Raw genomic sequence first — 57,671 nt, forward strand, 5'->3', positions numbered from 1 at the left:
GCTGTCATTTGTGCGCTGGTGTGTTTATTGGCTTGTACTTCTACGTGAGGAATGAGCCCTAACATATTTGTTTTTAAACTGTTTTCAAAGCCATTCATTACACTGCTTACAGTGAACAAGGCCATTAGCCCTATGGCTATTCCGGCAATAGAAAAAAACGAGATAAACGATATAAACGCATTTCCTTTGGAGGAGCGGCTATATCTGAGCCCTATAAATAAGCTAACCGGTTGAAACATATTATTTAAAACATTTATGCTAAAAGTGTGCGGCTATAGTAGCACGAACTAAGATGAATTGAATATGACCATAAATGTAAGAAATAATTTATAAATCTTATACTTGGCTATATTTTAAGCGCGCTTTATTCAAGCCCAGCCACTAAATAATCGAGTAACACTCTTACATTAGTGGCAACAAACTGACGCGGTGGGTAAATTCCCCACACGCCTTCTTGATCTGGCTGATAAGAAGTTAATACTGGCACAAGCTCGCCCGTTCGTAGCTCATTTTCAATGTAATAATTAGGCAGTTGCACTATTCCTAAGCCTTTTTTTGCACCATCAACCAATGCCCAACCACTATTACAGCGCAAGCGACCCGCAATTTTAATGTGTTTATCGCGGCCATTTTCGTTTACTCGCCAGTAACTGCTGTTACCAATTAAACATTGATGTTGGTTTAGCTCGCCTAGGGTATGAGGCTCACCTACTCGGGATAAATAATCTGGGGAGGCACACATTATAAAGCGCCTAGCACTTAAACGCCGTGCTCTGTGGCTTGAATCTTTTAAATGCCCTAACCGAATGGCTAAATCAAACCCGCCTTCGAGTAAATTTTCTTGCTCGTTAGAAAGCGTAGCAATAACTTCGACCTCAGGATGAGCGTGCATGAAATTGTGCACAATGGGCATAATAAAAGTTTCACCATACATAACTGGTGCTGTTAATTTAATTTTACCTTTAGGCGTTGTTTGCTGCGTTGCTAAACTTTGCGTGGCATCGTCCATAGCGTGTTGTAGTTGCTTAGTTTGATGTAAAAAGGCTTCGCCTTCTTTGGTTAATACCACTTTGCGGGTTGTACGGGTGAGTAACTGGGTATTTAAACGCTGCTCCAGCGCCGTAACATGGCGACTTATATGGGCAACCGACAACCCCAGTACATTAGCCGCTGCTGTAAAACTACCCTCTTCACCCACTGCTATAAATTCGTCTATGCCATCCCAACGCGCCATTATTACTATACTGTAAAAGTGTTTTAATAAATCAGAGATTATCATTATTTGAGAAACAAATACAATAGAGTCATCACCCAAACAAATTGGGTCTACAATTGTTATTTAAAACCACTACAAAGGATAAACACATGTCTGAATTTATAAAATCAAAAGCAGCTATTGCGTGGGGTCCAAACCAACCGTTAAGCGTAGAAGAAGTTGATGTGATGATGCCTAAAAAAGGCGAAGTAATGGTAAAAATTACCGCTACTGGTGTTTGTCACACTGATGCATTTACTTTATCAGGTGAAGATCCTGAAGGTATTTTCCCAGCAATTTTAGGCCACGAAGGTGCAGGCGTTGTGTATGCAGTGGGCGAAGGCGTAACCAGTGTTGAAGTAGGCGATCACGTTATTCCACTTTACACTGCTGAATGTGGCGTATGTAAAATGTGTACTTCAGGCAAAACTAACCTGTGTTCAGCAGTGCGCGAAACACAAGGTAAAGGCCTAATGCCAGATGGCACTACACGCTTTTTTAAAGACGGCCAACCAATTTATCACTACATGGGTACGTCTACTTTTTCTGAGTACACAGTACTTCCAGAAATTTCACTCGCAAAAGTAAACAAAGAAGCATCGCTTGAAGAAATTTGTTTATTAGGCTGTGGCGTAACCACAGGTATGGGCGCGGTAACAAACACTGCAAACGTAAAACCTGGCGATACCGTGGCTATTTTTGGCTTAGGTGGCATTGGTTTATCGGCCATTATTGGTGCAAAAATGGCAGGTGCGGGTCGCATTATTGGTGTAGATATTAATACCAGCAAATTTGACCTTGCAACAAAACTTGGCGCAACAGATTTAGTAAACCCTAAAGATTTCGACAAGCCAATTCAAGAAGTGATTGTTGATATGACCGATGGCGGTGTTGATTACTCGTTTGAGTGTATTGGTAACGTTGATGTAATGCGCTCAGCACTTGAGTGTTGTCATAAAGGTTGGGGTGAGTCGGTAATTATTGGTGTAGCCGGTGCTGGCCAAGAAATTTCAACCCGTCCTTTCCAACTAGTAACAGGGCGTGTATGGCGTGGTAGCGCATTTGGTGGCGTTAAAGGCCGTTCGCAATTACCTGAAATTGTTGAGCGTTACATGGCAGGCGAATTTGCTCTTAACGACTTTATTACGCATACCATGAGCCTTGAAGAAATTAACGATGCGTTTGATTTAATGCACGAAGGTAAAAGTATTCGTACAGTAATTCACTACTAATACGTTATTGGTAACCTATGTATTAAAAAGCCGTAATACTTAATTGTTTGCGGCTTTTAAGGATTTTTATGTTAGAAAATATCTCAAGTACAAAAGTAGCAGGTGGTTGGCACAAACAATATACCCACACTGCAACAAGTACCCATTGCACAATGCGTTTTGCGGTATTTTTACCCCCAGGCGCAAGCGAAACAAATAAAGTGCCAGTACTATATTGGCTATCGGGTTTAACCTGTACAGACGAAAACTTTATGCAAAAAGCCGGCGCATTTAAAAAAGCGGCTGAGCTGGGTATTGCAATTGTAGCGCCTGATACAAGCCCTCGTGGTGATAATGTCCCTGATGACGATAACTACGACTTTGGCCAAGGCGCAGGCTTTTACGTAAACGCAACACAAGCACCGTTCAATACACATTTTAATATGTATGACTATGTAGTTGATGAACTGCCTATGCTTATTGAACAACACTTCCCAGTAACCAGTACTAAAGCAATTAGTGGTCACTCTATGGGGGGGCACGGCGCTTTAATGGTGGCACTTAAAAACCCTAAAGCGTTTGTTAGCGCTTCGGCCTTTAGCCCTATTGTTAACCCAATTGACTGCCCATGGGGCGTGAAAGCATTTACGGGTTACTTAGGCACTGACAAAGAGCTCTGGGCTCAATACGATTCGTGCGAATTGATGAAAAAAGCGCAGCAGGCTGATTTTCTCCCTATGCTTGTTACACAGGGCGATGCCGATGGGTTTTTAGAGGAGCAACTTAAGCCACAAAATTTAGCGGCTGTTGCTAAAAATAAAGGTTACCCGCTTAGCATTGAAATGCAAGCTGGCTACGATCATAGTTACTTTTTTATAAGCAGCTTTATTGACCAACACTTATCATTTCATAGTCAGTTTTTAACTCCGTAATCTCATTAGTGTGTAGATCAGATTTATCTACTTCTACACACTCTTTTAATACTTTACTCACTTGCCTACACACTTGTACCGTATTGCCCTCATCTTTTACTAAATTGATCAGCAATGAATCTATTTTTAACCCTATATCGGTAAAACTAAACCCATTTTTGTCTTTCGGTAGAGGTTCGAGTGGATTTTTATAAGGCTCAGAGCGAGCTGGGCTATTACTATATTTATTGGCGCGTGCATTTGACTGTGCCTGCCCATCAATTATAACACCAGCGACTGTGCAGCCACTTAGGTAAATAACACATAAACATAAAGTTAGCGCTCTCATGACTCATCCTGATCAAAAATATTACCTAAATTATAAACATCTTTAAAAATAGTATTGTAAAAATATGTATACCTGTTCTATGTACTTAATTTTGAACGGCCTAAGCGTACAATTTAATACAGTGCATCATCATTTTATTAATAAAATGGGTTTAAGCCCTAATACTTAAATTCACTTATACACTCTTTTATAAAGCCCACCAGCTGCAAAATAAAAATAACTAAAAACGGTAAAGCGCCAATAATAGCAATGGTTCTGTTTAGTGGCTCATTATTTTGTACCAGTAAAATAAAGGCACAAAGCCCAAGCGCGAGTGACCAACCATAAATACTCCATGCTTTTGCCTTTTTGCTATTTGTTAAATCACGTATTACTAATATGGCCGAATCGGCTGAGGTAACCACAAAAATAAGCAACAATAACAAGCTTGACCAAATAAGTACGGCGCCTTGCCAGCCTAACTGCTGAAAAAATATAAATAGCCCTTGGGTATAGTCGGCTTTAATGGCATCTAAAATACCGGCATGGTAGGTTTTATCCCATGCGATAGCCGAGCCCGAAAACACACTAAACCACACAATAGTCACAAGCGTAGGTAGCAAAACTACGCCCAATATATATTGCCACACTGGCCGGCCTTGGCTAATTTTAGCTAAAAACACGCCAACAAAAGGTCCCCACGCTAACCACCAAAAATAATAATTGTAGGTCCAGCCATTTGCCCACTCAGGGTTATTAAGTTGGCTTTGTAATTGCCATGCCCCTGTAAAAATAAGCCGTAGGTAATCCCTTGTGCCCTCAATGGCAATAGCCATTATAGGCTGTATGGGCATTAACAAAAGTAGCCACAATAAAAGTAAAAAAGCTAACCAAACATTAAACTTACTCAATGTTTGAATACCTTTTTTAAGCCCAAGCTTGGCCGATATTGTATACAGCAATACAATTAAGCTGATTATGATAAAACCAGATACAAGCGCGGACTCTATCCCTAAGTTTATTTCAATTCCCTTGCGTAGCAATAACGTAGAGTTTGCAATTGTCCCAACCACACCAAAAAAAATGGCGAGTACGGCCACTAATTTTACAATAAAGGTAAGCCTACTTTGGTATTTTATATTAATAGGCCCTTTTAACGCACTGATTAATGGTGCGCTAATATCACCACTGCAATGACTGTTTTTTGTTAAGCCACCTAACACAAGCCCAAATACTGCATAAAGAGCCCACGCATGCGCCCCCCAGTTAACCAACGTCAGCGCTAAAGCACTACTTACTTTGTCAGGGTAAAGTGTATGTTTTAAAGGAGAGTTGACTACATTCAACGCAGGCTCTGCAACTCCCCAAAAAATTAAACCCGACCCCATCCCTGCGGCAAAAAGCATAGAAAGCCAGCCAAATAAGCCAAATTCAATACGGGCATTGTCACCGCCTATTTTTCGTCTCCCAAGCGGGCTCATGGCAATAACGATAACTGCAAGTAATAAAAAATTTACTAACAAAAAAAACGGCGCCCCTAAAAAACTTAAGGCGTTATTTATAAGTGGTTGCAAATAATTAGTAAGTAATTGAGGCGCCAAAAATGCAATAGCACAAAGAGTAAGGCAAAGTAATAACGCTGTTTTTTCAAGCTTGGTTGTATGTAAAGGCAAGTGAAATACTGTTTATTTATGTTTAATAATAAAATAATACGCACTTTGCATAATTAATTAAACGAATAGGCAGCGTTTATCTGTAAAAGCGTAAATTAACTATGTAAATGTTACCAATTAATCAATTAACGCCTCTCATATTTAAATTTAACACATTGATTTTAAGCAATAAAATAAGCTGGCCTATAGGTTGCTATTAGTTTACACCCTTAACCAATAGAGACCATTATGGAAATTGATTTACAGTGGAGCGAAATCATCGATAATTTAGTACACCTTGGCATTGCCTACATACTCGCACTGCCTATGGCTTACGACAGGGAGCGAAGCCACCATGGCGCAGGGTTAAGGACTTTTCCGCTTGTGGCAGTTGCCTCATGTGGCTATGCGGTAATTGCTATGTCAGTGCTAGAAGGTGCAGAAGCGCAATCTAAAATGCTACAAGGAATTATTACCGGCATAGGCTTTATTGGCGGTGGTGCAATTTTAAAAAATAATAAATCTACATCAGGTACCGCAACAGCAGCAAGCATATGGAATATGGGTTTAATTGGTATAGCGGTTGCCTACAGCCGTTACGAAATTGCTATTTTATTAGCTATCATTAATTTTATAACACTGAGGTACATTAAAAAGTTTAAGTAATGCTAAGGTGTACCATTATGTAATTACTAAAAAGAAGATAAATTGTGAATAACTACTGCAACCTAAATTAATGTAATAAATCAAGGCGCTTAAAAGCGCTCAAGCTCGCATGGCGATACTATATAACATATAATATCGCCAAATTTATACAACGTATTTGAGCTTAATGATGTCGTCTCACTCTACAGCCCCTCGGTTGCATCATATTGATTTATTGCGTGGCATTATCATTATATTTATGGTGATTGACCATGGTATGTATTATTGTCTTAATTACTCAGTAACCGATCCTATGGCGGTTCCGGGTACCAGCCCTGTTACTTTTTTCACCCGCTTTATTTCGCACTTTTGCGCCCCTTTATTTGTTTTTTTAGCAGGCCTTTCAGCAGCTGTTACCGAGCATAAATACGCTTCAACTAAGGCACTTTCTTACAATTTAATTATCCGTGGTTTGGTGCTAATCATTTTTGAATTTACCATTGTTTCGTGGTCATGGAGCTTTAACCCCGCTTTTCCAATGTTATACGCACAGGTCATTTGGGCGATAGGCTGGGGATTTGTCATGTTAGGCTTATTACGTTTATTAGGCGTTTATGCAGTGCTAATAAGTGCTTTATTGTTGGTGTTTGGCCATAATCTATTTGATGGCGTAAGCTTTGAGCCAAATACGCTTGCACATACACTTTGGTCTATTGCACATCAAAAAAATGTACTTGAACTACCTTTGGGCTTAAAAATGAGAACAACTTACCCAGTTGGGCCCATTGTAGGTTTAATGGCTTTAGCTTACTGCGCGGGAGTATATTATAAAAAACACCAGTACAAAGCCCAGGTGATGAATTATGCAGCTATATTAGGTGCAAGCTGCCTTGCTTTATACACTGTGCTGCGCGGTTTTAATTTATACGGCGACACTTCAGTATTTACTATTCATACCAATACTATTAATACTGTTATGTCGTTTTTAAACCCGACTAAATACCCACTGTCATTACAATTTATGTTGCTAACCGTAGGCCTTGGGCTAATTGCGCTTAAACTTTTAAGCCATGTTAAAGCCGACTTTTCTCGTAACTTTTTACAAGTGCTTGGTAAAACCAGTATGTTCTCATACCTTACACATTTGTATTTATTACATGCTGTCGCTTGGTTGCTTATCCCTGTTTTAGGACTTAGTTTTAGCGATATGACATACGGTGACACATTAGTAGGCCTTCCACCGGGGTACGGTATGAGTTATGGCGCAACTTTGTTATTTATAGCTGTGGTTATAGGCTTAACCACTTTACTTGCAAAACGCTATTTAGGCTGGAAGCGCAATAATAAGCACACTCTAATTGCTAAATATATATAACAAAAACCCCACATAATATTGTGGGGTTTTTATTTAAATGTTTATTACCAATAAAATACTTTATAAAAAGCTTTCACCAGTTTGTTTTAAAGTAACCGTTTGCGCCTGTGCACTTTTAATTAATAGCCCACAACGAATATCATTTTTTGAAATTAATATTTTATCAATCTCGTTGGTATTATAATTAACGACTTTGTTTTCACAGCGAAGTTGTACTTTAGATAACGGTTTACTCGCGCTAAGTTCAACCGTACCTTTAGAAAGTAAAGGTAAAACCGCTTTTTCAGACTCAAGCGTTATTTGCTGATTTATAGCGCCAGAGTTTTTATAAATGTCATTCACTTGTGCAAGTAATTGCGCTCTATTTTCCTCGCTAAACGTTATTGATTCAATATCGCCTAATGCATCAATTGCATCGTAAGCACGTACGTAGTCTTGTTTTGAAATAAACCATTGCAAGGCATTTTTAATAACGCGTTTTTTTATTTGATCCGGTAAGTTATCTCTAAACAAAAAGGCTTCATAAATAGACTTATCAAAGCTTTTCCAATCTTGCACAAAGTAGCTATGTTGGCTTTTAAGCCAAGCCAGTAAAACTATTTCGACTGTGTTTTTAGTGTGTTCGTTTTCAAGCTCAGTAATATACGTTTTAGCTTCATCGTACTTTTTATCATCAATAAGCTGGCTGGCTTTCTCATAATCGTCAAAATACGCCGGGGATGCCTGATCGTTCGAAAAACTAGCATGTACATTTTGCGAGCTTACCGTAATAGTTTTCGCCGTAGGCACGGCACTGCCATTTATCTGTGCACTTTTATAATTAAGCTTAGAAACATAATCGAGAACTTCTCGCTGATATTTTTTTTGACCAAGCGAAGCCACAATTTCGATATCACTCACCTGGCCGTTTTCATCAACCACGTAGCTACTTAAATTAATCCCTTCTAACCTTGATGCACGCGGCGAGGTATTAGTAAGTTGGTCGTAATTTTTATTAATAATTTCAGCAGCTACAAAATCATCTGCTGATACTGATAAGTGAGTAAAGGTTGAAGCGAGAGAAAGTGCTAGTAAAAGTTTTTTCATCGATATATCCATCCTAGATTATGTTTCTATTATAAAAACTAAGGTACTCCATAAATGCAAGTTAATCCATAAAAAACACGTCATTTTTTAATCAACTTTATACCAATCTGCTTTATTAAGTGAGCTATTATGAGGCTGGAAAAACGTGTTTGTAGCTAGGTAAAAAATTCGCTATTTAATTAATCTAATTGAGAATTTTAACGCTTGTAGCGACATGTTTAGCCACGCAAAATGATAGAGTATTACGGATTGGTATTATTATGGGTTTTATAAAAGACACAGGCATAAAAAAGGCGCCTTAAACAGCGCCTTTGCTACACGTTGCTAAGTAAATAGTTTAAATCAGTATTCCTTCTTATGTAGCCAGTTACCCTAAATTTTAATACTAATTTTACTCTTGGTTTTTCCATACTTTGACATAATCAACAAGCATTGTGGCCACAAAATCATCATCAATATTACGAGTATTACCGTCCCATCCACCGACTTGTAATGATAAGATCACATATGAGGGTAAGCTGCCAATCCGCTCGCTTTCATGCTCCCATACTTTTTCACCATCGATATACATTCCAACGTAATTAGGGGCCCAATGCATACCAAATAGATGAAAGTCATCTTCTGTTTCATTAAGGTAAAGTTTATCTGACTCTACTGATGCATGTTTACTACCGTATCCATCCCAATGTAGAGCAGCCCAACTGACACCGCCGCCCCACACGCCTAAATACTCCATAATATCGAACTCCATACCCCTACCAAAAGTGGTCGATGTATCGCCCCACACATCTTTAACCAATATAATAGGCTCCTCGCCATAGTTTTCTTTAGCATACTCACCACCACGAACTGTTGCATCATCAGTTATTCCTATATTTGTGTCATTAACAACAAGTACAGGCCTATCAGCTGAGTTTTCTGCTTCATTACTGAATATTTCTAAAAGCTGTTTTCTCATATAGTTATCGACTAAGGCAAAGCTGGCATCACTTCCCGCATTTTTCTGCTTCTGAATATAATCAGTAACATCAACCTCAATAATATCACCAGATGAAGCACCATAACGGTGAGTAAACCAAATGGGGTCAATCTTCGGCTTTGTATCCCACGTTACTGTACTCTGAGACCAATCACTCGAAAGTGTTTTATGTACCGCAACACTGCTTTTATTTGTTGCTTTAGAGACCTTGAGCTTTAGAAGTGCTGAGTCAACCGTATCTGATATATCATCAAGACTAAATTTCAATAAAGCTTGGCGCCTATAAGTATCACTCCCATAAATTCCTTTATCAGCTAACAGCCAAAAAGCAGGCCACGTACCATGTATTGAGTCATACTTAATCTTGGCTTCGAAGTATCCATATTGCTGTCTAAACTGGCCAAAAGTACTGATCTCAGCCCCTTTATAATGATGCGTTTTATCTCCTTGATTAAAGAGTTCTCGTTCGGCTTTGAAGATCAGCATACCGTTTTCAACACTAATATTTTCACTTCCTGCATTAGCAGCAATGCCACTCATACCTAAGTATTGCTTGCCAACTTTCCACTTATCAGGGTTGAGGGTGTTTTGGTTAAAGTCATCTTCAAAAGTAAGTACCCAATTCCCTGGCGCCGGAGGGTTAGTAGTTACAATCGATTTATTCTCTTTAAAGTAGACTGAATCCATATAAAATATACCTGTACCGTAAGGGCCCTGAATACCTAGTGCGAGTACATTCTCTCCTTCGTTTAAGTTGAAGTGTTTAAGGTGTATTTGAATTGTATGCCAAGTGTCATCTGAGTAGTCATTATGCCCTGGCTCGCCATTAATGGTCCAAAACTCGCTATTAGAATCATCTAGATTTATCTTTAAAGAGTTTTCCCCCCTACGAAACATAAGGGTCCCTTTACTACCTGACTTTCGGTATATTTTTGCTTCGAGGATGGTATCTTCGTATGGCGGTACTTGTGCAATGCGCAAACCTGATTGGGTCCAATGATGGGCTGACATTACGATTGCTTTATCGCCATCTGCTACTGGTTCATCTATCTGCGTTAAGCTTGATTCACTGGATGAAGTAGACCACAAAGAGGTGCCATTTTGGGGGTAATCATCAAATAAAACGGTTGAAGCATAACTAATGTGCGGTACAACCAACAAAATATAAAAGCTAAGTAAAAACTTACCTTTTATCCGACGAATTTTTAAGGTTAATTTCATTGCTATTCCTAAACTAATTAATAATTTGAATATTTACCTAAGCAGAAATTAATCATTAACTGTTCAGGCGTACGTTAAATTTACAAAGGGTTGTAAATAAAGTTCATAGCCAAATTAGTAATTATTTAATTGTAGGAGTAGTTTTGATATGGCTTATCTATTAAAAATAGTATGGAACATCGCTAGTGTTTTTCAATTATTTTTATTGTTTAATACTAATCATAAGTTATTAGTTTTATCTTTTTTAAACTTGATATCATAGAGTTAAAAATATAATTAAATTTTTATTAAAGTGTATTTTTACCGCAAGAAAATACTTACTATTTATTCATCAATCTAATCGTTGCTTTAACGGTTATGAGCTATAAAGCACCTCTTAAACTCATAAAAATGATCACATCTGTTAGTAAGTAGAAAAAACTAAACCAGCGTGATTCGCTATTATTTACAATAAACATTGTCAACATCTAGGTAAAAATTCACAGCAGTATATTTTAATTGCAAAACAGAACACGCCGTAGGTTTAGCTGATTAAAAAGATGAAAAAAAGGCGCCTTAAACAGCGCCTTTGGATTCAAGTATGTGTGCTTAAAACATATCTTGATAGGAGTTGGTTGCATTAAACGAAATTGCTTTATCAAAACCAGGAAGCTCTATGCCGTCCTCGCCAATTACAATGTCGTTATCGTCAATGGCGCCATCACCAAAACGATATACTAATTCGTACTTACCAAGGTCAGCTTGCGCTTTATAGGTGTTTTGCGCAGCAACAACTGATGTGTTTTTATCAGCGTAATCACTCATCGCTTTTTCACCATGACGCTTAGCAAGCATTTGTAGTGTTACTTTAGCGCTAAGTACAGTAGCAGTGGCGTTATTACCGCCAAAACCTTTTGAGTTTATAAAGGCTATGTCCATATCGCCACAATCGTAATGACTGTTACGTATATCTAAGTGTTCAGCATAAACATCGTCGGCAACTTTATCTATGGTAGTAATACCCGGCATAATATTATGGCTAAATACACCCAGCGCAATAGCGAGCTGATCGCCACTGGCGGGGGCAATTGTATGCCCTACATAAGCTTTTGGCGCCGTTACTTTCCAGCTATCAATGGCAAACGTTTGTGCCACTTTATGGTAAATAAGAGATTCTGTTACTCTATTTTGCGGCGTGCTAGAACCATGCGCTAAAATAAAGCTGCGCTTTTGTAACGCCTCTTTACCTAATAAACTTGTTGCAAGCGCCGCAGATTTGGCCATTGTAATGTAGTTACCAGGGCCCGGTGAGGTGATTGATTTTTTAATGCCATCGGCATTTACAAATACATCAGGTACTGAGCCCATAATATCTGCACCTAGTTCAAGTGCTAACGCATCGTCCATTAAAATGGCCACTTGTGCGCCTTCACCTAATGTAAAGCCACAGTTTTCGCCAAATGGACGGCTGCTTTTACGGTAATTTGGCTCTTGTTCACTGCTTAAATTATCTAAACGGCGCAGGCCTTCAACATTAGCAAGGGCGCTCATATTACCAAAGCCTTCTACTACTTCAGGCGTAATAGCGCATTCAACACTTGCTACCACCGCAACACGGGTTCGCCCTGCTTGAATATCGTTTACTGCAGCGCGTAAGTTATATAAAAACGTGGCACATGCACCCGAGGTAGAAAACGTAGTACCTACATTACCTGTAACGTAGGCGTTTATAAAATCAGTCGACATCGTGTTTAGGCCAAGTGCTAATTGCTTTGTACTAACACGATCGCCCTGCTGGCGTGCTTTAACTAAACCGCCTAATCCTTTGTCGTCCATTTGGCCAATAACAGAGGCTGAATAAGTACCAATTTTATCTGGCTCTACGCTATTCATTATGCGCTGCCAATCAAGGCCAGTTGACTTAATAGCATCGTTTGCTGCAAATATAGTGGCTTGTAAACCGCGAGGCTGGTAACGGCTGTTATACATTATTGACGGATCAAACCCGGTAGGAAACTGGCCTGCCGATTTAATTGGGTTATCACGGGTAGAATCTAATTTTACATCTAGCTCTGCCGCTATAGTCACTTTTACTTTTTTGCCTTCGAGCTCTTGAACTTTCCAACTGGCAGGCACTGGGGTTGGTAAATCGCGTGCGCGCGTTTCAAATACAATTGCGTTTTCATCAGAGGACTTTAACGTCATCTTTTGCTGCCAAGGCGTGGCATCTGCGTCAAAATGTTCTTTTTCAATTTTACGAATAAGTGTGCCAGCAATAATTTGCTCACCAAAGCGTGCTTCTATGTCGCTTTGCTCAACATTATTACCGTTTGTGTCTTGTAATTGACCATCAACAACGCGTACTAAGTTCATTAATGTGGCGAGGCCTAAAAATGTTTCACTACGAGCTTGTGCGTTTAATGCGTCTAACACGATACGGCGGTAACCTTGATGAAAAGAAGTACGCCCAGCGGCGTTAATACCACCCATGCCTACTATTACGGGTAATGCTGTCATAATTAACCTTTAAAACGTGTTATAGGAGAAGCAAACAGTTTAATTGGATTAACCACAGCACTTTGTGCTTTAATAGCCAAATATTCAGCATTAAAGGCCAAAAAGAACTGGTCGGAGCATTCACATGCATAAAAAATCAGTCAACCCAGCGTTAAATATTGCCATAGCAGTGTACCCGCATTTACTTATTACCAGTTTAACACTGCCTATTGAAATGCTAAGAGCCGGTGAGGCTTATGCAAAAGGCCATTTAAGCCACAGGGATTTTAGACCGCTTAGTATAAATTTAATTGCTAAAAATAATGAGCCCATACAAAACCGTACTGGGCTTGCCATAGTTCCCGACTGCACCACACATAACGCGCCCTACAACGACTTAATTATTGTGCCTGGGATTTGGCGAAACCCTCGCCCTGTAGTACGTACTAATAAAGAAGTGGTTGAATGGCTACAAGAAAGCTTTGAAACCGGCAGTCATATAATTGGTGTAGGCACGGGTAATTGCCTAGTTGCAGAGGCGGGCTTACTGGATGGGCACCCTGCAACAACCCATTGGCATTACGCCAAACAATTTAGCAACGACTACCCGTTAGTTCGCTTAAAGCCCGACTTTTTTATCACCCAATCTGAGCGCATGTATACGGTGGCAAGCTTAAATGCCCTTGCCGATGTGATCGTTCATATTATTAGCCAATACTATGGCAAAGCCGCTGCGCAACATGTAGAGCGTAACTTTTCGCACGAAGTACGTAAACCATACGAAGATCAGCGCTACCTTGAAGGCGCGGTTGACCGCCATCCAGATGAACTCATAGCGCAAATTCAGTTTTGGCTTAAAACTAATTTAGCCAGCGAGTTAAATTTACAAGAAGTAGCTGCCCAATTTAGTTTGAGTTACCGTACATTTACCCGCCGTTTTAAGCTTGCGACTAATCAAAGCCCTATAGAATATTGGCAACAATTACGGGTAGAAGGCGCTAAAGAATTATTAGCTTCATCTAATTTAACGATTCAAGAGGTGGCACTTGAGGTCGGCTATAACGACCAAGGCCATTTAACCCGCGTATTTAAAAAAGTGCTTAGCCAAACGCCAAGCGAGTACAGAAAAGTAGTGCGAAGAAAACTATTTGGTTAATTTTCACCTTGTAAATATGCACAATGAATTACTTAGTTTCGATAAATATGTACGAAGAGGCGAACCAAACAGGTAATTTTTTAGAGTCCTTTAATTTATTTTTTATTGATAAGTCAACAGAAGCTTCGAATGCTAAATAATATAAGCCCGACCTTTCAATTTCAGTAAAAAAAGATAAAGTCTTTTTTACTCCAACAAGCAGATGTGCCTTCTCTATATATTTTTTATTCTGAGAATTTTTATCCTGAAGTCTAGAGTATAGAAGTGGGCTTAACGACGACTCCCCTTTCAATTTATCACCTTTATACTTAGTCAGATAAATTTTTAAAGGTGATTTCACCCAAGACATACGAACATCATTGGTCCCTGTATTTTTAATAATTACATTAACTATCAAACCTACGTTCCCATTTGGAAGGCTAGTTGTTTTTAAGTCAATATCTATTACGCTGGAATCAACCCCATTAATTTTATTTTGTAAATCTGCGAGCTCTGCCTTACTTTTAGATAACTCGGCTGTCGTTTTCTTTAACTCAGCCTCAGCTCTATCTTTTTGTAAAAGTGTATCAAACGTATGATAAGCCCAGAAACCAGAAACAACTAAACCAAAAGCTATAACAATAAATTGAAGAGTCTCTGCCCAGTTATCTCGCCATGGTTTTTTAAATGCATCAAAAAAGTTCACTTGCAGCCCTACATGTTCATAATAGAAACATTTTATAGTTATATTTTAAGTTAATTATTCGGTTATTAATTATAGAATCAGCTTATTAGAAGGCGTAGCCTCACCAAAACCATCATCTAGTTCCAGTAACGCCTTATCTGCTTTTTTTATCTTTAAATTTAATTCACTTTTACTATTACTAAATTTCGTTTCTATTTTTACTGCTTCTACTAATTTAGCTATTTTACTACTGGGGACTGTCATATCAGCTTTAATCTCCTCTGCAACAGAGATCTGTGTATTAAATAATGCAGCAAAGGCAGCTGCAAAATAAATATTTTTTATAAAATCATTTGTATTTAACTGAAGATACTCAACACCAGGAGACATAAACGCATGTTGAACTGTCAGTTCATAGTTGAAAGTACTTGCGTTATCATTTAAGAAATTATGAAAATTTTCTAAAGACGCATCATTCTCTCCGTTACATGTCTTCAAAAAAGAAGAAAGTAACTCTAACTGTCGATAAGTGATTGATAAATTGGCGACTTCATTATTTCCTAAAGCTTTTTCTGAAGCAATATTAACTGAACATCTAACTTCATCATTAACTAAATGGATTGGGAAAAGCCAATGATTTAAAGCTTGGATATGCTCACTTTTGTTTACTCCAAATACAGCACCAGTATTTTTTAAACTTCTTTCTAAAGGATAAGGAATCTTATCTCTACTTTGGCTTCTACCCCAGTGGACGTCGTATCTTAAAGAAAAATCACAAGTCTTTACATCTTTTACTTTCACTAGATCTGTTAATTCTATTGATTGGTCACTAAAATAACAATCAGACTTAATAACGCCAGCAATAATACGCTCATCGTTTACACTAATGACAATATCATTCTTTTTGATATCTGTGATAAACCGTTTTATCTGAGCGTTTTTATTACCTACCTGACTTTTTGATTCCCCTTTTTCAAGAAGAAACTTCTGATGTGATGAAATTATTTTTGATTTTTGTTCAATGGAGAGGAAGCTAGTGTCTTCTAATGCAGATAGATTTAGCATATCAGCATGACCAATTGCTACAAGATTATTTTGAACGAAATGAGAAAAAAAGTGAGCCCCTACTCCAGCCCTAACGACCCAATATTTTCTATCTTCGGGAACTGGAAAAACATCTATACAAATTCCTTGCATTCTTAATACCTTTAATCCATTAAAAAGCTAGTTTCTCATTAATCTAGTGTTCATGTAAATAAATAAATTCATTAAAGTAAAACGCCACTTTAGTGGCGTTAAATCAGTGGCGTTCTGTGTCGTTAAAGTCTTTTCGGTAGTAACGCTTTTGATAATTTTTTACTTTAGTGTGTACGCCTTTGCTTAGGCTTTTAAATTTTGCCTCCAGTACATCTACACCGTATAAAATACCAACCACCAGCACCGAAAGTTTAATGGCAGCACCTAAATTGTCGGTGGCTATCATTACGCCAATTGAGGCAAGCACCCAAATGGTTGCAGCAGAGGTCACCCCTACTACAGCGCCGTCTTTTGCAAGCATAACGCCAGCGCCTAAAAAGCCAATACCTGTAATTATTTGCCCCACTACACGCGAATGATCAATCACATCACCTTGTAAGTTAAACGCGGTTGATAAAAACAAATACGTGCCCAGCGTTATGAGCGCAGAGGTACGAATACCCACAGGTTTACCGCGCAATTGCCGTTCTAAGCCAATTATTGCACCGCAAAAAGCGGCGGTACCAATGGCCGCCCACGAATAAGGCGCTACATCAATTAAATCTAAAAAAGTCACTCTTTACTTAAAACCTATTAATTATTAGCAATGGCTACTGCGGTTCTTAGCCGTTGGCTACCAAATGCTGACATTTTACTAAAATCACTGCGCGCTATAGGCACATACTGGCAATCTATAGCGAGTTGTTTATCGCTTCCTGGCTCACAAAATGGGTCGTGAACATACACGCAGTGCTCATCAAGGTGTGTAACACATACCCAATGAGGTGATTTTTTACCATCAAAGCTGTATGTGCTAATTAATAGAAGCACACTAAAGCCTTGGCTTAACCACTGCTCAATATGCTCAAGCTCAACATCTTTATAGCTAAGCGGTATATTTGCCTGCGCTATACCCTCTACAAATTGCTTATGCACAGTAGCAAGCACCACTTTTTTGTTTTCATTGCGTACGCCATCTAAAAACAAAGGCTCGGTGGTATTTACCATTACCTCGCTTTTAAAGCCGCGTTTATCAGCCGCTAACGCTAAACCAAACGGATGGCAACCACCATGACCCGATGTCATAAAAATGGTGGTGCCTTCGCGCCAAAGTGCCAGCTCATGTGATTGGCTAAGCTTAGTTGTTGGCTTAAGTGCCCCCATTGCCATTAATAGCGCCGCAGGCCCACAGGTAAACTCGGTAGTTTGTTGGTACCACGGCGTTAACCGCGCTACTTTTAGCTCATGCGTTTGGCGAATATTTTTTTGCATTCGCAGTGCATCACTATGATCGTCATAATAATCGCTATATTGGCCAAATACTCTGTAACCCAAGCTTTTGTATAGCCCAATCGCACTTTCGTTATTTACCGCCACTTCTAAACGTAAGTAAAGTCGCCCACGCTCGCTGGTTTGTTTTTCAAGCGCAGCTAATAGCATTTTGGCAATGCCTTTACCTTGCATTGTGGGTTTTACAGCAAGCGAATATAAACGCGCCAAACGCGTGCCTTTATGGCACCACACCAGCCCATAGCCGCATACTTGCTCGCCATTATCGGCAACGAGCAAAATACCGTGCTTAGCATTTAACCAGCGCTTTAAGCTACGCGGGCTCAATTTATCGTTATTAAAGCAAGTATTTTCAACGTCAATCAATGCGTTTAAATCACTGCTAAGTGCCTGTCGAATAACAAGGTTACGCATGTTATTACCCACGGCCTCGCGCTTCTAAACGTTGTTTAAATTCGTCCATAATGATCATGTATAGCTCGTCGCCCAAATAGCCATCTTCTACTTTGTGATCAATACTTGGATTGTCATTTACTTCAAGCACATATGCTTTGCCCTGATGCTCTTTAACATCTACGCCATATAAGCCTTTGCCCACAGTTTTACATGCTTTTAAAGCGGCATCTAACACGGCTTTTGGTAACTCAAAGGTAGGTAGCGTTTCAAAGCCACCAGAGAAAAACCGTTTAGCATCATGATTATAAATTTGCCAATGATTACGAGCCATTAAGTAACGACACGCATATATAGCGCGGCCATTTAATACACCTACTCGCCAATCGTATTCTGTGTACATGTATTCTTGTGCAAGTACCAATGCGCTATATTCAAACAGCTCGGTTAGTTTAGCTTCAAGCTCACTGCGGTTTGCAACTTTAAACACCCCTTTAGAAAACGACCCTTCAGGCATTTTTAAAACCAGCGGATAGGTAAACGCCTCTTCTAATTGCTCAAGCGTTTGCGCTGATTGTTCAGCCACTACAACCGTTTTTAAACTGGGCACTTTTTGATAATTAAACGCATCGTGTAAATACACTTTATTACAACAACGTAAAATAGATTCAGCGTCGTCAATAACCACTAAACCAAGGCTTTGCGCTTTGCTTGCAAGGCGATACGTTGGATGGTCAATCGCTGTAGTTTGGCGAATAAATAACGCATCAAACTGGGCAATATTGTCTATTTCATCAAAACTGAGTGCTTGCGCATTAATACCATGTTTAGCCGCTGCTTTTATAAAGCGGGCAATGGCATCTTTATCACTCGGTGGTACTTTTTCGTTATGATCAACAAGGATTGCCATATCCCATCTAAAACGGCGCTGCACATTTCCAATGCGCCATTGTGTTTGGGTAAACGTATTTAGTTTTGCTACAAAATTGCTGTATTGCTCATCGTTTAAAGAACTTAGCGAGCCCTGTTGCAATAAGCCTTGCTCATCTACATATAAAATAGGCGCTGGGTATTGCTTAAATACCGATTTAGCCGCTTTACTTTGTAGCTCGTTTAAGGCATTACCAAAGTAAATTTCGCCATCAATAGAGCCAATATTTAACATAGGAGCTTGACCGCTTCGAAGCGCGTTTATTGTTTTAACACTGGGTAACACCTGGTGTTTGCGGGCCTCTGCAAGCAAAGAGCAATAGTAACCCTTACTCAAGTATTGGCTTGAGTCGCATAAATTAATAATGCGAGTTTTAGGTTCATTATGTTTTGGGTAATCACGTAAGTAACTATTAAACGAAATCACATTGTCGAACGATTGAGCAAGTGTTTGCTCGTTGTTATCAACCACTATTAAGGTTTTAAACACGACTTTTCCTAGTTAAGTCAGAAATATAAAAAGCATGCCTAATAAAATACTCAGCACTATAAATAGAAACACCCAGCGTACTAAGTGGGCATTGCGCGTATCACTTAATACGATGGGTGCTTTAACAAATACCTACTGTAAGTGTTAGCGCTTAAATTGCTTAAGCGACATTTGCTTTATATGCCCTTTTTAAAAACCACACAAACGAGATATTTTTAGCGTGAAGATAAAAAATATTGATTAACTATATTTTCCTATTAATGCAGATTAAAATACGCAAAATTAATATTTTATGAGCGTTATAAATGTCACATCCTGCCTGCCCACAGTGCCAATCTGAATATGTTTACGAAGACCAGCAACTGCTTATATGCCCTGAATGCGCCTATGAATGGAACCCAAATAACACAAGCGATGAAGACGCAATTTTAGTTAAAGATGCCAATGGAACTCTACTTAGTGATGGCGATAAAGTAACCGTAGCCAAAGATTTAAAAATAAAAAGCAGCTCACAAGTCATTAAAATTGGTACCAAAGCGGTCGTAAGGCGTGTGCTTGATAAAAAAGATCACGAGCTAGATTGTAAAGTAGATGGTATTGGCGAAATGATGGTAACAGCGAAGTTTGTGAAAAAAGCTAACTAGTAGGTCGGATAAAGGGCGAAGCCATGCCATCCGAAGCGTAATAAAGGCCGAAATTATTTCATTTAACAAAACTTTTTTACAAAACTAAAGTGTATTATGAAGCTATAGCTTTGTCGGATGGCGCTTCGCTTATCCGACCTACGAAATATTTATATTTTTTATCCGCACCAATTATTTGCATAAATGCCTTGTTTCACGGCTCTATGAAAACTTGAATAAGGCCAATCAGCTACTTGACTAACTAGGCCATGTTTTAACGGATTAAAATGAACATAGTTAACATGATGCCAATAATCATTATCATCCCTAATAGTATGTTCCCAAAAACGGCGCTGCCAAATTCCACGTTCATTTTTACGCTTCCGTGTTTGAGTTAAAAACTCTGTCTTTGGGAGTGATTTTGAAAATCGCTTTTTAATTTCTCGCCAGCGACTCGAATAATCCACATCATCATCTGGTAAAGTTAAAACTGCATGAAGGTGATCGGGCAGAACAACCCATGCATCTATATAAAATGGCCTTTGAGATTTAACAAAACGGATAGACTCTCTTAATAAATCGATATGCTCAACCAACAACGATTTATTCCTATCGAGCAAATTAACTGTAAAAAAGTACGTCCCACCTTTTACATAATTACGACGATATTGCATTGCATATCCATTGTATTATTTGTTACGCATTAGACAAATAAAGCGCAAATTTAGGATATATACAACATTGACGTAGGTCGGATAAATGGCGAAGCCATGCCATCCGACAATTAATTTATAAGTATAAGCGTTTATTGTATTGATATGGCTTTGTCGGATGGCGCTTCGCTTATCCGACCTACATATAAAACCAATGCTTTATAAAATTTCTACCACATCATATTCATGGTTTTTGCCTGCAATACTTAGGCTTACTTCATCATCACGTTGTTTGCCTAAAAGTTGTTTACCTAGTGGTGCTTCGGGTGTAACAACTTGAATCGTTATGTTTTTTACTTCAACGGTTAAACCGCCTGCGGCTGGGCCTAAGTAAAACCATTTTTGTAGGGCGTTTTCATCTTCTAGGCAAACGAGAGAGCTTATAATCACTTTTTTATGAGTGGGCTCTTTAAAAATGGCTTCAAATTGTTTAATGCTTTTGTAGCAATCGTTTACACGCTCGGCTTGGCCTTGTGCTAAATAAGCGGCCTCGAGTCCTAGGGTATCGTACTGCGTTTCTGCAACGCTTTCTTCGTGAGTGGCGGCGTCGTGCGCGGCTTTGGCAGCTTGTTTTGCACTGTTTAATTGTGCTTCGAGTGCAAATTTAAGGTGTTCTATTACGTGGGATTTATTCATGAAAGGCGCTAATAACCAATACGGTAAACTATGTGATTAATTTTACCGTTATAAGGCGCTTAAAACCATTATTTTAAGCGCCTGTGTTTTAATGCAGATTTTTAAAAGCATTTATTGCTAGGGCATATCGAGCAACGCTTGCGTTTCTGCATCTTGTTTTTCTTCGTAATTTTTAGCACTTAACCCTAAAAGCTCAGGTAAAGTAGCCGCAATACAAATAGATGAGAACGTACCGACTACAATGCCGGTAAATAGCGCGATGGCAAAGCCTTGTAATGGCGCACCCGCGAGGAGCCAAACACTTGCAACTGTAGCAAGCGTGGTGCCCGATGTAATAAGTGTGCGTGTTAAGGTGCTTTTTATGGCGCTGTTAATAATACTTGCGGGGCTAAGCGCATTATTAGATTTAACACGTAAAAGCTCGCGTACTCTATCGCCTACTATTATAGAGTCGTTAAGTGAGTAACCTATAATGGCCAGCAAACTGGCAAGTACGGTTAAATTAAACTCAATACTTAATAGCGAAAATAGCCCCAGTACCAGTAATAAATCATGCACTAGCGCAACCACAGAGCCTACGGCTAAACGCCATTCAAACCGCACCGCTAAATAAAGCATTACTGCAACCATGGCTGAAAATAGCGCTAAACAACCTTGCTCAAATAGTTCATCACCCACTTGCGAGCCAATATACGCTGATGATAAAACCTCGGCGTTAATATCGGCATTTTGTGTAATGGCGCTTTGCCAATCATTGCTGTTTGCTTTTGAACCGCTGGGCGCTTCGCGTAGTTGAAAGTGATTATTACCTTGTGCGGTTAGTTCAAACTCGCCATTGTGATTTTTAGTAATAAATTGCTCAAGTTGTTTTAGCTCAACACCTTGGCTGGTGGTAAATTCTGTTAGGTAACCACCGGTAAAGTCGAGCCCAAAATTAAGCCCTTTTTGACTAAGCGTAAATACCGATAGCAGTACAAGTATGGCGCTCAAAAGCATGCCCGAAAAACGCAGACGTGTACCCGCCTCGCCCTTTAAAAAAATGTTAAGCATGTGCATTTACTCCTGCTTTTTTAGCCATTTTTAAATATACCGTTTGGCTTAGTACTTTTGATACATACACGCCAGTAAATACCGAGGTTATTAAGCCAAGTGCCAATGTTATGGCAAAGCCTTTAACTGGGCCGTAACCTATTCCATATAAAATAAGCGCGGTGATCATGGTGGTTATATTGGCATCAAATATGGTGTTAGCGGCTTGCTTGTAACCTTCTTGAATAGCTTGATAAGCAGAGCGGCCTTTTCTACGCTCTTCTTTTATTCGCTCAAATATAATAACGTTGGTATCTACCGCCATACCAATGGTGAGTACCAGCCCGGCAATACCCGGAAGTGTTAACACAACCCCTGGTAATAACGACATTAGCCCCACAAGCGACGTTAAATTTAATAATAGCGCTACGTTTGCAATAAGTCCTAAGCGGCGATACCACATCGCCATAAAGGCAAGTGTAATACCCATGCCCAGCATCAATGCGGCCAAGCCGTTAGTTATATTTTCTTGACCTAGGCTTGGGCCAATTGTTTGCTCGTGCACAATAGTAACCGGTGCAGTTAGCGAGCCTGCGCGTAATAATAGTGCTAAATCGGCCGCTGCTTGTTGGCTTTTCATATTGGTAATACTAAAACGTGAACTTAAATGCTGCGCAATATTCGCCACATTTATAACTTCGCTTTTTTTAACGGTTTCACCTTTAGCGTTTTGAGAGTACTCAGAGTAAACCGTGGCCATAGGTTTACCAATATTTGCTTTTGAAAACGCTGACATGGCATCGCCGCCTTGTCCATCAAGGCTAAGTTGCACAAGTGGCTTACCCCAGTCATCGCGCCCAATGGTGGCGTTATTAATATGCTCACCGGTAAAAATTGGCACAGGATCAAGTTTGATGGACCCGCCCGATTGCATATCAAATGTTTGCCCACCGATTTCTTTTAACTGATAAAACCCAAGTGATGCAGTTGCACCTATGATGCGCTTTGCCTCTGTTGGGTCTTGCACGCCTGGCAGCTCTATGCGTATACGGTTTTTACCTTGGCGCTGAGTGACGGCTTCGGTAATGCCTAATTCTTCTATACGTGAGCGAAGCGTTGTGAGCGTTTGGCTCATTACTTCTTTATCAAAGTTGCTTCGCCCTTGCTCTGAATTGGTGAATTTTGCATTTTTAGTATCACCATTACTGGTTGTTGAAACTGCTAAATTAGCAAATCGACTTTGTAGCTCATTGATTACCGGGGTAAGCTTTTTCGCTCCATTTGGGTGTGCATTTATTTCAAAGCCGTGCCCTGTTTGCAGCACTTTAAGGCCGTGCGCTTTTTGCTTAATAATAATTGATTTTGCTAGTTGATACGCACTGACTAATTGCTCATCAATTGCTTTATCTAAATCTACGTCGAGTACAAATAACACACCGCCGTTTAAATCTAGTCCCAATTTTATTGGTGATAAACCAAACTCTTGCAGCCAAAGTGGGCTCGTTGCATGTTCTACAATTTTAACTTGCGTGTTTGGATACTGCGCCTTTATAGCCGCTTGCGCTTGTGCGCTTTTAGTTGGCTCGTTTAACAAAATATTTATAGATGTTTGATTATTTAGCCCTTGCTCAACTTTTAAGCCTTGGTTATTTAAAAAAGTAACTAATGCATTAGTACTTGGCACAACTTGTGTTTCGCTATGAGGTGCATTGCTTACATTTAACCACGATTTATTAGGGTATAAGTTGGGTAATGCGCTAATGGCTAATAAAACCAGCACAATAAGCATGGCTATATAGCTTAATTTAAATTTAGCCATAAACGGCTTGTGATCTTTTTTTACACTTAACATGGTGTTTCCTTATTACCAGAACCGGTAACGTACTTTTTAAAAGCACAATTAATCTCAAGGCTTAAACGTAAAACGTTAAAACCTAATAAAAATTAAATAAGAAAATTAAGCGTGATAGGTGCTTGCAGCGGTATAAAGTAAATTAGCGTCTTTCCAGCCACTGAGTCGCGACTTTTTGCTATGCGTTACAAGTGTATACCATGGCCGTTGGGCAATAAACGCGTTGGGGCTTAGGTATATTTCTCTAAAAAGGGTGTGAGCAAAAAATTCAAATACAACGTCGTATTCAGGCTCACTTTGAGCGACATGTAAAAATAACGAAGAATTACTGGCCGTTAACCTAGGTTGATGAGCGTCAAACCCTGTTTGATGAGTTTTTTTGTGATCACTCCCCTTTACCGATTTTGATATAGGCAGCGTTTTAGCTAACTCAACGCTATCAGCAAACACACTCAATGAGGTGGTTGCAGTGTTTGATTTATGTGTCGCGCACTGCGCACTACTTTGAACACTAAAAAGCGCACAAAACAGTAAAAAAGCAGATATAAACACACGAATCTTAAACATGGTTGCGTCAAACTAAAATAAGGGATGCGTAGTATATATGGGCAAGTATTTAAAATACAATGCATATTAATTAAGTATTTATTTGACTGAGATCCGTAATGCGCTCTAAACACAGTACTATAAAACGCGCCGATGCAATGACCTTAAAACAAAGCATTAAAACGCTGTGGCCATACATTACTAAATTTAAAGGGCGCGTACTTTTAGCCCTTTTAGCCCTTATAGGAGCTAAGGGCGCAACTCTTTTAATGCCTTGGGCATTAAAAGAAATTATCGACTCGGTTGATAAATCAATCAATCCAGTTTTAGTTATCCCTGCATTACTATTGCTTATGTATGGTGGGCTTAGGTTTGCCAGCGTGTTTTTAGGCGAAGTAAGAGATGCGGTGTTCTCTCGTGTGACAGAGCACGCGATGCGTGATATTGGGTTAAAAGTATTTAAACATTTACACTCGCTAGAGCTTGCTTTTCATCTCGATAGGCAAACCGGTGGAATAAGCCGTGATATAGAGCGTGGTACTAGTGGGCTGAGCTTTTTAATACGTTTTTTAATGTTTAATATTGTCCCCACCCTTTTTGAAATACTGACCGTTGCTATTATTTTTGGCTCACTATTTTCTATTTGGTTTGCGTTAATAACCTTATTAGCGGTTGCTATTTATATTACCTTTACTGTAACAGTAACGCAGTGGCGAAACCGTTTTATACGCGAGGCAAACGCCGCCGATAACCTTAGTAACACGCGCGCCATAGACAGCCTGCTTAACTACGAAACCGTAAAATATTTTAATAACGAAGAATTTGAAGCCAAAACATATGACTCTTTTTTAGCAAATTGGGAAACCGCCCGTTTAAAAAATAGAATGTCGTTGCTTGCGCTTAATTCAGGCCAAGCGTTAATAATTGCAAGCGCTATTACAGCGCTAATGTGGTTAGGTGCCAAAGAAGTGGTAACGGGCGCTCTAACAATTGGCGAACTTGTAATGATAAACGCCTACATGATCCAATTATTTTTGCCGCTTAACTTTTTAGGATTTGTTTATCGAGAAATAAGGCGCGCCCTAACCGATTTAGAAAACATGCTGGGCTTACTTAATAAAAAACCACAGGTAACGCAGCGACCCCATGCTCAACACCTTTGTGTTAGCAAAGGCAATATAGCCTTTAATAATGTCAGTTTTAGTTACGATGCCAGCCGCCCTATTCTTAGTAGTATTAGCTTTAAAGTTAAAGCAGGCAGTAAGGTTGCCATTGTAGGTGCAAGTGGTGCAGGTAAAAGCTCGTTGGCGCGGTTACTTTATCGCTTTTACGATATTAGCGCGGGCAGTATAACCATAGATAACCAAGCTATAGACTCCGTCACTCTCGATAGCCTGCGTAAAGCCATTGCTATAGTGCCACAAGACACCGTGCTATTTAACACCAGCATACGCGAAAACATCGCCTATGGCAGACCCACAGCAAGCGATAGTGAAATAGATAAAGCAATAGAAATGGCCCATTTAAAAGACTTTATTTCAACTTTAGCTCAAGGCGATAAAACGTTGGTAGGCGAGCGCGGTTTAAAAGTATCTGGCGGCGAAAAACAACGTATTGCAATTGCACGTGCAATTTTAAAGCAATCTCCTATTTTAATTTTTGATGAGGCAACCTCGGCGCTCGACTCGCACGCAGAGCAAGCCATTTTAAAGGCAATGCGCGATGTAACTCAAAACCACACCAGTATTGTGATTGCACACCGGCTATCAACTATAGTTGATGCCGATAACATATTAGTATTTAAAAAGGGCGAACTAGTTGAGCAAGGCACACATTCAGCGCTTTTATTACAAAATGGTCAATACGCTCAAATGTGGCAATTACAACAGCAAGGTGATTAATTAACGCCATTTACTGGCGATACTGCGGCTTTACCTTTAGAATACGGCCTTGCAATTTTATTCAATAATTTACATATATTAAGGCGAAACGCAGATGGGAAGAGCTTACCAAAACAAAAAAGATTCAATGGCTAAAACTGCGGGTGCTAAAACTAAAGTTTATTCTAAGTACGGTAAAGAAATATACATTTGCGCTAAAAATGGTGGCGTAGATCCAGATGGTAACCTTGCGCTGCGCCGTTTAATCGAGCGCGCTAAAAAAGACCAGGTACCCGCACACGTTATTGAGCGCGCAATAGACAAAGCCAAAGGCGGTGGCGGTGAAGATTACGCAGCCACACGTTATGAGGGTTACGGCCCTGGTAACTGTATGATTATTGTTGACTGTTTAACCGACAACAACAAACGCACGTTTGCTGATGTACGTATTTGTTTTACCAAAGCAAACGCTAAAATAGGCGCACAAAATTCGGTATCACATTTATTTGATCACCTCGCTATTTTTGTTTTTGATGGCGATGACGATGAAGCTGTACTAGAGGCCCTTATGATGGCCGATGTTGATGTAACAGATGTAGAAGTAGAAAACGGTAAAGTGACGGTTTTTGCACCACATACAGAATACAACAACACCCGTACAGCGCTTGAAGAAATGGGTATTACAGATTTTGACGTAGATTTAATTTCGTTTGTACCACAAGTTGAAGCCCCTATTGAAGGTGAAGACGTAGAAGTAATGGAGCGCTTTTTAGCCATGCTTGAAGATTGTGACGACGTGCAAAACGTTTACCATAACGCGCAATTTTAAACTTTACTAAACGTATTTACTTTAAGCCAACAGCGATGTTGGCTTTTTTATTTTAAAAGGCTTGTGAAAATTTATGAATACCCTTGCAGAGCTTAAGTCTGGTAGGTTGAATGGTGTTACTCGCTTACAACTCGTAGAAGGCTTAACTGAGTTTCCTTTAGAAATTTTAACCCTTGCAGATACCCTAGAAGTACTCGATTTATCAAACAATGATCTCACTACACTGCCAGATGAGTTTGCGTGCTTAACAAAGCTTAAGCGGGTGTTTTTATCGTTTAACCAATTTGAACATATACCTAAAGTACTCGCTAAGTGCCCTGCTTTAATTATGGTTGCATTTAAAGGCAATCAAATAACAGAGTTTGCACTAAACAGCTTACCTAAAAATATTGAATGGTTAATACTTACTGATAACAAATTAAGCGCATTGCCAAGTGACTTTGGTAATTACACACAGCTTAGAAAGCTCGCCCTTGCAGGAAATAACCTAAAACAACTACCCGCGAGTATGGCTTCTTGTACTAATTTAGAGCTAGTTAGGCTCTCTGCTAATAACCTAACAAAACTTGATAATTGGCTATTAGAACTCCACAAACTTGCTTGGCTTGCCTTTGCGGGTAATGCATTTAATAAAGCTCAGTGCTTAACTAACAGTCGTTTGCAAAACACGCCACTTGAAAATTTTCAGCTTAAAAAAGTAATTGGCCAAGGTGCATCGGGCGTTATTCATTTAGCTAAAACAGCACAGCACGATGTGGCGGTAAAATTATTTAAAGGGGCAATAACAAGCGATGGCTACCCACTTGATGAAGTAAACTGCTGTTTACAAGCAGGCTATCATAAAAACTTAATTAACGTATTAAGCTACATAGAGCAAAGCACACAGCTTGGTTTAGTTATGGAGCTAATAGATACACGCTTTACTAATTTAGGTTTGCCGCCAAGTTTAGAAACCTGTACGCGCGATACATTTAATGACGGTTGTAATTACCCTATTGAAGCTGTTTATAAAATAGCAAAACAGATGGCAAATACGCTAACTCACCTACATGATAATTACGTAAGCCATGGCGATATTTACGCACACAATACCATGATAAATGAACAATATGACGTTTTATTTGGTGATTTTGGTGCAGCAACAAATTTAGCCATGCTTAGCGAATATCAGCAACAGCAAATACAGTTAATAGAAGTCCGCGCTTTTGGTTGCTTAATTGAGGACTTGCTAAGCACTGTTAGCACTGCAGATAAGCAAAACGAACTGTTTAATAAAATGTCCTATATAGCAGCGCGTGCTATAAATACAGATATTGCATCGCGCCCTAGTTTTAAAGAGCTAAGCGCTCTATTAAACGAGCGGGTATAAATCAATCAAAATAAAAAAGCCTGCATAATGCAGGCTTGGTTGGATAAAGCTAAACTTTTACGCGGTCAATTATAAGTACTGACCTAATGCTTTAACTTGGTCTAACATGCGGTTTGAGAAACCCCACTCGTTGTCGTACCAAGCCATTACTTTAACTAGTTTGCCATCAGCTTTAGTTTGCGTTGCATCAAAAATTGATGACGCAGGGTTGTGATTAAAATCAATAGAAACAAGCGGAAGCTCGTTGTACTCTAAAATTTCTTTCATTGAACCTGTTGCTGCGGCTTTCATTACTTCGTTGATTTCTTCAGCAGTTGTTTCGCGCTTAGTGATAAACGTAAAATCAACTAAAGAAACATTGATAGTAGGTACACGTACCGACATACCGTCTAATTTACCCGCAAGCTCAGGAAGTACTAAGCCAACAGCTGCAGCTGCACCTGTTTTAGTTGGGATCATAGACTGAGTTGCACTACGTGCACGGTATAAATCTGGGTGATAAACGTCAGATAAGTTTTGATCGTTTGTGTAAGCATGAATTGTAGTCATGCTACCTTGCTCAATACCTACTGTGTCGTTAATTGCTTTTGCAATTGGCGCTAAACAGTTAGTAGTACATGATGCGTTAGAGATAATGTTGCTATCAGCGTTAATTACATCGCTGTTAACGCCGTGTACTACCGTTGCATCTAAATCTTTACCAGGAGCAGATACAATTACTTTTTTAGCACCTGCTGTAATGTGCTTAGCTGCGTCTTCACGCTTAGTGAAAAAACCAGTACATTCTAAAACGATATCTACGTTTAACTCTTTCCACGGTAAGTTTGCAGGATCACGCTCTTGAGTCAAAGTAATTACGTCATCACCAATCAGCATAGTGTTATCTGATAACGTTACTTTTTGAGAAAATTGACCGTGAACTGAGTCAAATTGTGTTAAATGCGCATTTACGTTAGCCGGTGCTAAATCGTTAATTGCTACAATTTTAATTTCACTGTTTTGTGCTGACTCGTAAAGTGCACGTAATACGTTGCGACCGATACGGCCATAGCCATTAATTGCTACATTAATCATTTTTAGACTCCTATTTAACTTCACTTGCTTGTCGAGCAAGCGCTTCAATGGCTTGCCAGTCTTTGTTTTCAATTAGTTGCTTATCTAGCATCCACGTACCACCAACACAAATAACGTTATTAAGCGCTAAGTAATTAGGGGCTGTTGCTAGGCTAATACCACCGGTTGGGCAAAAAGTAATGTGCGGCAATGGCCCGCCAATCGACTTAAGCATTGCCGTTCCACCTGCAGCCTCTGCAGGGAAGAATTTTAAGTACTTAAAGCCATGGCTTGCTAACTGCATTACTTCGCTTGCAGTTGCTGCACCCGGTAAAAAAGGGATGTCTGAATCTTTAGCTAATGCTAATAATTCATCACTTACACCTGGGCTTACCATAAAATCAGCGCCTGCTTCTACTGAAGCATCAAAGCTAGCTTTATCAACCACTGTACCTGTACCAACGTAAGCTTCTGGAACTTCTGCTTTCATTAGTTTTACAGCTTCCACTGCAACAGGCGTGCGTAGCGTAATTTCAAGGGCTTTTAAGCCACCGTTGTATAACGCTCTAGCGAGTGGTGCTGCATCTTCTAGTTTTTCGATTACAACCACTGGCACCACAGGTGCCGACGCTAAGATTTTTTCAATACTCATTACTTGTTCCTCATTACCCAGTGTGTGGCAATTATTATTCAAGTCCAAAAGCACTCGCACCTAAATCGGCGCTGCTTACAATATTTCTAAATCCAGTAAATAACTCTCGGCCGGTACCAAAGGTTAAGCTTGGTTGGCTAAGTTGTAGTTCACGCTTAGCAAGCTCTTCGTCGCTAACATGTACTTTTAATATTCCGTTTGGCGCATCCAGTGTTACTAAATCGCCCTCAAGAATTTTTGCAATAATGCCACCTTCAACAGCTTCTGGCGCTAAGTGAATAGCAGCAGGTACTTTACCTGATGCGCCCGACATACGGCCATCAGTCACAATGGCTACTTTAAAGCCTTCGTCTTGAAGTGTTGCCATTACAGGCGTTAATTTATGCAGCTCTGGCATACCTTTCGCTTTAGGGCCTTGCTCTTTAAGCACGGCAATAAAGTCTTGGTTTAACTCGCCACGGCTGTATGCCTCTTGCAGTTCGCCTTGTGAGCTAAATACTTTAGCTGGGGCTGTTACTACTTGGTGCTCAGTGGCTACAGCAGACACTTTAATGACGGCTTTACCTAGGTTACCCGTAAGTAGTTGTAGGCCGCCTTGCTTGCTAAATGGATTGCTAATTGGACGCAGTACTTCTTCATCGAGTGAGTTTTCTGGGCAATCTACCCATTTCACTTTTGAAGGGCCTGTTGAGTTGCTCATAATTAAGCTGTCGTCTTTATCTAAACGCGGCTCCATCATGTAAGGCGCTAGGCCTTCACCAAGCATTGTTTTAACATCAGTATGCAAGTAACCTGCGCCGGCTAATTCACGCATTAAGAAGCCCATACCGCCTGCGGCTTGGAAATGGTTTACATCGGCTGAGCCGTTAGGGTAAATACGCGTAAGTAGTGGTACAACTTCTGATAAATCAGACATGTCTTTCCACGTTACTTGAATACCCGCCGCTTTTGCGATAGCAACAATATGAATAGCGTGGTTAGTTGAGCCACCTGTAGATAGCAAGCCAACTAAACCATTAATAATGGTTTTTTCGCTGATTACATCTGCTAAACACGGGCTTTCTTTATCATCTGTAAGCTGCTTAAGCATGGTTTCTACAGCATTACCTGTTAAACCATCGCGAAGCTCAGTGTAAGGGTTAATAAACGAGCTACCTGGAAGGTGTAAGCCCATTATTTCCATTAACATTTGGTTTGAGTTAGCAGTACCGTAAAACGTACACGTACCTGCGCTGTGGTACGAGGCGCTTTCAGCTTCAAGTAAGTCTTCACGGCTTACTAAACCTTGTGCAAATTTTTGGCGAATACGTGCTTTTTCTTTGTTAGGAATACCAGATTGCATTGGCCCAGCAGGTAAAAAGAATACCGGTAAGTGACCAAAAGATAAGGCACCAATTAATAAACCTGGGACAATTTTGTCACATACGCCTAAACAAAAAACGCCGTCAAATACGTCATGCGATAGTGATACCGCTGTAGACATAGCAATTACGTCGCGAGAAAAAAGCGATAATTCCATGCCGTCACGCCCTTGCGTAACGCCATCACACATTGCTGGTACACCGCCTGCAACTTGGGCAGTGGCGTCGTACTTAGTAGCAAGGTCTTTAATTAAATCTGGGAAATCTTTGTATGGCACATGGGCCGAAAGCATATCGTTATATGAGTTGATAATAGCAAGATTTGGCTGCTCATCAGCCTTTAAGCGCGCTTTGTCGTCGCTGCTACACGCAGCCATAACGTGAGCGATGTTTCCGCAGCCTAGCCCGGCACGGACTCTTGTTTGTTTTTTTGCGTGCGAAATACGATCTAAATAATCTTGACGGGTTTGTTTACTGCGTTCAATAACGCGTTGGGTGACTTCTTCAATGCGAGGGTGCAACATAATTTAGCTCATCTCTATTAGTTAGAGGAAAAAGGCTCAGTAGCAATTACAGACTCCACGTAAATAACTGCACTGAGCATCTTTGATTTACCCGTTCAAAGGTACGCTACCAGGGAGCCTCTCACAACAACCCTGACACCGGTGTCACTGTATTAACGCATAGCATTGACACCGGTGTCAACCCTGAGTAACAAAAATAGTGTAAAATTTTAACGTGACCAATTAATGACCATGCTAATTTTAGTTTATTTGCTAAAATCCGCACAAAAAAAACCCGAATAAGCGTCACTCAAATTCGGGTTACTGTGAAAAACAAAAAAGGGGGTTATTTTATTGCAGCAGTAGACTCGCGGGTAATTAAACGTGATTCTAGCGTTACCTGATACGGCTGCTCTTGTGGCTGCGAAATATGCGATATAAGCTGCGTAACAGCTTGTTTAGTCATTTCTTCAACAGGTTGTGCAATAGTCGTTAAGCCCGGCCATATATGGCGAGCAATTGGTGCATTATCAAACCCTGCAATAGAAATATCATCGGGTACGCGTAATTGGCGCTGTGTGGCAAGTTTTAATACCGCCGCCGCCATGTAATCGTTTGATGCAAATACCGCAGTAGGACGTGGCGATAAATCTAAAATGCTGCGCGCACTGTCTACACCTGAGTGATAACTAAAGTTACCCTCTTCTACTAGGCGCTCGTCAAATTCTATACCGTGGCTTGCCAACGCTCGTCTGTAACCTTTAAAGCGCTGTTGTGTAGCACTGTGATCAGGGTGGCCTTTAATAAAAGCAATCGACTTATGGCCAAGCGAAATTAAGTGCTCGGTTATTTCATAAGCGCCCTGCTCGTCATTACTGCGCACTGAAATTGAATCATCTTCTAGCAGTGCCGATGCAACCCGTGCATAGGGTATTTTTTTAGCTTTTAAAAAATTAGCGAGTTTTTCAAAATCACCAAATGGCGGGGTAAGTACTACGCCATCTAAACGCGAGGTTTGTAATAACTGCTCTATATCGTTAATTAAATCATCGCCACGTAATTCGCACGGGTGTATTAATAAGTTGTAGTTATTCTCTTTACAGGCAGCAAGCGCACCCGTTTGTACGCGTGTTATATAACTTTTACTGGGGTTGTCGTATAGGCAGCCAATAATAAAGCTGCGATTTTGCGCAAGCCCGCGTGCTATTGGGTTAGGCGTGTAATCAAGCTCTTTAAATACTTTAAGTACTTTTTCTCGCGTAGCTGCACTCACGTTAGGCTCATTATTTAAAACCCGCGACACGGTTTTTTTAGAAACCCCCGCATGGCTTGCTACGCTATTTATGGTTACTTTTTTCATTTGTTCATTATCCAAATACAACCATTAAGCAAATTTACTTGCTGTTATATAAACACGCACCCGCCCCAATTAGCGGTATGTTATCTTGTGTTACTAAAGTAACTGGAATTTGCCCTGCATATTGCGACATAACACCTTTTTGCGAAAAACGCTCTACAAAGCGGCTTTCAAGTAATCGTGTTTGCATGCGCGGTAAAATACCGCCGCCTATAAATAGGCCACCTAATGCGCCGTATACTACCGCTAAATCGCCTGCCACACTGCCAATCCAGTCACAAAACTGATTAAGCGTTGCATCGCACACTTCACACTCGCCACTATTCGCAAGGCTACTAATTTGTGCTGCATCTAAATTTTTAGCTGTAACCCCTTTCACGGCTGCCATTGCTTTGTATAAATGGGCAATACCTGGGCCTGAAAAAACAGTTTCTATAGATACATGAGGGTGCTCTTTACGAAGCTCGTTAATTAATAAAGCGTCTAACTCGTTCACAGGAGCAAGCGACATATGCCCGCCCTCAGAGCTTAATACTGCAGTTGACTGCGCGGTACGCACTAAACACGCAGCACCAAAGCCAGTACCTGGGCCCATAACACCAATATTTGCATTTGCATCGGCTTGACCAGGCTTAATAGTAATGTTTTGCGTTGAGTCTAAATAAGGTGCTGCATAAGCAAACGCAGCAAAGTCATTAATTACTTCTAATTGTGTTAGATTAAAATGTGCTTTAAATTCACTAACACTAAAATGCCAACCTAAATTGGTTAAATGCACTTGACCTGCTTTTATAGGGCCTGCAACAGCTAAGCATGCCTGAGTTGGCGTAACATGGGGAATCGTTGTTAGGTATTGTTCAAGTGCGCTTTCTAATGAGCCAAAATTAGCACTGGGAAATATGTTAATATGCTCAATAACAAACTGGTTAGTTTGCTCATTAAAGTCGGTAATTAATGCAAAGCGCGCATTGGTGCCACCAATATCGGCAACTAAGATAGGGTTAAACTGGGCAGAAGAATTTTGGCTCATGGTATTATCTCTTTTGTGTAAGCGGCTTATGCTTATTATTTTACAACAGCTATGCGTTGTTATTTATACACTTTGAGCTATCACCTCAAAGTAGCTATCACAGTAAAAAAGGCTGCTATATAAAATAGCAGCTAATACGTTTTGACAACAAAATGATAAAACATTGGCATTATGACACCGGTGTCAGGATTAGATCAATAATAAATCGCAAAAAGCTTGAAATAATTCACTAATAGTCGAAAATGACACAATTATTTAGCATTTAATTAAGTTGTAACAATGAAAGGTAAAGCCACCTCATTTGACATTGCCCATTATGCAGGGGTTTCACAATCAACTGTATCTCGCGCTTTACGTAACAGCCCCCTTGTTAATGAAGAAACACGCAAACGCGTCCACGACATAGCAAAACAACTTAACTATAAAGTTGATAAAAATGCCAGTAACTTACGTACTCAGCAAAGTAGTACCCTTGCGCTATTGTTGTTTGAAGACCCAACATCAGATGAATCACAAATAAATCCATTCTTTTTATCAATGCTGGGCAGTATTACCCGTGCGTGTGCAAAAGAAGGTTACGACTTATTAGTGTCGTTTCAATCAGCTAGCGCCGATTGGCAAGCCGACTACGAAGACAGCCACAGAGCCGATGGCATTATTTTGCTCGGCTATGGTGATTACATAGACTTTCAACCAAAATTTAAAACCTTGCTTGACCAAAACACTAAGTTTGTATGCTGGGGCGCCACAGTAGATAACCGTCCAGATCTTACTGTATGCTGCGACAATTACGGCGGGGGCAAACTAGCCGCTGGCCATTTAATTGCCCATAGCCGCACCGATTGCGCGTTTATCGGTGATGCATCTGATCACAGCCCAGAATTTTTTGCCCGCTTTCAGGGGTTTAAAGATGAGCTACTTACTAATGGTATAACCATTAATGAGCGAAAAATGGCCAATGCTATTTCAACTGAAGAGTCTGGTTATCATGCTACACGCTCACTTATTGCAAATAACATAAAATTTAACGCCTTATTTGCCGCCAGTGATTTAATTGCCATTGGTGCAATTCGCGCTTTAAAAGAAGCCAATATTAATGTTCCTAACGAAGTGGCCGTGGTCGGTTTTGATAACATAGCCATTGCAAGCTACATAAACCCACCGCTTACAACCATAGCGCAAGACACCACCGTTGCAGGGCAAATGTTAGTAGAGAACTTACTTAAATTAATACGTGAAGAAGAAGTGCAAAGCACCCTTTTACCGCCGGTATTAATTGCCAGAGGGTCTAGTTAAGAATTTATCACTCAACTTCATTGTGCTTATTAAACATTAAAGCCCCACTTAGATACAAAAAAGCCACGGCTGTTAACCGTGGCTTTAATTTTACATTTTGAACTAGCCTTATTTTAAAGCTTTCTCAACAACGGGATAATGATCCCAAACTTGTTTGTCGCTCAATGAACGGACTAATTTAATATACTCGGCATGAGTCCATGCCAATGGTGTTGCTGAATTAGTCCCCTCGCCTAGCTCATAACCTGCTTTGTTAACCCCTACACCATCCCATACTTGCTCTGGTAACATAAGGCCGTTATTAGCAAATTGCTCTAAGCCTTTCACATAGCTGTTTTTAATTTGCGCTTGTTTAGCATCATCCAGAGCGTTGTTTGCATTAGCTGCTGCGATTTCGTAATGCCCGCGCTCACCGGTGAAAAATGGCCATACACGCCCACGTTGGCCTGGTGTATTGCTGCCACCCTCAGCATAGTTTGTGCCTTTAACTTCATCTTCACCGTAACCATCATTGCCATAGCGGCGGTAGCCTGCAAAAGTGCCGCTGCCATCCTCAAAACTAAAGCTGTATTTAACTTGTAGGTTATCTTCAAGTGTTTCATCGTCATACTCAGGTAGTGTTTTAACGATGCTTTCATCATTTGCACCGCGTACACCATAGCGTACTAGCTCTAAAAACCCGCCATCTAAGATTTGCTTTTTATTAAACCCTTCACGGCCATTATTAGCGTTAATTTTAGTATTTGAGTTTGCATCGGTATCTTGGCCTATACGAATAAAGTATTCGCCATCGCTATTTTCGCCTTTTAAGTTACCTTCGGTAGTAAACATTTGCGATTCAATATCGCTGCTGTATTTTTTAGCCGTGGCAAGGTAGCGCTGCGCGTTTTTATCATCGCCACTAAGCGTTGCGATATCGCTTGCGGTAATAAGGCCTGCCACTATTGCTGCAGTTGTAGATGGCGAATAACCGCTTTGCTCTTCCCAGCGCTCTTGTTGTGTTGCCGGTGGTGTAATTTGTGTGTCGTTCCACAAAATTTTAGCAAGTCCCCCCTCGACTAAAAAATCTGCCGCTGGTTTTAACATTTTTCCGTACCAGCTTTTTAGCTCTTCATCGCTAAGTACGTTGGCTTTATGTAACTTCCATGCCAGCATGATAGGCATAGCGGTTTGGTCAAGCTGTACGCCTACCCATTCTAATTCACCATCGACGTGTGTTTTTTGTAAAAACCAGCCTGTATCGCCTTTATTGCCTGGTGTTTTGCTGTTTACTTGCACTTTTTCAAGGTATTCGAACGCTGTTTTTGCTGTGGCAGTATCGCCAAGCGCCATAAATGCCATGGCTACTTGATAAAAATCGCGCACCCATACCGCTTTATAACCCGTAGAACCTTCTTTGGCTGAAACCGTTTCGCCCCATGGGTTAGATAAAGAAGCAATTAATGCTCCTGCGTGTGTTTTATCTTCTTGTGCTTTTAATACCATGGCGCTGGTGTATAAAAGCTTACCGTTATCGGCTGTTTGTTCAACCATGGTATTAAGTGGTTTTAGGCTTTGTAGGTAATCTTCCCAACCTAGCGCTTCTCCTTTGCCGTTGTAGTGATCGAGCACCGTTTGGTACCCTTTAGCTAAGCTTTTTTCGCCTTGCTGTATACTTTGCTGCTGCGTTTTGCCAAAGCTAAGGGCTAAATCAAAAGTAGTATTTGCACTTATCTCGCCAAGCTCTGCAAGCATGCTCACATTACCAGCAGTTTCGCCGGTATTTGTGTATTGGGTAGTTATAGATTGCGTAGTTTTAAGTGCATTAATGCCGTCACTTTTTCCTGTAAACCCTACCGTTTTTGCTTTAAATGGTGACGCGGATTGAAGTGATAGATAGTTATCGTTTTCCCATGCTACTAGGCCTTGCTCTGTTGTTTTAGCAAAGTCACCTAAGCCGTTATTATTAATGTACGGATTAACAGACACATACGCTTTTAGCCCTTCAAGCTCAGTATTAAATACGCTGCGTACAAACAGGGTTTGCCCATCTGGGTCAGTAAATATGTGTTTTTCTAGGCTAAAGCGGCCTTGTTTATCAGTGCTTGTTACTTTATAAGCCAGCGATAACGGGCGACCTTGTGCATCTTTATGTAAGTAATCAATGGTGACATTTAAATCATCCGCTTCACTAACGGTAAAATCTTTACCTGTTACTATAAATTGCATGTCTTTTATTTGTGCTTGGTGAATAAGCCCAAACATGGTTTCGGTGATCATACCTTTAGCAATTGAAAACCATACTTTAGACACATCCCCCGTTGTAGCTGCATCAGTGTATTGGCCGTTTTGGTATTGCTCGTATGATGTACCAATACCTGTTTTACCCGCATAAGCCCAAAAAGGATCTGCGCCTGGGGCACCTGGTGCCGATGTAACCTGTGCTGTGGTACTTTCGTTAGTCGTGCTTGTGTTTTGAGCGCCGCAAGCCGTTAAACCTAACGTTAAAAGAGAGGCGGTTATAAGGTTATATTTTTTCATTGTGTGTCCTTAATGAGAATTTTTAACGCGCATTACTGCAACAGCAGCAACAACAAACGAAGCTGCACCAATTAATAATGCGTAAATAGGCTGATTAGAAAATACGTGGCGTAAAATAAGCCCTAAAACACTGGCGGCAAGTAACTGAGGTATAACTATAAAAAAGTTAAAAATCCCCATATAAACGCCCATTTTGTTACTCGGTAGTGCGTTACTTAACATGGCATACGGGAGTGATAAAATAGACGCCCAAGCAAACCCTACGCCTATCATAGGTATAAGTAGCATTTTAGGGTCTTGAATAAACATGAAGCTTGCAAGACCTAACGCGCCCAGCAATAAATTAAAGCAATGCGCGCCTTTTAATCCCATTTTTTTAACTAAAAACGGAATACACATAGCGGCAATTGCGGCAAATCCATTGTAGGCGGCAAATAAAATACCCACCCAATCTGCACCATCGTTAAATGCTTTAGAAGTTGCATCGCTACTACCATAATGAAAGCTTGTTACTGCAGCGGTGGTATAAATCCACATAGCAAATAAAGTAAACCAGCTAAAAAACTGCACCCAAGCAAGCTGCTTCATGGCATCTGGCATAGTAAATACATCTTGTACTACTTGGTAAAAACCATTTTGGGTTTTATTCGCACTTTTAAGCGCCGCTGCAATCCACTGCACAATACCAAACGCTAATAAACCACCAGCAAGTAGGTATAATTCTTTTTCAAGGGATAAGCCCATGACTAATGCAAGAGTTGCTAAACCCAGTACCACAAAAATAATGGCACCTTTATTAAAGTTAATATCAACCACTTTGCTTGTTGTAGGTTGAGCGCTTTGCTTTTCAAAAGCCGCTAATTGCTCAGGGCTGTATTCTTTAGTACGTGCTACGGTCCAAAGCACGGCAACAAGTAACACCACCCCGCCCCAATAAAATGAGTATTTAACAGATTCAGGAATTTGCCCTGGGGCTGCGGTATTACTTACATCAAACCAGTTGGTCATCATCCATGGTAGCGCTGAGGCTAACACCGCCCCAATACCAATAAAAAAGCTTTGTAAACCGTAACCTGTCGCGCGTTGCTTTTCTGGCAAGTTATCACCAACAAGTGCTCTAAACGGTTCCATGGTTACGTTGATTGACGCATCCATGATCCATAACATACCCGCGGCAATCCAAAGCGTTGGTGAATGCGGCATAATAAATAGTGAAAGCGTTGTTAACACTGCACCTATAAAAAAGAACGGGCGACGACGGCCAAAGCGCCCCCACGTTTTATCGCTCCAATAGCCTATAATAGGCTGAACAATTAAGCCTGTAAGCGGGGCTGCAACCCACAAAATGGGAATATCATCAACTTGTGCGCCTAATGTTTGAAATATTCGGCTCACATTGCCGTTTTGCAGGGCAAAACCAAATTGTATGCCTAAAAAGCCAAAGCACATGTTCCATATTTGCCAAAAACTTAAATTTGGCTTATCGGTATTATTATTTTGATTATTCATTATTAGCCTTATTTGTTAATACTGCGCTGCTAAATGCATCAAGTGTGAGGTTAAATGTAGCGCCTTGCGGGTGAGCTTTAAGCTCGGTGGTGTGATTTTCAAGTAAATCATTTAATAGCGTATTCTCACTCATTGCACCTAATTGTGCCTTTGATAAATTAACCGTAACTGTTTGTGGCTGCTCGCTAAAGTTACTTAACACATAGACACTTTGCAGGCCTAAAGAGCGGGTAAAACCAACAACACGTTCACTTCCTACAAGGTTAAGTGCCGACATTTCTCCGCCTACTACAGCAGGTAAACTATTAAGTGACATAACCGCTTTGTAGTATTCACGAAGTGCTACTTGCGCTGCAGTTAAGTTAGCGCCATCAAATTTCCCGTTATTCATCCATGCTTGGTGCGCTGGTACGCCAATGTAGTCAAAAATACTGGTACGTGTCGGCGCTCCAAACCCCGCTTTTTCAGAGCCATCTTCTCCCACATCTTGAGCAAAATATAAAAGTGTTGGCGCGCGGCTAATTAAATTAGAGACAACTAAAGCAGGTTTACCCCACTGGGCATTACCTGCAAAGCCTGGGCTTGCGATTCGTTGCTCGTCGTGATTTTCTAAAAAGTGCAGCATATGTTGCTCTATATCGAGCACACTTTGATGCGCATCAAAAATACTATTGGCAGGTTGTTTAAGTTTCATTATCGCTTTTAAGGTATCGTAAAAGCCGACTTTATCGTAAAGGTAATCCATTTTACCTTGCTGAATATACGCGCGGTACATTAACGGGTTATATACTTCGGCCAATAAAAAGGCATCGCTTTTTTGCATTTTTATTGACGAATTTAAAAAGCTCCAAAATTCAACCGGTACCATTTCGGCCATGTCGTATCTAAAGCCATCAACGCCTTTGTCTAGCCAAAAAAGCGCAATGTCTCTAAATTTGTACCAGCTATCTGGTAGCTCTTTATCTTGCCAAAACGCATAATGAGCACGGTAATCTTTGTCTTTATAGTCGTTTGGCAGCTGAGCAAAATCGTAGCTACCATCAGGCTTTACGCCATAATTTACTTTTACTGTTTCGTACCAATCGTTAATGTCGGGTTTTGGTGCACGGGCACCGTTACCTGTCCATTTAGCAGGTGTTTCATCAAAAAAGCCATCCGCAAGTGGGTGAGCCTTTCCACCTAACACGGTATAAGTTGTAGAGGTAGGCACTTGAAATGACTGCCCAGGCACATAATAAAAGTTGTTATTTTTATCGTACGTTTTACTGGTGTCGTCTTGTGCGCCGAAATCCTCTACGCCTTTAGGCTTTCCAAGTGATTGATAATTACGGGCAACATGGTTAGGCACTATATCAATAATGACTTTCATACCGTGGCTATGTGTACGTTCAATAAGCTGGCTAAACTCTCCCATACGGTTTGTTACATTAACGGCTAAATCGGGGTTAACATCGTAGTAATCTTTAATTGCGTACGGTGACCCTGCGCGGCCTTTTACTACATCGGGGTCATCTTGTGAAATACCGTAGTCGGTATAATCGCCCACTAACGCGTGGTGTAATACACCGGTATACCAAACGTGCGTGGTACCTAGCTCTTTAATGCCTTTGAGGGCTGCATCGTTAAAGTCGGCAAATTTACCTACGCCGTTTTGATCTTTAGTGCCCCATGGCACATTTGCTGTTTCGGTATTACCAAACAAACGGGTAAATACTTGATATACAACCGGCTTGGTAAGCTCATTTTGCGTGTGGGCAGGTGCTTGCTGTTGCTCAGGTTTGTTATTTTCTGAACACCCTGTAGCAATAAGTGCACTACACAGTACTGCGGGTACATAAACTGATTTTTTCATTGTGTGTCTTTTTTGTCAGTATTGTTATTAACTTTATACTAAAGATTACTGCAGCAACCATACAGTTGCTGCATACGTATTCAGGTCACTATTGTGGTGTATTTATAACGAGTACCGTTGCGCTCATCGCTGGTAATTCAATGGTTTTGCCAAGCTTTTGTGTTTTTTGAGTAAATAAATTAAATGCTGTTGTGCTGTTAGGCATTACCTCTTGCATATACTCAATATTTTTTTGTAGCGCTTGTGTGTTTTTATTCATAAATACCAACACAGTTTGCTCGTCACTAATACGCGCATAACTATAAACCCCTTGTTGAGGCGTAAAGTGTACAAGCTTTCCTTTATCTAATGCTGAGCTGTTTTTTCTAAAGTTAAGCAGCGTACTGATGGTGTTATGCATCTCTTTTTGCTGCTTTGTTAAGCCCTCTTTGGTAAAGGCATTACGAGTTTGGCCTTCAAACCCGCCGGGGAAGTCGATTCTAATATCACCATGGTCTTTACTTGGGGTGTTATCTAATAGTACTTCCGTACCGTAATACATTTGCGCTATGCCACGTGTAGTTAAAAACAAGGTCATCGCCATTTTTGTTTTGGCTACATCTTGGCCAAGCTCAGTGTAAACACGGCTCATATCGTGGTTATCGGCAAATACCATAATGTTATTTGTATCAGGGTATAAAAAGTCATTAGCTAACGATTCATATACTTTAACCCAACCCGTGTTCCAGCTTTCATCTTCATTTAGCGCTTGAATTACCGACTCTTGCAACGAAAAGTCCATCACGCTTGGTAAGCTTGATGTATAGCCATCTTGGTTATGCTTTCCACGTTGCCAGTAAGAGGCAATAGCAGGGTTAGACGTCCACTCTTCTCCAACAATATTAAAATCTGGGTACTCTTGCATTATGGCTTTTGTCCAATCACTCAAAAATGCTTTATCTGAGTAAGAGTAGGTATCAACACGTATGCCGCTTAAATCAGCGTATTCTATCCACCAAATCGCATTTTGAATTAAGTATTCACTTAACAGTGGTTGGCGCTGATTTAAATCAGGCATGGTTTCTACAAACCAGCCATCGTTAAACTGGCGCTTGTCGTATTCACTGGCGTGTGGGTCTTGTATGGTTTGGCGCGCATGGCTGGTGGCATTTTTGCCTTTATTAAACTCACCATTAAAGTTAATCCAATCTTTAGTTGGCTTATCGTTAACCCAAGTATGCTCAGAGCCAAAATGGTTAAGGACCATATCCATTACCAGCCCTATACCCTGCTCTTTGGCTTTTACTGATAACGTTTTGTATAACTGGTTTGAGCCCATGCGTGGGTCAACCTTATAAAAGTCTGTAATTGCATAACCATGATAAGAATAATTAGGCATGTTGTTTTCAAGCACTGGGGTTAACCAAAGCTGTGTTACGCCTAAATCGTTTAAATAGGGAAGCGCGTTTATAACGCCCTGAATATCACCACCGTGGCGCCCACCTTTTATACTCGGGTTTGCCGCTTCTAACATGCTTGGGACGGTATCGTTTTGTTTATCACCATTAGCAAAGCGATCTGGGTTAATTAAATAAAGCGTATCAGCTGATGTAAACCCTTGACGCTGAGCGCTGTTTTTATCTCGCTCAAGAAGTGGAAACTCAAAGTTATTGCTCGTTTCGCTGCTATTAAATTCAAGCGTTCCGGCTTTAGCGGCGTCGGTAATGGTAATATTTAAAAATACATAATTTGGATTATCGGTACGGGTTACTTTATTTAACTTAACGCCGTTGTATTTAGCTAATTTAATTTGCTCGTTTGCAATATTTTGCTCATGAACCATGATGGTAATCGTGTTTTTGTTCATGCCAACCCACCAATTAGCTGGCTCAACGTCAAGTGCGTAGCTAGTGGTTGGTAAAGTACAGGCACTTACAAGTAAAAGTTTTTTTAAAAGTTGCATCATCAGGCCTTTTTAATTTTTGCTAAAAAATCTTTATGAGTGGGTAATTGATCTACCGTTGAGGTAATAAGCGTTTTTAGTGTTGTGAATAAATCGTTTAGTTGTTCACTACTGAGTGAGTCAACAATGCTGTTGTAATCTTCGGGGATAAGTCCTTGGCCAATAAACACCTGTTGCCAGGCAACTTCGGCAAATAATTCGTCGTTTTCGCGCACTACTTTGCCGGTTTGCTTAAATAATTTGAGCTTGTGAGCCAATGAGTCAGGAATGTCCATTTGCTTACATTGTCGCCAAAATGGGGAGTCCTCTCGCGCTGTTAGTGCGTAATGCAATATTATAAAATCACGAATGTGCTCTATTTCTATCACGCTTTGCTTATTAAATTCAGTAACTAAAGCTTCGCTTATGCCATTGTGTGGAAACAGCTTTATTAAACGGGTTACGGCACTTTGTATTAAATGAATACTGGTAGACTCTAGCGGCTCTAAAAAGCCACTGGCAAGGCCAACCGATACCACATTTTTATGCCATTGCTTTAACCGCCGCCCTGTTTTAAATTTAATCACCCGCGGCTCAGTCATTGGCTCAGCGGGTAAATTATCTATTAATAACTGCGTTGCTGCATCGTCAGATAAATAACGACTACAATACACTAAGCCATTACCTATTCGGCTTTGCAGCGGTATTTGCCACTGCCAGCCTGCGCTGTGTGCAATTGAACGCGTATAAGGTTTTAGCTCGCTAGTACCTTGAGACTGCACCGCCACGGCGCTATCACACGGTAAATAATGAGACCAATCGACAAAACCTGTGTTAAGGGTTTGCTCTATGAGTAAGGCGCGCTGGCCTGTAGCGTCTATAAAAAGGTCGCCATTTATCTGTTGTGTGTTATCAAGGGTTAATGATTTTATATTTCCTGATAGAGGGCATTGTTCAACCTGCTCTATTTTGGCATCAATATGCTCAACACCGCGTGATGTTGCGAGCTTTTTTAAAAACTCAGCATATAACGTTGCGTCAAAGTGATACGCATAACTCAAGCCAGGCAATTGTGTATTAGGTAGGGTATTTAAGGGTGCAAATTTATGCTGTTTAGCCGCTTGGTAGTTAAGAGAAAAATCCCATAAGCTTTCTTCTGCACCGCTAATATGCCCTTTTACCCAAAAATTGTAAAAATCGCAAAAGGGGAAGTCTTTTCCAAATGAGCCAAAAGCATGCATGTAGCTATGAGAGGGGGTTTTCCAATTTTCGAACTCAATTCCTAATTTTATAGATGCATTTGTAGCGTTTATAAAATCTTGCTCGTTTATACCCAGTGCATTGTTAAGTTGAATAATAGGCGGAATTGTTGCTTCACCCACGCCTATAGTGCCAATAGTACTTGACTCAATAAGGGTTATTTTAATTACTTTACCTAACACTTTATTAAGCAAGGCGGCTGTTATCCACCCTGCCGTGCCCCCGCCTGCGATTACGACGTGTTTTATTGGTTTCATATTATTGTCCACGTTTACAGTTTAAAGCTTTGTTAAGTTTGATAAATTTAGATAAAGTAGCTATAAAAAAGCCCTTGTAAAACAAATTACAAGGGCTCCTACACACAACCTTTATTATAGCTTGTAGCTAAAGCCTAACAAGTAAGTACGTCCGTAATCTTGGTAGTCACGAACTTGTAGTGCGTTATCGCCAGAAAGCGATGTAAACGGCTCTTCTGTTAAGTTTTGAACTTGGAACTGAATTGATAACCCTTCAAGGCTTTCAACACCGGCCTCACTAAAGTCGTAGCCCGCTTGAATGTCCCAAATTGTTTCGCCTAGGATATCCACTTGCTCGGTATCAAAACCTAGCCCGTATACATCACCTTTAAAGGCACTACGTTTACGCATGCTGGTACGCAGTTGAATACCATTCATTTCGTAGTAAACCGTTAAGCTCTGAATTTTGTCAGACAGACCCGGTAGCTCGTACTCATTACCGTTTTGATCTTCAATATCAGACTCAATACCTGTATGGCTTGCAATTAAACCAAAGCCTTCAAGTGACGGGTGGAAAATTTTAAATGGTAACGCTAGAGATAGCTCGTAACCGTATAGGTCGCCGCCACCGCCATTTACTTTACCACTGCCAGTACCTTCAGAAGTAGCTGGTATTTCACCTGTTGATGGGTCAGCAACGCCCGACATATCAATTTCGTATGTGCCGTCAAAAATCCACTGGGTTAAGTCTTTATAGAAAAACGCAGCAGAGAAGTAACCTTCATCACTAAAGTAGTTTTCGTACGTTAAATCGTAACCAGTTGCTTCTTTTGGCTCTAAATTAGGATTACCACCGGATACAGACCAGTAGTTACCATTTTCATCAGGCGTTGTGTTGTATGATGCATCAATAGATGAGTTCATTTCATCCAAGCGGGCGCGTGAGATTGTTTTAGCTGCACCAAAACGCACTGTTTGCTGCTCATCAATCGCAAGTGATAAGTTCAAACTTGGTAAAACGTGTGAATAATCGTGGCTAATATTGGTAGGTGATGCCACAACAATGCCATCTACAGTACTAAATGCATTACCTTGCGATGACTGATCAGTGTGAACGTAACGTACACCTATATTACCTGTTAACGCTAAGCCGCTTACTTCTGCATTAATATTAGCTTGTGCAAACGCTGAGGTAATTTCTTCTTTTACGGTCCACGATTTAGTTAAATGGCTAGTATTTGTTAAGCTTTCATCAAGTAAGTCGTAGTAGCCGTCATTAACAAGACCATTTACATCGTAGGCAATCATATCGCCCATGCCAATAAAGTCTAAATCAACGCTGCCCATTCGATACTGCTCTGGCACGGTAACTAAACCCGGGTTATCAAGTGAAAACCCAGATAACGTCATAAAGAAGCCCTGCGAATCTTTGGTTTTTTCGCGCTCTTTATAAGACATACCAAATTCAATTGAGCTGAAGTATTCGTTTTCTAATACTTTAGATGCCGCTAGTTTTAATGTAGATAACTCATCTTCAATTGTAGGTGCATTAATGAAACCATCTTGCGCTTGGTTTTCATACTCGGTGCCGGTTAAGCCATATTTATCATTTAAAGCAGAGCTTGCACCCCATGATAAAGGACCACCTAATTGCATTAAGCTGTAATCGCTGTAATCTAAATCGTGAGTAAACGTAGCACCTGTATTACCACCGTTAAATGTGTAACCTAGGTTATCTGCAACACCGCGAGCATCGCCTCGGCCTGTTCCAGAGTAACTCTCAAGACTCCAAATTTTACGGTCTACTTGAGAGTAACTTGCGTCAAACTCTACTGACCACGAGTCATCAATATCGTATTTAGTGTTAAAGCCAAACGCGGTTAATTCTGCTTCACGCTCTTCGTAGTCGTTACGCACAACCACACGTTGGCCATTTGTTACCGCACTGGTAATAAAGCCACTTGCGTCATCTACAGCTACGCTTGCAGGGTCAATCGAACCTTGACCCCATGCGAATGGAATTTCGATACCACGTAAGATTTTTTCGTCTGTAAAATCAACATATAACGCATCAAACGTCATGTTTAATTTGTCTGTAGGCGCGGCCTCTAGCACGAGCATCGCTGAGTCACGTTCTAGGGTTGATGAACGTACAAATGGTTTTGCACCCCCTAATATAGAGTACGTTTGACCATCATCAGCAGTAAATTCAGGGTAACCCCAAGAGTTCCAACGTTTTTCTTGATTTGGAGAGCTCATGGTATTTAGTGCAAACGCAACACCTATGGTGTCATCTGCAAATTGATCAATGTATGAAATAGTACCGCGGTAACCATCGTCGTTACCGTCTGGGTTTAGTTTATCAAAGCTAGTTTGCTCGTATTGGCCGTTAACTTGAAATACACGCTCGCCTTTGCTTAAAGGACGTACTGTTTGCATGTTAATAACACCGGCAATACCTTCTGCTTCAATACTTGCATTAGGCGTTTTATATACGGTAACGCCGCTCATAATTTCTGATGGGTAAAGGTCAAACTCTACGCCACGGTTATCGCCAATAGATACTTGCTCGCGGCCATTAAATGTGGTGCCACTTTCGTTTTCACCAAATCCACGAATTGATACTCTACTTGCGCGACCATCTAGGCGCTGCGCCGTTAAACCTGGTAAGCGTGCAATAGACTCAGCAATAGACGAGTCAGGAAGTTTACCTATATCTTCAGCTGAAATTGACTCAACGACTTGAGTAGAAAAACGCTTTGTGTTGATTGATTCTACAACACTGCCACGAAAGCCTTTTACTTCGATAACCTCAACGTCATCATTTTTAACTGTATCTTCTTGTGCTGCTACAGAGGCAAAGCTTGCTAATCCTGCAGTAGCCATTGCCAACGTTAATATACTTGGTTTGAACATAGACATGATGTTTTCCCGTTACCCATATTGTGATACTCGCTTCTTTATTTGAGTGATAGTCAAACAGGCGAGCTAATTTTGTTGTCAGCATCAATATTAACGCTCGAATTATTTTATTAACAACTTTATGCATACGTATTCAGTACTATGCAAAAGGCTAAAAGTTAACAATGTGTTCACAAATAAAACTTTAACCTACTGTTTTAAATAGTTTTATATTGGTGCAACCTAGTGATTTATTATCATTATAAAAATACATCAATTATTTACCTGAAATCCCTTTGTCATCGTTTGTAAATAGCGTTAATTAAAGGTTTTTTATAAATTTACACGCATATCTTTTGTAAAGATTACCAGATTAAATTGGTCTGACCAAAGAGTGGAATCACCAAAGCTGTGCAGCCCTTTAAAAATAAGCACCAAAATAGTCAGCTGTTTTAGTTACACTTAAATAAACACAATTGGTAAAATTGCTGCAGCGGTTTTTATGGGTAACTTTCCGCTTAGCTTAAACCGCTTTTATGTAAGTAAATTAGCTGCATACGTATGCAGACTTTTTACAGAGCAGCACCCTTCACGTATGCTTTTTGAAAATTTAGTGATTGTTTCAATCAAACTAATAACAATATAAATACTGTGTGGAACGACGGAGAAAAGCATGGCCCAACAGCAGTGGTATAAAGGTGCGGTTATTTATCAGGTTTACCCGCGAAGCTTTCAAGACAGCAATAACGATGGTATTGGTGATCTTAAAGGGATAATTAATCGCATTGATTACATTAAAAGCTTAGGCGTTGACGCTATTTGGATTTCTCCTTTTTTCAAATCTCCAATGAAAGATTTTGGCTACGACATAAGTGACTATCGCGATATAGACCCCATATTTGGTGACCTAAACGACTTTGATGAGTTAATAGATCAAGCACATAAACGCGACATTAAAATTATTATTGACCAAGTGTTAAGCCATACATCAGACCAACATCAATGGTTTTTAGATAGCCGCGAAAACCAAAACAATGATAAAGCTGACTGGTACGTATGGGCGGATGCTAAAGAAGATGGCACAGCGCCTAATAACTGGTTATCTATTTTTGGTGGCGGTGCTTGGCAATGGGAGCCTCGTCGCGGTCAATACTATTTACATAACTTTTTAACCGAACAGCCTGATTTAAACTTTCATAACCCAGATGTAAGAAAAGCTGTTTTAGAAAACGTAGAGTTTTGGCTTAAAAAAGGTGTAGATGGTTTTAGATTAGACGCTATTAACTTTTGCTACCACGATGCACAATTACGTGACAATCCAGCAAAGCCTAAAGATAAACGCCAAGGCCGTGGCTTTAGTGAAGATAACCCATACGCGTTTCAGTACCATTATTATAATAACACCCAGCCAGAAAACATTGAGTTTATGCAAGACATACGAGCACTACTTAATAAATACCCGGGTACTGTATCACTTGGTGAAATTTCATCGGAAGATTCATTGGCAACAATGGCAGAATATACCCAAGGCGGTGATAAGCTGCATATGGGTTACAGTTTTGAGCTACTCACGGATGATTATTCAAGTGAATACATAAGAGAAACCGTACAGACTCTAGAGCAACGCATGACTGAAGGTTGGCCGTGCTGGGCGTTTAGCAACCATGATGTAGAGCGTGTTGCGAGCCGCTGGAGCCAAAATGGTGAAATAAACCCAGCACAATGCAAAATGCTTACAGCCCTACTTGCTTCATTACGTGGTAGCGTATGTATGTACCAAGGTGAAGAGCTGGGGCTAGGTGAAGCCTCTGTAGCATTTGAAGACCTACAAGACCCATATGGCATTACCTTTTGGCCAAACTTTAAAGGTCGCGACGGCTGTAGAACGCCAATGCCATGGGAAGGTAACAACACACAAAACGCAGGATTTAGTGCTGCTAAACCGTGGTTACCGGTTGATAGCGCGCATACGCAGCAGGCTGTGTCTGTACAAGATAAAGATGCAAACTCTATACTTAATGCTTATCGTGAGTTTATGGCATGGCGTAAACAGCATACTGTGTTATTAGCAGGCGATATTAAGTTTATTGATACTGCTGAGCCTATCCTCGCTTTTTACAGAACGCTAAACGAGCAAACTATGTTATGTGTGTTTAACTTAGCTGATAGCAATCAAACATTTGAGTTGACTAAAACAGTGACTGAGGCGCATGACTCACTATCTCACTGTAATGCTACTTTAGATGGTAATAAACTAAACATGAGTGGTTTTGGCTGTTACTTTGCTTTTGTAAAATAAGAATGCCCTGACTAATAATACTCAAAAGCCCGATTTTATCGGGCTTTTTTGTGCGCTCAAATAGTGGGACTGCTATAGCCGGTTTTAAGACGAAATACAGGCCACCAAACCACTCACTTAACCTTTCTAATGTGATTGTGTTTTACTATTTAAATAATCAGTGAGCGCAAATAACACGCCAGAGCTTACAAAGGTGACATGGATAATCACTTTCCAAAATAGCTCCTCACTTGAATGAATATTAGAATTAATAAATACCTTTAAAAGCTCAACCGCAGATATGGCAACAATTGCGCTAATAAGCTTCATTTTTAAGCCTGAGAAACCTACTTTTCCCATCCATGACGGCCTATCTTCGTGGCCCTCAATATTAAGCTTTGACACAAAGTTCTCATAACCACTAAAAATAATAATAAGTAATAAACCAGCCAGTAAAGCGGTATCAACGAGGGTAAGTACACCCACCAATAACTCTTGGTTTGTTGCACTAAAAGTGGCAATACCCATTAAATAAAGTTGCTTAAAAAACTTTATTAATAGCAATATTACAGCAAATAGTAGGCCTATAAAAAACGGGGCTAATAACCAGCGCCCTTTAAATATAAACGACTCTAAGCCCTGCTCTACTTTGTGTATTTTACGAGGCGTACTGGTTGGTTTTGCTTGGTGTTCTGACATTAACTTATCTTTTTATAAAAAAGCGACCTTAGCTTATAATTTATTACAACACAATTACTTATATAATTATTTAAGCGTAATTTACTCATCTTGACGATAAAAATTTTTCGTTATCTTTTATTTTGATTTCGATTAAAAATTACTACACCAACAGAGTTGTTCTGCATTGGGCACTATTTAAATACAGCTTTAAAATGTATTTAAATCGTTAAACCATTTATTTAGGAATCAACAAATGAATAAAGCATTGCTAGCATTAATAGTTGCACCACTTTTTGCTGTATCTGCAACGGTTGCAATCGCAGACGATGCACCAGTAGCTTCTGCACAAACAATTAAAGAATACACAGATATGTGTGTAAATTGGGCTAAAGATGATGATGTAAGTAACGACGATCTATTTGGCTATGTTCTTCAATGCGTTAATGATGAATTAGAGTCTGAAGGCTACAAAAAAGTATCTACTGTACAAATCTAAACAATAAAAAATATGCGGCTAATAAAGCCATTGCGACGCATATAATCATAAAAAAACCGGAATGACACAAGCTGTGCATTCCGGTTTTTATTTGTCTTAGGCTAAATAAATTTTAAGGTTTATTCAGCTTCTTTTTTTGCTTTAGGTTTAGCTGGCGATTTTTTTGCAGCCGCTTTCTTTTTAGGCGCTGCTTTTTTCTTCGCTTCTTCTACCCATTTACCCGCTTCGTAGTGAGCGGTCCAGCCTGTGGCTTTTCCGTCAACTTCAGTCATCACGTATTGCGCTTTATTTTTACGGCTATAACGTACTACGGCTAAATTACCATCAGGATCTTTTTCTGGCGCATCAGCTAAGTAATAAAACTTAGGTGAAATACGCTCTCTAAAACGCTTTAGCTCAGCCACTTTAGGCGCGCGCGTCTCGCGTGATTTAGGGAAAGTGTTAGCCGCCAAGAAAATACCTGCAGCCCCGTCACGTAAAACAAAATAAGCTTCTGACTTTTCACATTCAAGCTCAGGTATGTGCACAGGATCTTCTTTTGGTGGCGCAGCTTCGCCGTTTTTAAGTAACTTACGCGTATTTTTACACTCTTCGTTGTTACAGCCAAAATACTTACCAAAGCGGCCCGACTTAAGCTCCATGTCTGAGCCACATTTATCACATTCGATAATAGGCCCATCGTATCCTTTAATTTTAAAGGTACCTTGCTCAACGATATACCCTTCACATGCCGGGTTATTACCACAAACATGTAATTTACGGGTTTCGTCTATTAGGTAAGAGTCCATAGCCGTTTCACAGATTGGACAGCGCTTCATTTGCATTAATGTTTCAGTTTCAATGTCCTCAACATCTGCCGCAACCGCTTCATCCCCTGATACTAGGTTCATAGTGGTTGTACAACGCTCTTTAGGCGGTAAGTTATATCCTGTACAGCCTAAGAAAACACCCGTTGATGCCGTGCGAATACCCATTTTTCTGCCACACGTAGGGCAGTCAATGTCGGTTTCGACCATTTGATTAAGGCGCATTCCGCCTTGCTCTGGCTCATCTTTGGCTATGTTTAATTGCGTAGAAAAATCAGCATAAAACTTATCAAGCACTTGGGTCCATACACGCTCGCCTTCGGCGATATCATCTAAACGACCTTCCATTTTTGCGGTAAAATCAAAGTTCATTAAATCAGTGAAGTTTTCAACCAAACGGTCGGTTACTATTTCGCCCATTTTTTCAGCGAAAAAACGACGGTTTTCTACCCGTACATAACCACGGTCTTGAATTGTTGAAATAATTGATGCGTACGTAGATGGACGACCAATACCACGTTTTTCAAGCTCTTTTACTAAACTTGCTTCACTAAAGCGCGCTGGCGGTTTAGTAAAATGCTGCTTAGGGTCAAGCTCAATTAAACTAAGTACTTCACCTTCTTTTACTGCTGGCAGCGATTGATCTTCTTCATTCTTTTTACGTACCGCAGGTTGTACTTTTGTCCAACCATCAAAGCGAAGCACTCGCCCTTTTGCTTTTAGTTGAAACTCATCAGCGGCCACAGTAAGCGTTGTTAAGTCGTACTCTGCAGGTACCATTTGACAGGCAACAAACTGACGCCAAATTAATTCGTACAGTTTTTTGGCATCGGCATCAACACCTTCAACATGCCCAGAAAGTACAGTGACACTTGAAGGACGGATCGCTTCGTGCGCTTCTTGTGCATTGCCTTTAGAGCTGTAGCTAATTGGGTCTTTAGGTAAGTACTTTGCACCAAACTCTTGCGTTACATAATCACGACACATTTCAACTGCATCTTTTGACAGATTAGTTGAATCGGTACGCATATAAGTAATGTAACCGCCTTCATAAAGGCGCTGTGCAAGCATCATTGTTTTTTTAACGCCATAGCCTAAACGTGTACTGGCGGCTTGTTGCATGGTTGAAGTAATAAAAGGCGCACTTGGGCGGCTTTTGCTGGGTTTTTCTTCAACACTTATTACTTTATATTCGGCTGCCTCAAGGCTTTTAACTGCGGCTGTAGCCTGAGCCTCATTTACCGGCTTAAATGGCTTGTCTGCTTGTTTGGTGACTTCTAAGCGTAATTGTGACTCAGTATTTTTAACATCGGCGTGTATATCCCAAAACTCTTCTGGAATAAACGCTTTGATTTCACGTTCGCGCTCTACTAATAAACGTACCGCAACCGATTGCACACGCCCAGCAGAAAGCCCGCGCGCTACTTTAGCCCATAATAATGGCGATACCATAAAGCCAACTACACGGTCTAAGAAGCGGCGTGTTTGTTGTGCATATACCATGTCGGTATTTAGTTCACCAGGTGTTTCAAACGCTTGTTGAATCGCATTTTTTGTAATTTCGTTAAATACAACGCGTTTATATTTTTCAGGCTCACCACCAATAATTTCTTGAAGGTGCCAAGCAATTGCTTCCCCTTCTCTATCCAAATCCGTTGCGAGATAAACTTGGTCTGCATTTTCGGCCAGCTTTTTTAACTCTTGAACTACTTTCTCTTTACCTGGCAAAATTTCGTAATGTGGCTCCCACCCTTTTTCAGGATCAATACCCATACGTGCAACTAAGTTAGTGTAATCTCGTTGCTGTTTATACGCTGCCTTTTCTTCAGGCTCCATTTTACGAACTTCAGCTGGCGTTTTAGTCGCCGGTACTTTAGCTTTGTTCGAACCTGAAGTAGGTAAATCACGCACATGTCCAATACTGGACTTTACGATGAAGTCTTTACCTAAGTATTTATTAATTGTTTTAGCCTTAGCAGGTGACTCTACAATTACTAGCGATTTGCCCATAGTTGCCTATTTCTAACCAAATATTTAAATGTGTTTTGCCGACATAAACGGCGCGAATATTTATAGGTATATCTACAAACACCTATTGTTACAAGCTTTTAATACAAACTTTTCAGTATTTACTGAATAAACAAACAATTTTTGTTGTTAAATTATACAAACCGGTGTTTTTAAATAATTGCTGTGGAATATATAGAACACAAATAAAAAAGCCAACCTTAAGGTTGGCTTTTTTTTAATTAAACAATTGACTACATATTAACCATCATCACTTATTGCAATTTGAGCTGTTGAAATATTGCCTTTACCAGTCGTAAACTCAACGGTTAAGAATCCTTCCGTTTTATCATTTCCTTCTGCTTCACGGCTAATTGATAGAGCTTCACCAAATGCAAAAGTTGCACTTGAATTGCGAATATCAAAACCGTCTGTACCGCTGTACTCACCATTATCAGCAGATATAGCTACATTGGTACCTGCAGGCATGGGGTTATTATATATATCAGAGTAGTAAACAGCGAAAGTTAATGCTGATAGCTGATTCCCCAAATCAGTACTAGTAATGTTGATAGAACCTACATCGCAGTAATCTGTGTTATCGGTTGCTTCTAAGCTCAAGATAATAGCGCCAGACTGAGTGTCAGCTTGACGATAGATATTATTACACTCTTCGATATCCTGTGCGAGCTGCATAGCATTATCAGTAAATACTGTAGGATCATCTATAACTGTTTCTTCTAATGCTTCAGCAAAGCGATTACGTAACTCACTTTTTGTGACCACAAATCTACTGTATGCGGTACTACCCGACATAATGATTTCAAAAGAATCACGAATATCAACTAGTTCTTTAGTACAAAGGCTTTCAAATGTGTCACCTTCTGTTGGTGTTGTTGCTTCTGCTTTACATACTAAACCATTGTATTTTTCATCAGCTAGCGTGTGCATGCCATTGAGATCAATATCCCAGTTTTCTTCAAAATGGCCAGCATTTGTGTTCTCTGGGCTACATGGATCATCACTATCGCCTTCTTGACAGTTATCAGCGGCTTTTATCACTGTCGCTGTAACAGGATCATAAATACCCGCTAAGCCATCATAAACACCATTTTCATTGTGATCGATAAATGCCTCTGTTAGATCATAACCACTATAATATTCGTTGGTATCAAAACGCCCATTTCCGTTAATGTCAATGAACGATTCTTGACCTTTAGCGGTAACAAGCACTGTTGCACGACCACCAAGAGGGACGCCATTTTCATTGAAAGCAGCATTTAAAATACCGGCCATACAAGGTGCTGCAGAACCAAAGTAAAGATCACAGTTAATTTCATTAGTTTTAGGGTTAATACTGTTAATTGTATTACCCCATTTTGCATCTGTGAATGGTTTTGGGTTTTGTGAACGCCATTGAGCAACACACTGACCGTCGACTGTATTACACTCTAACTGCGCATTAAATTCTGTACCATCAATGGTACCAATGGCACCCCCTTCAGTTGTTAAGTATACCGAAGTCCCATCAGGAACAGGGTTGTTAAAATGATCAGCTAAATAAACATTAACGTCTTCAATATCACCGGTATAATTTAACGCTTCAATATTGAAGTTAGTTGGTGCAGCGGTGAAACTATTGCCATCAGGTAAACCTGAACTAATCGAAACTAAATCAGATACTGTTATTACTTGCTCATCTAATGAAACTAGTGAGAGTTCTCCGGTTGGGCATGAAACATTGGCATCACGCTCTGCGTCATCAAGAAGACACTCATCATAAAGTTCTTTCCAGCATGTAACATTGTCGTTTTGGTCAGCTGGAATAAGTTCATCTGGGATGTAGCAAGCTTGCACACGCACAGCCTGAGGAACAAAACCAGAGTTCACTTGAATACGTGCTAAGCCTTCAGAATCTGTTGAAACACTAGCATGCGAATAACCGGTCGAATCTGTAACTTCAGAAAGTGATATGCCACCATTAGTCGAGCTTAAACGAAAATCTAAACGCTTTTGCTTTGCAGTATTACCTATTTCATCTGTTAATTTGAATGTAAGTTGGCTGATTTCTTTACGAGAAACTCCACCAGTCCCTTTTAGTGCAATTACATTTTCTGATGCTTCAACAAATTCAATCGAGCTTACTGCGGCAGCCGATACAGGTACATTAACTGTAACAACTTTTGGTGTACCACCAGTAAGCACTGTCGCTGTAACCGTATCGCCTTGTGATGTGTTACAGCCATTACTTCGGTATGTCGCTGTTGCAATACCACTAATACTCGTTGCGGTATCATCCATTACCGCAAGATCAGATTCAACACAACCAGATGTAAATTCAACATCTAGTGGAGTTACAAACAAATCTCCATTTGTATCATAAATATTTACTGAAATAACCGTTGTAGCTCCAGCTGCTAGTGGCACAAATTCGTTATCAATCACATTGCCAGCTTCATCTAATTTATTATATAAACCATTTGAAATTTCAACACTTAATTCTGCTGTAGCGATTTCAAATGCTTTTGAAGCAGTAACTGATTTAGCAGTAACAGATACTTCTCCAGCACCACTATTTGCCCCTGGCTGTAATTTTAAAATTGCAAAACCAAAGTTATCTGTTAGTGCTTTACCTGATTCTGGTAACAAGGCACCAAGGTCTGTAGATAACTCAGCTATAATGCCATCAATACCATCACCAGAACTTGTATCTGTGACTTTAATCATAACGTCAATAAGTTCATCAGAAGAGAATTGATTTACAACATTACAACCAGATGCTAGATAGGTGCCTTCGAGGGATGTTGTGTTGCGATTAGCATCCCAATCACTTGCACAGCCTTGTAATAACTTGATATCAAGCTCTGCTTCAGCACTTTCCACAGGTGCATCATCACCATTTGAAATAAAGCCTGCAACTTTAGTGATGCTATTACCGCTTTCATCCGTATAGATAGCAACGACTTGACCCGCACCTTTTGAATCACCGCTACTGAGCGTTACGGAAGCTTGACCACTCGCGTCTGTTAATGCAGTACCTAACACAGGTGTGATTTTACCAGTGTAATTAGTTGTAAAAGAAATTAGCTGGCCTTGTAAAGGTTCATCTTCTTCTAACAAGGTAGCAGTAACTGTACCTTTATTATCTTTGCTAACGGGGTTATCAGCTGTAAATGGT

The 57,671-nt window shown here is 40.2% G+C and carries 43 protein-coding genes (2 of these 43 cut by a window edge); 12 read left to right on the plus strand and 31 right to left on the minus strand.

Annotation, left to right across the window (positions count from 1 at the left end; all coding sequences use genetic code 11):
• Together OIZ54_RS02395 and OIZ54_RS02400 are read right to left on the minus strand one after the other, a co-directional pair.
• On the minus strand, positions 1-239 hold the 5' portion of the coding sequence (locus OIZ54_RS02395) for a lipoprotein-releasing ABC transporter permease subunit (protein WP_264389589.1). It extends 979 nt beyond the left edge of the window; 239 of the gene's 1,218 nt are visible here — the first part of the coding sequence; it begins with the start codon at positions 237-239; its stop codon lies off the left edge, out of view.
• Between the two features lie 125 nt (positions 240-364).
• Positions 365-1,234: a LysR family transcriptional regulator gene (locus tag OIZ54_RS02400; RefSeq protein WP_029774426.1), complete on the minus strand. Its 870-nt coding sequence runs from the start codon at positions 1,232-1,234 to the stop codon at positions 365-367.
• Between the two features lie 131 nt (positions 1,235-1,365).
• Here OIZ54_RS02400 and OIZ54_RS02405 point away from each other — a divergent pair, with 131 nt between their 5' ends.
• Together OIZ54_RS02405 and fghA are read left to right on the plus strand one after the other, a co-directional pair.
• On the plus strand, positions 1,366-2,487 hold the full coding sequence (locus tag OIZ54_RS02405; protein ID WP_004587830.1) for an S-(hydroxymethyl)glutathione dehydrogenase/class III alcohol dehydrogenase: 1,122 nt from the start codon (positions 1,366-1,368) through the stop codon (positions 2,485-2,487).
• A gap of 68 nt (positions 2,488-2,555) precedes the next feature.
• Entirely contained in the window at positions 2,556-3,398 is an 843-nt protein-coding gene (fghA, locus tag OIZ54_RS02410) for an S-formylglutathione hydrolase (protein WP_264389590.1), read from the plus strand.
• Here fghA and OIZ54_RS02415 read toward each other — a convergent pair.
• Together OIZ54_RS02415 and OIZ54_RS02420 are read right to left on the minus strand one after the other, a co-directional pair.
• The gene (locus tag OIZ54_RS02415) at positions 3,352-3,726 is read right to left on the minus strand and encodes a hypothetical protein (RefSeq protein ID WP_264389591.1); all 375 of its coding nucleotides are present in this window, start codon (positions 3,724-3,726) and stop codon (positions 3,352-3,354) included. The two genes, fghA and OIZ54_RS02415, sit on opposite strands and share 47 nt — an antisense overlap.
• Positions 3,727-3,884: 158 nt before the next feature.
• Complete coding sequence (locus tag OIZ54_RS02420; protein WP_264389592.1) at positions 3,885-5,378, minus strand: BCCT family transporter; 1,494 nt, start codon at positions 5,376-5,378, stop codon at positions 3,885-3,887.
• 228 nt (positions 5,379-5,606) lie between these two features.
• Here OIZ54_RS02420 and OIZ54_RS02425 point away from each other — a divergent pair, with 228 nt between their 5' ends.
• Positions 5,607-6,023, plus strand: a complete 417-nt coding sequence (locus OIZ54_RS02425) for an MgtC/SapB family protein (protein WP_264389593.1) — start codon at positions 5,607-5,609, stop codon at positions 6,021-6,023.
• Positions 6,024-6,192: 169 nt separating this feature from the next.
• Entirely contained in the window at positions 6,193-7,377 is a 1,185-nt protein-coding gene (locus tag OIZ54_RS02430) for a DUF1624 domain-containing protein (RefSeq protein WP_264389684.1), read from the plus strand.
• A 60-nt stretch (positions 7,378-7,437) separates the two neighbouring features.
• Here the strand turns inward: OIZ54_RS02430 and OIZ54_RS02435 are convergent, their stop codons facing one another.
• The 3 genes from OIZ54_RS02435 to OIZ54_RS02445 form a co-directional block, all read right to left on the minus strand.
• Positions 7,438-8,463, minus strand: a complete 1,026-nt coding sequence (locus OIZ54_RS02435) for an energy transducer TonB (protein ID WP_096739675.1) — start codon at positions 8,461-8,463, stop codon at positions 7,438-7,440.
• A 391-nt stretch (positions 8,464-8,854) separates the two neighbouring features.
• Complete coding sequence (locus tag OIZ54_RS02440; protein ID WP_264389594.1) at positions 8,855-10,663, minus strand: DNRLRE domain-containing protein; 1,809 nt, start codon at positions 10,661-10,663, stop codon at positions 8,855-8,857.
• 588 nt (positions 10,664-11,251) lie between these two features.
• Positions 11,252-13,159 (minus strand): beta-ketoacyl synthase, encoded by a 1,908-nt coding sequence (locus tag OIZ54_RS02445; RefSeq protein WP_264389595.1) that lies wholly within the window; start codon positions 13,157-13,159, stop codon positions 11,252-11,254.
• Positions 13,160-13,283: 124 nt separating this feature from the next.
• Between OIZ54_RS02445 and OIZ54_RS02450 the strand changes: the two genes are divergently transcribed.
• Positions 13,284-14,294: a GlxA family transcriptional regulator gene (locus OIZ54_RS02450; RefSeq protein ID WP_264389596.1), complete on the plus strand. Its 1,011-nt coding sequence runs from the start codon at positions 13,284-13,286 to the stop codon at positions 14,292-14,294.
• Positions 14,295-14,322: 28 nt separating this feature from the next.
• On the opposite strand, the gene OIZ54_RS02455 is transcribed toward OIZ54_RS02450, so the two are convergent.
• The 5 genes from OIZ54_RS02455 to OIZ54_RS02475 all read right to left on the minus strand — a co-directional run bounded on the left by OIZ54_RS02455 (position 14,323) and on the right by OIZ54_RS02475 (position 19,297).
• Positions 14,323-14,979 (minus strand): hypothetical protein, encoded by a 657-nt coding sequence (locus OIZ54_RS02455; RefSeq protein WP_154944385.1) that lies wholly within the window; start codon positions 14,977-14,979, stop codon positions 14,323-14,325.
• A 69-nt stretch (positions 14,980-15,048) separates the two neighbouring features.
• Positions 15,049-16,155 (minus strand): hypothetical protein, encoded by a 1,107-nt coding sequence (locus OIZ54_RS02460; RefSeq protein ID WP_264389599.1) that lies wholly within the window; start codon positions 16,153-16,155, stop codon positions 15,049-15,051.
• A gap of 103 nt (positions 16,156-16,258) precedes the next feature.
• Complete coding sequence (locus OIZ54_RS02465) at positions 16,259-16,771, minus strand: MgtC/SapB family protein (protein WP_024034059.1); 513 nt, start codon at positions 16,769-16,771, stop codon at positions 16,259-16,261.
• A 17-nt stretch (positions 16,772-16,788) separates the two neighbouring features.
• Positions 16,789-17,898 carry a GNAT family N-acetyltransferase/peptidase C39 family protein gene (locus OIZ54_RS02470; protein WP_264389600.1) on the minus strand — a complete coding sequence of 370 codons (1,110 nt, stop codon included), beginning with the start codon at positions 17,896-17,898 and terminating at the stop codon, positions 16,789-16,791.
• A 4-nt stretch (positions 17,899-17,902) separates the two neighbouring features.
• A complete protein-coding gene (locus OIZ54_RS02475; RefSeq protein ID WP_264389601.1) occupies positions 17,903-19,297 on the minus strand; it encodes a RimK family protein in 1,395 nt (464 codons plus the stop codon).
• Positions 19,298-19,602: 305 nt separating this feature from the next.
• Between OIZ54_RS02475 and OIZ54_RS02480 the strand changes: the two genes are divergently transcribed.
• On the plus strand, positions 19,603-19,941 hold the full coding sequence (locus tag OIZ54_RS02480; protein ID WP_264389602.1) for a zinc ribbon domain-containing protein YjdM: 339 nt from the start codon (positions 19,603-19,605) through the stop codon (positions 19,939-19,941).
• A 158-nt stretch (positions 19,942-20,099) separates the two neighbouring features.
• On the opposite strand, the gene OIZ54_RS02485 is transcribed toward OIZ54_RS02480, so the two are convergent.
• From OIZ54_RS02485 to OIZ54_RS02505, 5 genes are all read right to left on the minus strand, one after another.
• Positions 20,100-20,594, minus strand: a complete 495-nt coding sequence (locus OIZ54_RS02485; protein ID WP_004587815.1) for an REP-associated tyrosine transposase — start codon at positions 20,592-20,594, stop codon at positions 20,100-20,102.
• Positions 20,595-20,792: 198 nt separating this feature from the next.
• Positions 20,793-21,269, minus strand: coding sequence for a GreA/GreB family elongation factor (locus OIZ54_RS02490; protein WP_264389603.1), 477 nt, complete (start codon positions 21,267-21,269; stop codon positions 20,793-20,795).
• A 117-nt stretch (positions 21,270-21,386) separates the two neighbouring features.
• On the minus strand, positions 21,387-22,319 hold the full coding sequence (secF, locus tag OIZ54_RS02495; protein WP_264389604.1) for a protein translocase subunit SecF: 933 nt from the start codon (positions 22,317-22,319) through the stop codon (positions 21,387-21,389).
• Entirely contained in the window at positions 22,312-24,150 is a 1,839-nt protein-coding gene (secD, locus tag OIZ54_RS02500; RefSeq protein ID WP_264389605.1) for a protein translocase subunit SecD, read from the minus strand. Before secD ends, secF begins: the two co-directional genes overlap by 8 nt.
• 105 nt (positions 24,151-24,255) lie before the next feature.
• Positions 24,256-24,717 carry a hypothetical protein gene (locus tag OIZ54_RS02505; protein ID WP_264389606.1) on the minus strand — a complete coding sequence of 154 codons (462 nt, stop codon included), beginning with the start codon at positions 24,715-24,717 and terminating at the stop codon, positions 24,256-24,258.
• A 98-nt stretch (positions 24,718-24,815) separates the two neighbouring features.
• Here OIZ54_RS02505 and OIZ54_RS02510 point away from each other — a divergent pair, with 98 nt between their 5' ends.
• The 3 genes from OIZ54_RS02510 (at position 24,816) to OIZ54_RS02520 (ending at position 28,774) form a co-directional block, all read left to right on the plus strand.
• Positions 24,816-26,597: an ABCB family ABC transporter ATP-binding protein/permease gene (locus tag OIZ54_RS02510; RefSeq protein WP_264389607.1), complete on the plus strand. Its 1,782-nt coding sequence runs from the start codon at positions 24,816-24,818 to the stop codon at positions 26,595-26,597.
• 94 nt (positions 26,598-26,691) lie between these two features.
• On the plus strand, positions 26,692-27,405 hold the full coding sequence (locus OIZ54_RS02515; protein ID WP_004587809.1) for a YebC/PmpR family DNA-binding transcriptional regulator: 714 nt from the start codon (positions 26,692-26,694) through the stop codon (positions 27,403-27,405).
• A gap of 73 nt (positions 27,406-27,478) precedes the next feature.
• A complete protein-coding gene (locus OIZ54_RS02520) occupies positions 27,479-28,774 on the plus strand; it encodes a leucine-rich repeat domain-containing protein (RefSeq protein WP_264389608.1) in 1,296 nt (431 codons plus the stop codon).
• A 69-nt stretch (positions 28,775-28,843) separates the two neighbouring features.
• On the opposite strand, the gene gap is transcribed toward OIZ54_RS02520, so the two are convergent.
• The 5 genes from gap to glk all read right to left on the minus strand — a co-directional run bounded on the left by gap (position 28,844) and on the right by glk (position 34,730).
• Positions 28,844-29,848, minus strand: a complete 1,005-nt coding sequence (gene gap, locus OIZ54_RS02525; protein WP_029773117.1) for a type I glyceraldehyde-3-phosphate dehydrogenase — start codon at positions 29,846-29,848, stop codon at positions 28,844-28,846.
• Between the two features lie 10 nt (positions 29,849-29,858).
• Positions 29,859-30,479 (minus strand): bifunctional 4-hydroxy-2-oxoglutarate aldolase/2-dehydro-3-deoxy-phosphogluconate aldolase, encoded by a 621-nt coding sequence (gene eda, locus OIZ54_RS02530; RefSeq protein ID WP_004587806.1) that lies wholly within the window; start codon positions 30,477-30,479, stop codon positions 29,859-29,861.
• Positions 30,480-30,513: 34 nt separating this feature from the next.
• Positions 30,514-32,364 (minus strand): phosphogluconate dehydratase, encoded by a 1,851-nt coding sequence (edd, locus tag OIZ54_RS02535; protein WP_029773525.1) that lies wholly within the window; start codon positions 32,362-32,364, stop codon positions 30,514-30,516.
• A gap of 325 nt (positions 32,365-32,689) precedes the next feature.
• Positions 32,690-33,703, minus strand: a complete 1,014-nt coding sequence (locus tag OIZ54_RS02540) for a LacI family DNA-binding transcriptional regulator (protein WP_024034047.1) — start codon at positions 33,701-33,703, stop codon at positions 32,690-32,692.
• A gap of 34 nt (positions 33,704-33,737) precedes the next feature.
• Positions 33,738-34,730 (minus strand): glucokinase, encoded by a 993-nt coding sequence (gene glk / locus OIZ54_RS02545; RefSeq protein WP_024034046.1) that lies wholly within the window; start codon positions 34,728-34,730, stop codon positions 33,738-33,740.
• A 279-nt stretch (positions 34,731-35,009) separates the two neighbouring features.
• On the opposite strand from glk, the gene OIZ54_RS02550 reads away from it, so the two are divergent.
• A complete protein-coding gene (locus OIZ54_RS02550; RefSeq protein WP_264389611.1) occupies positions 35,010-36,026 on the plus strand; it encodes a LacI family DNA-binding transcriptional regulator in 1,017 nt (338 codons plus the stop codon).
• A 108-nt stretch (positions 36,027-36,134) separates the two neighbouring features.
• On the opposite strand, the gene OIZ54_RS02555 is transcribed toward OIZ54_RS02550, so the two are convergent.
• From OIZ54_RS02555 to OIZ54_RS02580, 6 genes are all read right to left on the minus strand, one after another.
• Complete coding sequence (locus OIZ54_RS02555) at positions 36,135-38,546, minus strand: glycoside hydrolase family 15 protein (protein WP_264389612.1); 2,412 nt, start codon at positions 38,544-38,546, stop codon at positions 36,135-36,137.
• Between the two features lie 9 nt (positions 38,547-38,555).
• Complete coding sequence (locus OIZ54_RS02560; RefSeq protein ID WP_264389613.1) at positions 38,556-40,055, minus strand: MFS transporter; 1,500 nt, start codon at positions 40,053-40,055, stop codon at positions 38,556-38,558.
• Positions 40,048-41,907, minus strand: coding sequence for an alpha-amylase family protein (locus tag OIZ54_RS02565; RefSeq protein WP_264389614.1), 1,860 nt, complete (start codon positions 41,905-41,907; stop codon positions 40,048-40,050). The genes OIZ54_RS02560 and OIZ54_RS02565 overlap by 8 nt, the downstream gene beginning before the upstream one ends.
• A gap of 88 nt (positions 41,908-41,995) precedes the next feature.
• Positions 41,996-43,852: a glycoside hydrolase family 13 protein gene (locus OIZ54_RS02570; RefSeq protein WP_264389615.1), complete on the minus strand. Its 1,857-nt coding sequence runs from the start codon at positions 43,850-43,852 to the stop codon at positions 41,996-41,998.
• A complete protein-coding gene (locus OIZ54_RS02575; protein WP_264389616.1) occupies positions 43,852-45,345 on the minus strand; it encodes a tryptophan halogenase family protein in 1,494 nt (497 codons plus the stop codon). The genes OIZ54_RS02570 and OIZ54_RS02575 overlap by 1 nt, the downstream gene beginning before the upstream one ends.
• Positions 45,346-45,459: 114 nt before the next feature.
• Positions 45,460-48,246 carry a TonB-dependent receptor gene (locus OIZ54_RS02580; protein WP_264389617.1) on the minus strand — a complete coding sequence of 929 codons (2,787 nt, stop codon included), beginning with the start codon at positions 48,244-48,246 and terminating at the stop codon, positions 45,460-45,462.
• Between the two features lie 652 nt (positions 48,247-48,898).
• Here OIZ54_RS02580 and OIZ54_RS02585 point away from each other — a divergent pair.
• Entirely contained in the window at positions 48,899-50,524 is a 1,626-nt protein-coding gene (locus tag OIZ54_RS02585) for an alpha-glucosidase family protein (RefSeq protein WP_096041840.1), read from the plus strand.
• A 126-nt stretch (positions 50,525-50,650) separates the two neighbouring features.
• Here OIZ54_RS02585 and OIZ54_RS02590 read toward each other — a convergent pair whose 3' ends face one another.
• On the minus strand, positions 50,651-51,202 hold the full coding sequence (locus OIZ54_RS02590; protein ID WP_264389618.1) for a TIGR00645 family protein: 552 nt from the start codon (positions 51,200-51,202) through the stop codon (positions 50,651-50,653).
• 235 nt (positions 51,203-51,437) lie between these two features.
• Here OIZ54_RS02590 and OIZ54_RS02595 point away from each other — a divergent pair, with 235 nt between their 5' ends.
• On the plus strand, positions 51,438-51,680 hold the full coding sequence (locus OIZ54_RS02595) for a hypothetical protein (RefSeq protein WP_004587793.1): 243 nt from the start codon (positions 51,438-51,440) through the stop codon (positions 51,678-51,680).
• Between the two features lie 119 nt (positions 51,681-51,799).
• Here the strand turns inward: OIZ54_RS02595 and topA are convergent, their stop codons facing one another.
• Both topA and OIZ54_RS02605 read right to left on the minus strand, forming a co-directional pair.
• Positions 51,800-54,496 (minus strand): type I DNA topoisomerase, encoded by a 2,697-nt coding sequence (gene topA / locus OIZ54_RS02600; RefSeq protein WP_004587792.1) that lies wholly within the window; start codon positions 54,494-54,496, stop codon positions 51,800-51,802.
• Positions 54,497-54,754: 258 nt separating this feature from the next.
• Positions 54,755-57,671, minus strand: the 3' portion of a protein-coding gene (locus OIZ54_RS02605; RefSeq protein ID WP_264389619.1) for a hypothetical protein. Its footprint extends 509 nt past the window's final position; the window shows 2,917 of its 3,426 coding nt (coding positions 510-3,426); its start codon lies off the right edge, out of view; it ends in the stop codon at positions 54,755-54,757.

Origin of the sequence: Pseudoalteromonas sp. A3 (assembly GCF_025942345.1) — a bacterium.
Classification (GTDB): domain Bacteria; phylum Pseudomonadota; class Gammaproteobacteria; order Enterobacterales; family Alteromonadaceae; genus Pseudoalteromonas; species Pseudoalteromonas atlantica.

Bases quoted from the DNA above. Each gene is read 5' to 3' on its own strand.
- OIZ54_RS02400 (WP_029774426.1), bottom strand. From the start codon at position 1,234: ATGGCGCGTTGGGATGGCATAGACGAATTTATAGCAGTGGGTGAAGAG.
- OIZ54_RS02470 (WP_264389600.1), bottom strand. From the start codon at position 17,898: ATGCGTAACCTTGTTATTCGACAGGCACTTAGCAGTGATTTAAACGCA.
- OIZ54_RS02460 (WP_264389599.1), bottom strand. From the start codon at position 16,155: ATGCAAGGAATTTGTATAGATGTTTTTCCAGTTCCCGAAGATAGAAAA.
- OIZ54_RS02595 (WP_004587793.1), top strand. From the start codon at position 51,438: ATGAATAAAGCATTGCTAGCATTAATAGTTGCACCACTTTTTGCTGTA.
- OIZ54_RS02485 (WP_004587815.1), bottom strand. From the start codon at position 20,594: ATGCAATATCGTCGTAATTATGTAAAAGGTGGGACGTACTTTTTTACA.
- gap (WP_029773117.1), bottom strand. From the start codon at position 29,848: ATGATTAATGTAGCAATTAATGGCTATGGCCGTATCGGTCGCAACGTA.
- OIZ54_RS02415 (WP_264389591.1), bottom strand. From the start codon at position 3,726: ATGAGAGCGCTAACTTTATGTTTATGTGTTATTTACCTAAGTGGCTGC.
- topA (WP_004587792.1), bottom strand. From the start codon at position 54,496: ATGGGCAAATCGCTAGTAATTGTAGAGTCACCTGCTAAGGCTAAAACA.
- OIZ54_RS02510 (WP_264389607.1), top strand. From the start codon at position 24,816: ATGCGCTCTAAACACAGTACTATAAAACGCGCCGATGCAATGACCTTA.
- OIZ54_RS02575 (WP_264389616.1), bottom strand. From the start codon at position 45,345: ATGAAACCAATAAAACACGTCGTAATCGCAGGCGGGGGCACGGCAGGG.
- OIZ54_RS02580 (WP_264389617.1), bottom strand. From the start codon at position 48,246: ATGTCTATGTTCAAACCAAGTATATTAACGTTGGCAATGGCTACTGCA.
- OIZ54_RS02585 (WP_096041840.1), top strand. From the start codon at position 48,899: ATGGCCCAACAGCAGTGGTATAAAGGTGCGGTTATTTATCAGGTTTAC.
- eda (WP_004587806.1), bottom strand. From the start codon at position 30,479: ATGAGTATTGAAAAAATCTTAGCGTCGGCACCTGTGGTGCCAGTGGTT.
- OIZ54_RS02430 (WP_264389684.1), top strand. From the start codon at position 6,193: ATGTCGTCTCACTCTACAGCCCCTCGGTTGCATCATATTGATTTATTG.
- OIZ54_RS02560 (WP_264389613.1), bottom strand. From the start codon at position 40,055: ATGAATAATCAAAATAATAATACCGATAAGCCAAATTTAAGTTTTTGG.
- OIZ54_RS02540 (WP_024034047.1), bottom strand. From the start codon at position 33,703: ATGAAAAAAGTAACCATAAATAGCGTAGCAAGCCATGCGGGGGTTTCT.
- OIZ54_RS02570 (WP_264389615.1), bottom strand. From the start codon at position 43,852: ATGATGCAACTTTTAAAAAAACTTTTACTTGTAAGTGCCTGTACTTTA.
- OIZ54_RS02520 (WP_264389608.1), top strand. From the start codon at position 27,479: ATGAATACCCTTGCAGAGCTTAAGTCTGGTAGGTTGAATGGTGTTACT.
- OIZ54_RS02565 (WP_264389614.1), bottom strand. From the start codon at position 41,907: ATGAAAAAATCAGTTTATGTACCCGCAGTACTGTGTAGTGCACTTATT.
- glk (WP_024034046.1), bottom strand. From the start codon at position 34,730: ATGAGCCAAAATTCTTCTGCCCAGTTTAACCCTATCTTAGTTGCCGAT.
- OIZ54_RS02555 (WP_264389612.1), bottom strand. From the start codon at position 38,546: ATGAAAAAATATAACCTTATAACCGCCTCTCTTTTAACGTTAGGTTTA.
- secF (WP_264389604.1), bottom strand. From the start codon at position 22,319: ATGCTTAACATTTTTTTAAAGGGCGAGGCGGGTACACGTCTGCGTTTT.
- secD (WP_264389605.1), bottom strand. From the start codon at position 24,150: ATGTTAAGTGTAAAAAAAGATCACAAGCCGTTTATGGCTAAATTTAAA.
- OIZ54_RS02490 (WP_264389603.1), bottom strand. From the start codon at position 21,269: ATGAATAAATCCCACGTAATAGAACACCTTAAATTTGCACTCGAAGCA.
- OIZ54_RS02435 (WP_096739675.1), bottom strand. From the start codon at position 8,463: ATGAAAAAACTTTTACTAGCACTTTCTCTCGCTTCAACCTTTACTCAC.
- OIZ54_RS02450 (WP_264389596.1), top strand. From the start codon at position 13,284: ATGCATAAAAAATCAGTCAACCCAGCGTTAAATATTGCCATAGCAGTG.
- OIZ54_RS02480 (WP_264389602.1), top strand. From the start codon at position 19,603: ATGTCACATCCTGCCTGCCCACAGTGCCAATCTGAATATGTTTACGAA.
- OIZ54_RS02440 (WP_264389594.1), bottom strand. From the start codon at position 10,663: ATGAAATTAACCTTAAAAATTCGTCGGATAAAAGGTAAGTTTTTACTT.
- OIZ54_RS02425 (WP_264389593.1), top strand. From the start codon at position 5,607: ATGGAAATTGATTTACAGTGGAGCGAAATCATCGATAATTTAGTACAC.
- fghA (WP_264389590.1), top strand. From the start codon at position 2,556: ATGTTAGAAAATATCTCAAGTACAAAAGTAGCAGGTGGTTGGCACAAA.
- edd (WP_029773525.1), bottom strand. From the start codon at position 32,364: ATGTTGCACCCTCGCATTGAAGAAGTCACCCAACGCGTTATTGAACGC.
- OIZ54_RS02445 (WP_264389595.1), bottom strand. From the start codon at position 13,159: ATGACAGCATTACCCGTAATAGTAGGCATGGGTGGTATTAACGCCGCT.
- OIZ54_RS02550 (WP_264389611.1), top strand. From the start codon at position 35,010: ATGAAAGGTAAAGCCACCTCATTTGACATTGCCCATTATGCAGGGGTT.
- OIZ54_RS02590 (WP_264389618.1), bottom strand. From the start codon at position 51,202: ATGTCAGAACACCAAGCAAAACCAACCAGTACGCCTCGTAAAATACAC.
- OIZ54_RS02505 (WP_264389606.1), bottom strand. From the start codon at position 24,717: ATGTTTAAGATTCGTGTGTTTATATCTGCTTTTTTACTGTTTTGTGCG.
- OIZ54_RS02405 (WP_004587830.1), top strand. From the start codon at position 1,366: ATGTCTGAATTTATAAAATCAAAAGCAGCTATTGCGTGGGGTCCAAAC.
- OIZ54_RS02515 (WP_004587809.1), top strand. From the start codon at position 26,692: ATGGGAAGAGCTTACCAAAACAAAAAAGATTCAATGGCTAAAACTGCG.